Below are 54,955 nucleotides of genomic sequence, written 5' to 3' on the forward strand. Positions count from 1 at the left end.
GCTTCAATTTTTTTATTATTCATCGGTTGGATCTAAAGGCTCTTCAGTATTTGGATCATCCTTGTGATTGTTTTGAGGATCGTTTTTATCTGTATCTGAAGGAGTTTGATTGCCTGGACCAATTGGTTCATTTGGATCAGTAGGATCGGTTGGACGATTTGGCCGTTCATCATCATCTTTAGACTCAATTGTTGTACAGATCTTATTGCTGGCGGCGATACCGTTCTTGTAGGCGTAACTGCCGCAGACCTCAACCTTTTGTCCCGGCATGATCGGCAGTAATTCAGACGCTGTATCAGTGGCATAATCGAAGGAACCAAGACTAATGTTATTGCTGGTTACTTCAACACGGTAAACAACCTCACCGAAGATTGCACTTGGATCGTAAAGCTTTGTACCGGAGAAGTTCGGATAACCTTCAACGCCGTGATATTTGCCGTCAAATGGTTCGAGCTTTTCTGCTTCCGGATATGGCGTGAACTTGAAGTTAACCTTAGAGGTAGCATCGTCAAGCTCAGCAGTAAACGTTTTTAATTCAGATAATTCATCAGGCTTTAATTCATTCAATGTCGCAAATTCACTCTTAATTAAACCGGTCGAAATCATTTCATCCGGGGTTCCTTCAGGAACTGCGTAATAACCATTATCGAAGGCACCCTTCACATGGGTTACTGATACAATGCCTGACGGCTGTTGAATTGCTGACGGATAATTATTTTGATGGATAAAATCAAAGAGTTTTTTATTGATTTGTCCTGGTACATTCAAGAGCATTTTATTCGTATCAAACCAAGTAAACTTACCAGCAACTGGTTCATCATAACCTGCCCATGTAGCGGCTGTATACTTAGAAGTATAAACAACCATCCATTTATCTTTCATGGCAACTTCTGGGATACCGTATGCGAGTCCATCCTGTGCCCAGTCTGTCGTACCGGTCTTACCATAAACAGGATATGGTGAAATCATGATTTGAAGCAGATTCTGCCAATTTGTGCTGACTGCATCTTCAAGCAATACTGACATCAAATAAGCAGCCTGCGGTGAAATTACATTTACAGATTCATAATTAGGTTCAATGCTTTCGGTTTTGCCGTCTTTAAATACAATCTTGCGGATCGTATGCGGCTCAATGTAGTTACCATTATTGGCAAAGATGGAGAAGGCGCCGGCCATTTCAACAGGAGTCGTCGTCATATCAGCACCGCCGATACCATAACCGAAGGAGAAGTCTTCGGCAGTCAGATTTTCAAAGGCTGAGAAGCCGAGCTTTTTCATATGTTCCAGAACTTTGTCAACACCGATTGTATCACACAGTTCCTGAAGGGCTGTAATCGCTGTTGTATTTAAGGAAACAGCTACGGCATACTGATAAGTCACATCACCGCGGTTCTGACCGTCGGCATTATAGAATGGCGTATTTGTACCACGGTATTTCATCGGGGCATCAAGCAGGATATGATCAGTTGCCCAGCCCAGATAATCAAAGGTCAGACAGTAATCAATCAACGGTTTAATTGAAGATCCGGACTGCTTAACTACACCATAAGCACGATTTCGCCGATTGTCGCCGTCATAGCCGCGGCCGCCGCCCAATGCGATGATCTCACCGTTTTGATTATTCATCAGAGAGAAACCAACCTGGAATAGTTCATCATTTTCAGGATAATTAATACCTGCTTCACCATTTAGAATCTGATCCGCTAATTCCTGCGCACCGCGATCCATACTCGTATAGATTTCCATACCGACTACCGTTGGATCAAGGCCGCCGGTCAATTCAATAATTTCTTCACGTACTTTATCGATATAGCTTAAATAAGGAGAGGTTTCAAATACGATAGGCCCGCTCAGCTGGAACGCCAATTCAGTATTGGCTGCTAATTCATGCTCTTCTTCAGTAATATAGCCGTGATACAGCATCAAGTCGAGCGTTTCATTGCGCCGTTCAATGGCTGCGTCATAGTTGTAATATGGATCAAATCCGTTTGGCGCGTTGATAACACCGGCCAGGAAGGCTGCTTCGGATAACGTAACCTGCGAGACATCCTTGCCAAAATAATATTGAGCTCCTTTTTGAATGCCGCGGGCTGGACCGCCAAAGTTGATCAGATTGAGGTACTTCTCAAGAATTTGCTGCTTTGAGATATGACTTTCAGCCTGCATACTTAAGAAAATTTCCTGCACCTTACGGGCAATGCGGACAAAGCCGTTCGGCGCTTTTTCAAGCTTTGACATATGAGATACGTCAATCATCTGCATGGTCAGCGTTGAACCGCCCTGACCAAGATTTCCTTGTTTGACATTTTCAAGCGCTGATTTTATAAAGCGGGGAAGGTCAAAACCATTATGCTTATAGAAACGGGAATCCTCGATAGAAAGGAAGGCATCGACGACAACCTGAGGTATCTGATCATAAGACACATTTTCACGCGTGCCATCCTCACGGCTTAATTCAATAATAACGTTGCCGTCAGTATCATAAATTACCGAGCTTTCCTGAGTTTCTAATGAACTGGCATCATACTTTGGTGCATCAGGATCATTCAGAATGCCATCCAGCAAGTAGAAAGCCGAAACACTGCCGATCAGGACCAGCGAAAGAATAACGATAATGATCGAATTCAGTACCTTAACCCCTTTGCTGCCTTTTTTTATATTGTTGTTATTTTCCATTTTTATCCTCCATGAAATAAAGCTCATCAACATTATCCAGATAGTTCAGACGCGGTGTCAAACCTTCTCTGATCAGTGATCCGTGAGCGCGAATCTCCTGAATCGTTAATGATTTTTTTGTTTCATTGTTATAAGCATCAATCACATATGCAGCATCTAAAAGATAAGTTTCATTCAGGCATGTAAAGCGGATTATGACAAATCCGATACCGCCGTGAAGCAATACTTTTTCAAGATGCTTGATTTGATGCGGGTGAATTGCTTTAAATGTAAAGCTGGTCCGGTTTTTGGTTTCTTTAGCCTCAAAATCAATCGCTTTACCCCGGTAGATGCCGTTATAATCTGTTGTTGAGGGCGTTTTATAATAAGCCTCAACGATCTTGGCGCTGCTTCGTTTGGGATAATCAACTCTTACAACCTGAATCGGCGTCGGTTTCTTATGTATCAAAGCACGGTCAATTTCAATATAATAGTCATTGCTGGCGTTGATATCACTTTCCAGCGTCATGCCGCGTCCCATATGACTGAGCCGGGCATCGACTTTCAGCGCTTCCGCCGCGGACGTCTGCAAAACATTTGTTTTTTTGGTTGGATAACCAATCATAGTATCACCTTTTACTATTATAACCAATTTGCTTTCTTATTTCCATAGCAAACTAAATTGCTTCTGATTTTACTTGATTTTTGTGCAAAGATTTGAGAAACTATTAGGGTGGAAGGTGATTGTATGGACAGAAGATTCAATTTAAAGGTCGAAGATGTGCTTGAAAAGCAGTTTAATATCGATTTTAAAGGTTATGCCGCCAGTGAAGTTGATGAATTTCTGGATATGGTGATCCAGGATTACCAGCAGTATGAGGAAATGATTCAGGAGCTTGGCGCGACGATGCAGAAGTATGAAAATACAATTGAAACCATGAAAGCCAAAATATCTGAATTGGAAACCAGCAGTAAAAATGCTGAAGAACACGTGGCTGCTTACAGCAATGTGGATATTTTAAAACGTCTTTCACGTTTGGAAGCTGAAGTTTTCAAACGCTAAAGTTAACATTTGGGCAACCGCTGACTGCCTGCAGTTAGAGGAAAGTCCATGCTCGCACGTCCTGCGATGGACGTAGTGTTTGTGCTGGCTGAATCAATAAGGCCAGGCAGAGAAATCTGACGGCCGGTAATTCGCCTAAGGGAAACTATGGCGGAACCGTTAATGTGCCACAGAGACGAGCGCTGAAGAAATTCAGCGGATGGAACGGGTAAACCCCACAAGCGAGAAACCCAAATTTGGTAGGGGAATCTGTGTGAATGAACTGAAAGGATCACAGGACATAGCAATATGTAGATAAATGGTTGCCACTTCTTAGGAAGGACAGAACATGGCTTACAAAATGTTGACTTTAAACACTCCTTGTGAGTGTTTTTTAATTTCATCAAAAATGAGGATGATTTTTTAGTGATATTATAGAATATACCCATTCACTTATGACAGCAGCTTGTATGAAAGGAATAAAATTGGCATAAATACAATATTTTTCTTTATGGAATTGCATGTTTAAATGATGATTGGCATTTTACTTAATTTTAGAAGAAAATGGTAAAATTATGTTTTTTCTTGTTGTTTTGATAAATCCGTGCTTTTCTATAAAAAATCGGTTATACTAAATGAGGCAGGTGAGTGGTTCTTGTGTTTATTTACTTTCCTTGCTGAAATTGATATAATAAATTATAATGAATTAAAATACCGACAAAGGGTGATTAAATGAAAGAAATAGGAGAACTTCTAAAACAAAAAAGACTTGAAAAAGGTTACACCATAGATGAAGTCAGTGACAAGACTCGTTTATCTATTCCTCATATTAAAGCGATCGAAGCCGGCAATGTAGATTATTTTAAAAATGATTTACCTTATCTTCGGTATTTTCTGCGTTCTTATTGTGAATTGGTTGATGTTGATTTTGATTCAATCAAGGATCAGCTGCAGGATGTTGTAGAGGAGTATACGCATACTTTTTCTATTAAATCCATGGAAGAACATAAAAAAATTGAAGAGCATGTACGCACGCATAATGCCGAACAGAAGAAAACCCAAAAGAGCAAGAAGCGTAAATCACGCCAGCATATTGATTTTTCATTGATATCTTTTCTGACCATTGTTATTATCGTGATTGCTTCGGTTATATTTGTAGCGGGATTCTTTATTTTAAGAAATATGCAGACACCGCTGCAGCCTAATCCACCGATTGTTACACCGACGCCAAGCGATCAAGTTCCTGATCCTGTACCTGTTGAACCAGAACCTGATCCTGAACCAGAAGCCACGCTGAATGTTTCTGCGAAGGATGCGACGACTTATGTGATCAGCGGTTATGGTGACGCGGAAGAATTGACGCTGACTGTTGAATTTGTGCCGCGCGCGTGGTTCCAGGCTACCAAGGATGGTGTAGTGCTGAGTGATCCAACGGCGAAAATCTATGAATCCGGTGAGACGCTGCAGTTAAAGCTGAATCCGAGTGTGGATAAGGTGCTGGATCTTAGAATTGGTTATTTTGCGGGAATGAAATTTAAAGTGAATGATGTAGAAGTGAAGCTGGATGATTCAATTGCTAATACACCTGGATCATTGACAATCAGCTTTGAAATTGGAGGAAAATCTAGTGAATCTGCCGAATAAATTATCTTGTTTCAGAATGGCAATTGTGCCGCTGATCGTTCTTGTTATGCTGTTTCCTTACGCACAGTTCTCAATTGCAATGCCGGATTTTCAGTTTGGCTTTGTGACCTTGCCATTAAAGAATATTTTAGTGCTGGTGCTTTTCGCAATTGCTTCGTTTACGGATTTCCTTGATGGTCATATTGCCCGTTCAAGAAATCTGATAACTTCTTTTGGAAAATTTATCGATCCTATTGCGGATAAGCTGCTGGTAAATACAATGTTTGTGATGTTTGCCGCAACTGCGGTTGTACCGGTAGTGCCGGTCATTATTATGATTTGGCGGGATACGATTGTAGATGGCCTGCGAATGAATGCGGCGCAGAAGGGAAAGGTTGTAGCTGCCGGTTTCCTTGGTAAACTGAAAACAGTTACGCAGATGCTGGCGATTATAGTGATACTGCTGAATAATCTGCCGTTTGAATTAGTTCGTTTTCCGATGAGTGATTTTTTACTTTGGTTTGCGACATTGATTTCGGTGGCGTCAGGAATTTCTTATTTTATGCAGCTTAAGGATATTATTATGGAGTCAATGTAATGCAGGCATTGGTTGATGCATTGAAAGCAGAAGCGCTGAGTATCGGCACCTGTGAGAGTTTAACCGGCGGTATGTTTGCCTCTGAGCTGACTTCAGTGCCGGGGGTATCTGCTGTTTTTAAGGGTGGGTTTGTTACCTATTGGAATACATGTAAAATTGATGTTGTGCATGTAAGTGCGGAAACGATTGATAAATACGGTGTTGTGTCAGCACCGACCGCAATTGAAATGGCTGAAAAAAGCCGGCTGCTGCTTGAATGCGGCTGCTGTATCTCTTTTACTGGCAATGCCGGTCCTGATGTTTTGGAAGGTAAACCGGCTGGCCTTGTTTACAGCGCGGTGGCTTTTGATGACGCGGTTTATGTTTATAAGCTTCAGTTAAGCGGCGAGCGAAACGCGTTAAGGCATCAGGTATGTGAAGTAATGAAAGAAATTCTGCGGCAGCTTGTGGGAAGCCGGCATGCAGCTGATTTTGAAAAGCAGCATCAAAGATTAATAGAAAATTTAGGCATTATGGAGTATAACGCATATATAAAAAGTGTGAAGGAGCAGAATCATGGATGAAAAGAAAACAGATAAGATGTTAGAGAAGGAAGCGGATAAAAAGGATTCACTGCTTCAAGATACAATTAAACAAATTGAGAAACAATATGGCAAGGGTTCAATTATGAAATTAGGGGACCGTGCCAATGTGGATATTGATGCGATTCCTTCCGGTTCAATTAAACTGGATTTAGCATTGGGTATCGGCGGGTATCCGAAGGGCAGAATTATTGAAATTTATGGTCCTGAATCAAGCGGTAAGACAACCTTAGCGCTGCATGCGATTGCGGAGGTGCAGAAACGCGGCGGCCGCGCGGCTTTTATCGATGCTGAAAATGCGATTGATCCGCTTTATGCACAGAATTTGGGTGTGCAGATTAATGATTTGATTCTGTCACAGCCGGATAGCGGTGAACAGGCTCTTGAAATTACTGAATTGCTGATTAAATCGAATGCAATTGATTTAGTTGTCATTGACTCAGTCGCTGCCTTGGTGCCGCAGGCTGAATTAGATGGTGAAATGAGTGATTCACAGGTTGGCCTTCAGGCACGTTTAATGTCAAAGGCGATGCGTAAGCTGGCGGGAGTGATGAACCGCAGTGAATGTACGGCGATTTTTATTAATCAGCTGCGTGAGAAGGTAGGCATCATGTTCGGTAATCCGGAGACGACGCCGGGCGGCCGTGCTTTGAAATTCTATTCTTCTGTGCGCCTTGATATCCGTAAGAGTGAGGCAATTAAGAATGGCTCTGATATCATCGGTAATAAAGTGAATGTCAAAGTAGTTAAAAATAAGGTAGCGCCGCCATTTAAGGTCGCAGCGATTGAAATTATGTATGGCGAAGGAATTTCCTTTGTCGGCGAGCTTGTCGATTTATGTGTTGATTATGAAGTCATTCAGAAGAGCGGTGCTTGGTTCTCTTATAAGGGAGACAAGATCGGTCAGGGCCGTGAAGCGGTTAAGGCTTATCTTAAGGCGAATAAGGATGTTCAGGATGAAATTTACGGTTTGCTGAAAGAAAAACTGAATGCCAGATAACAAGAGATGCACAGCATCTCTTTTGCATTTTCAGGAATACTTGTTAAGTTTAAATAATTTGGGTTGTGAAATGTGTGAGAATTGTGTAAAATAATAAAGGGAGTTTTATTTACTCTCTCATAAAATGACAAAAGGAGGTCAGAGGATGGAAAATCCTATTACTTTTCTCTTGTCAGGGATGATAGGTTTAGTTCTTGGTATCGTCATTATGGCGATCAGATCAAGGGCTGGTTTAAATAGGGATCAACAAAAGGCGGAGGAAATCCTGAAGGAAGCGAAGGCGAAAGCTGATAATACGCTGAAACAGGCAATCCTGGATGGCCGCACACAAACTCATGAAATGAAGCTTGCTGCTGAAAAAGAAATTAAAGAACGTAAACAGGAAGTTTCGGATATGGAAAATAAATTGCTTCGCAGAGAAGATAATTTGAATTTTCGTGATGAAACTTTAACAACTAAAGAACAGCAGATTGATCAGAAAAACAGTCAATTAACTAAAAAAATGTCTGAACTAGACGAGATGGAAAAGAAACTTCAGGAGAAAATCGATGTCCAGGTAACGGAATTGGAAAGAGTTGCCGCTATGTCGACGAATGAAGCGAAGAAAGAATTATTTGATATCGTTGAAAAACGTATGGAGAATGAAGTAGTTGCATATATCAAAGAAAAAGAAGATGAGGCGAAGAGTGTTGCTGCTGAAAAGGCGCGCAATATCATTGCTTTATCCATTCAGCGTTTATCTCAAGATGAAGCGGTGGAACGGACAGTTTCTGTTGTAACGCTGCCGACAGAAGAGATGAAGGGACGTATTATCGGCCGTGAAGGACGCAATATCAAGGCAATTGAACAGGCTACGGGTGTTGATTTAATTATTGATGATACACCGGAAACTATTACCGTTTCATGCTTTGATCCAATCCGCCGTGAGGTAGCCCGCATCGCTCTTGAAACTTTGATTCGTGATGGCCGCATCCAGCCGGGCAGAATCGAAGAAGTTGTAAACAAGGTGCGTAATGAAATTAATGCCAACATTGTTAAGGTTGGTGAGGATACCGTATTTAAGCTGGGTATCGGTAAGATCGACCGTGAGATCGTTAAATTGATCGGCCGTCTGAAATATCGTTACAGCTATGGTCAAAATGCCCTCCAGCATTCTATGGAGGTTGCTTATCTGACTGGCATGATGGCCGCTGAATTAGGCTTGAATCAAAATCTTGCAAAACGTGCGGGTTTACTGCATGATATTGGCAAGGCACTTGATTTTGAAGTGGAAGGCAGTCATATTGAGCTTGGTTATAAATTCTGTAAGAAGCATGGTGAAAGTGACGTTGTGCTGAATGCAATACAGTCGCATCACGGTGAAGTAGAACCTACTTATCTGATTTCTAATCTTGTACAGGCTGCCGATACATTAAGCGCGGCTCGTCCGGGTGCCCGTTATGAGGCAATGCAGAATTATATCAACCGCCTTGAGGAATTAGAGAAAATTACTAAGAGCTTTGATGGTGTTGATCAATGCTATGCGATTCAGGCAGGCCGTGAGATTCGTGTGCTGGTTCATCCGGATAAAGTGGATGATAACGCATGTACGAAGCTGGCCCGCGGTATTCGTGATAAGATTGAGGCTGAGCTTACTTATCCAGGCCAAATCAAGGTTACGGTTATTCGTGAATTAAGAGCGAGTGAATTGGCTAAATAACGATGAAAATTTTATTTGTTGGTGATGTGGTTGGCAGTGTCGGCCGCCAGATGGTGATCGATACAATTCCGCATCTAAAAGAAGAAAAAGCGATTGATATGGTGATCTGCAACGGTGAAAATGCTGCCCATGGCAAGGGGATTACCAAGAAGATCTACAATCAGCTGATCGCCGCCGGCATTGATGTGATTACAATGGGAAATCATACTTTTTCTAAAAATGATATCCTGCTGTTTATCGATGAAGCCGATCGGCTGGTCAGACCGATGAATATGGAGCCGACGGAACCTGGGCAAAGCACTTGTGTGGTCCAAATCGGCGGTAAAAAAATCGCAGTAAGCAATCTCAGCGGTGAGGTGTTTATGAATAATATCACAGATTCACCGTTTGCCTGCATGGAAGATATTTTAGAGGCATATGAAGATTGTGATCTGCATGTTGTTGATTTGCATGCCGAGGCTACCAGTGAGAAGATAGCGTTTACTTATTGCTTCGCGAACCAGCTGGCTGCCGTTGTCGGTACGCATACCCATGTACAGACTGCCGATGAACGGATCGTTGACGGCTGTGCCGCGATCAGTGATCTTGGCATGTGCGGCCCTTACAACAGTGTGCTGGGGCGTGATATTGATGAAGTGATCGCGCGTTTTACCGGTGAAAAGACGAAATATACAATGGCGTCAGGCCCTGGTATCTTCTGTGGCTTGATCGTAGAAATTGATGATATCAGCAATCGCGCAGTCAGCGTTGAACGGATACAAATTAAGGAAGAAGTGTAAATTTGCACTTCTTCTTTTTTTTCTTCAGTGATTGATTTTTATTCAGTTTCCAGGCTTAAAATACTTGCAGTAGATACAACTTATGTTATAATAGTTAAGAAAGAAAAAGGAGGATTTATCATGCCAGTAAAAATTAACGAAGATACTTGCATCGGTTGCGGTGCTTGTGTAGGTGTTTGCCCAGTTGGTGCATTGTCAATGAACGATGACTCTAAATCAACATGTGATGAAGGAACATGTATTGATTGCGGTGCTTGTGTATCAACTTGCCCAGTAGAAGCCATTTCACAATAAACCAAGCCTTGCTTGGTTTTTTTGGGCTTTAATTTTAAAGGAGAAAATAGAATGAAAGTACATGAAGATTGGATGAAGCCTTCTTTAAAGGAAGCACAAAAAAGAACGGATCAACAGGCTGCGATTGAAAAGAGTCTGTTTAATATACCATTTGAAGCACGTAATATCGGCTGCGGCCGTAAATATTTCCTGCGTACCTACGGCTGTCAGGCTAATGAACGCGATGGTGAAACCATTGCCGGTATTCTTGAGGAATTAGGCTTTGAACAATGTCATACACCAGAAGAAGCTGATTTTATTTTGCTGAACACATGTGCGGTGCGAAAAAATGCTGAAGATAAGGTTTTGGGAGAGCTGGGTTCATTAAAACGCCTGCGCAAGACAAATCCTGATCTATTATTCGGCATGTGCGGCTGTATGGCTCAGGAAGAGGAAATCGTCGATACAATCATCAAAAAATATCCGCATGTGGATTTGGTGTTTGGTACACATAATATTCATCGTCTGCCGATTCTGCTGTATCAGGCAATGATGGCCAGAGAGAAAACGATTGAAGTTTATTCAAAAGAGGGCGAAGTTATTGAAAATCTGCCGGTGAAACGCTTTGGTACCCATAAGGCATGGGTCAATATCATGTATGGCTGTGATAAATTCTGTACATACTGCATTGTTCCGTATACCCGCGGCAAAGAGCGTTCGCGCACCGTTGAGGATATTTTGGATGAAGTGAGAGAACTAAAGGCGGAAGGCTTTAAGGAAGTGACGCTGTTAGGGCAGAATGTCAATTCCTATGGGAAGGATCTGCAGCTGGTGGGCGGCTTTGCCGGCTTGCTTGAAGAAGTCGCGAAAATCGGTATCCCTCGAATTCGTTTTACAACCTCGCATCCATGGGATTTTACAGATGAAATGATTGATGTAATCGCTCGTTATGATAATATCATGCCGTTTATTCATCTGCCGGTTCAATCAGGCAGCAATGAAATTCTTAAAATCATGGGACGCCGCTATACGGTAGAACAATACCGCACACTGTTTGATAAGATTGTGTCTAAAATTCCAGGCGTTGGTTTTTCAACGGATATCATTGTTGGTTTTCCAAATGAAACTGATGAACAGTTCCAAAAAACTTTAGAGCTTGTTGATTATTGTCAGTTTGATAATGCCTTTACCTTTATTTATTCACCGCGTGCCGGTACACCGGCAGCCGCGATGGCGGATAATGTCAGCTTAGAAGTAAAACAGGATCGTCTGAATGAATTAATGGAGCATACAAATCGTTATGCCCGCTTGAAGAATGAGGCTTATGCAGGCCGCGTCGTGAAGGTCTTGGTCGATGGACCGTCTAAGAAAAATGAGCGAGTTTATTCAGGCTATACAGAAACTAATAAGCTTGTCAACTTCACAGCTGATCAGTTGATTCAGCCAGGTGATATCGTCGAGGTTCAGATCACGGATGTAAAGACTTGGTCGTTGGACGGAGAGGCAATTAAAAGTGAATAGTTGTTCACTTTTTTTGTTATTTTTAGCAAGTAGTGGTATAATATGCATAGCGACTTATACTAATAGATTTGAAATATAATTTGATAGAAGAGCATAAAGGAGGAACTTATGGATCAAGTACGCATTTTTGCGCTTGGTGGACTCGATGAAAACGGCAAGAACATGTTTGTAGTCGAAGTAAATGAAGCGATTATTCTGATTGAGGCAGGATTGAAATTTCCTGATTCTGATCAGCTGGGGGTGGAGTTTGTCATCCCTGATTTTAGTTATTTAATAAAAAATAAAGACCGTGTAAAGGGGATATTTATCACTCATGGACACGACGATGTGATAGCGGCGCTGCCTTATCTGCTTAAGCAGATCAAGATACCGGTTTATACTGGCGCGCTGACCGCTAATATTCTGCATGATATGCTGAAAAAAGAAGGCATCCGCGATGTGAAAATTCACAAAATAAAGCGAACCAGCCGTCAGAATGTCGGTGGTGTAACCGTGAGAACATTCCCGATGACGCATGCTTATCCGGACAATTTTGGTGTAGCTATTGAAAGCAGTCAGGGGTATATCGTTTATACCGGTGAGTTTATCATCGATTATGATGTTCTTGAAGAAGAATATATGTGTGATTTGAATGAGCTAAGTGAAATTGGTAAAAAGGGTGTTTTGTGTCTTCTGAATGAATCGGTTTCTGCAGATAAGGAAGGCCATACAGCGCCGAAGCATCGCGTTACGAATCTGATTGAACCGATTTTTGAAGGTGCAGAGCATCGTATTGTGATTTCTGCTTATCGTCAGAGCTTATTCAGAATCATTGAAATCATCGATCTGGCTAGAAAATTTAATCGTAAGATTTTCTTTTATGATAAAGAATTGCGCGCATTGTTAAATCAGATGGAGATATTAGGCTATTATAAGCTGCCTCGTGAAATTGAATTAACTGAAAAACAATTTGATGATGCGATGGATGATGTTGTTGTCTTGATTTCTGACAGCGGTAAGAATTTGTTCAGGAAGATTCAAAACATTGCTATGCATGAAGATAAGAATATTAATTTCCGCAGTGATGATACGATTATTATTGCTTCACCGGTGGTTAGCGGTACAGAATTAGAAGCGGCGAATATGGAGAATGAGATTTACAAGGAAGGCGGCAAGCTGTTTTCTTTGAAATCGAAGACGGTTTATTCTATGCATCCGTCCAGTGAAGACTTAAAAATGATGCTGTATCTGTTTAAACCAAAATATTACATTCCGGTTAAAGGTGAATATCGTCATTTAGTTGTGAATGCTAATCTTGCGACTAAAATGGGTTATCGGCCGGATAAAATCGTGATTTTAGATAATGGTCAGATTGCGGCTTTTGAGAATAAGGTGCTTAAGTCAGTGGCTGATCATATCGAGCTGGAAGATACGATGATTGACGGTAAGGAAAACTGGGATGTTACCGGTGTTGTTTTAAAAGATCGTGAGCTGCTTTCAACGGATGGGGTAATGATTGTTGGTGTATCAATCGATGCTAAAACGAAGAAAATTATCGGCGGCCCGGATGTTCAGACACGCGGCTTGATTTATTTGAAGGATGCGGACTATATCGTGAAAGAAGTCGGCAATATCTGTGAAAATACGATTGAAGCTGAGGTTAAGGATCATGTCTATGAGAATTTGGCAACCCGCACGAATATTCGTGATAAAGTAACTAAATATTTAATGAAAGAAACTGGCAAGCGGCCAATGGTTCTGCCGGTCATTATCGAGATTAATAATAAAGCTTAGCAGGAGGTAGACCATGGCCAAAACGAAGAGGAAGACACGTCCGGCAGCAACTAAAGAAGATAAAGAGGTTTTGATTTATATTTATGCGCTGCTGATTATCACATTATCGATCATTGGTCTTTTGAATATAGGGATTGTCGGTGAATTTTTGAATCAGGTTGTCCGTTATTTCTTCGGCAGTCTGTATGGTGTAGTTTATGCCGGTATTATTTTTGCTGCGGTGATGATGATGCTTCGCCATGACATCAAAAAGTTAAAGCTGAGGCCTGCATTTGGCGCCTTCTGTCTGTTTTGCGCATGGCTGCTGCAGACATCAGCTCCCCAGGACACTTCAATCACTGGCATGACAATATTTAGTGAATATGTGAAGAACTCGTTTATGATATTTCGCGGCCAGCTGCCTACAACGGTTGGCAACGGCGGTTTGATTGGGGCTTTTCTTTATTCATTGTCAACCCTGCTGTTTGATAAGATTGGTACTTTAATCTTCAGTGTGGCATTATTGCTGCTGGGTGTGTTAATGTTTGCCAATAACAAATATGTTCAGGGCTTTTTCAAACGCTGTACGTTATTATTTAATTCTTTGATGAATAAGCGTCAAAAACAAAAGCGTGAAGCGAAGCCAAAGAAGACAAAGACGGTTAAAGTCATGGAAGATCAGGAAGAATTTGATATGGATGTCTTAAACGCAAATCAAAATCAGAGTAAATTTGATTTTCTTGATCTTGAGGCAGATGAATTTAATGATCTTGAGGAGCCGGCAGTTCATGAAGAACCAGCAGCTCATTATGAAACATTATCTGCAGAGCCGCTTAAGCATGCAGAACCAGTTGAACAGGATATTTTAAAAAGTGTGGAAATCCCGCAGGTTAAAGAGGAAAAGCAGGAAGAGGCTTTTGTTTCAGTATTTGAAGAGGATTACACAAATTATAAATTACCAAGAATTACCTTGCTGAATGAGAATGCAAAGAATACAAGATCATCCGTGAACATAAAGGCCGCTAAAGAGAGCGGTGATAAGCTGATGCGGATTCTTGATGAATTTGGCGTAAAAGCTACATTGATGGAAACACATATTGGGCCAAGCGTTACTAAGTTTGAGGTAAAACCTGATTTAGGTGTTCGTGTCAGTAAAATCAGCAATCTTCAGCATGATATAAAAATGGGATTGGCGGCCAAGGATATTCGTATCGAAGCTCCGATTCCAAGCAAGTCTGCCGTTGGTATAGAAATTCCTAATATTGAGAAGACGACGGTTGGCATGAAGGAATTGATGAAAAATGTCCCTGAAAAATATGCGGACAGTAAATTGCTGTTTGGTTTAGGGAAGGATTTATTAGGCAATTGTGTTTACGGCGAATTAAATAAGATGCCGCATTTGCTGATTGCCGGGGCTACCGGTTCAGGGAAGTCGGTATGTGTGAATTCAATCATCGTTTCTATCTTAATGCGGGCTAAGCCGGATGAGGTTAAGCTGCTGCTGATTGATCCGAAGAAGGTTGAGTTTACGATGTACGCACAGGTTCCGCATTTGCTGGGGCCGGTGATCACTGATGGTACAGAGGCGTCTACCGCGTTAAAAGTTGTTGTTAATACGATGGATAACCGCTATGAATTGTTCTCTCAGGCGGGTGTCCGCAATATCAGCGGTTATAACAAATATATTGAAGAGCATCCAGAAGAAGGTTTGAAGAAAATGCCATGGATCGTTGTTGTGATCGATGAGCTTGCTGACCTGATGCTGGTTGCCGCTAAAGATGTTGAAGCAAGTATTCAGCGTATCACTCAGCTGGCTCGGGCTGCCGGTATTCATTTGATTGTCGCTACTCAGCGGCCTAGTGTGGATGTTATTACCGGTATCATCAAAGCCAATATTCCAAGCCGTATTGCCTTTGCGGTATCCAGTGCGATCGATTCAAGAACGATATTGGATCAGCAGGGAGCTGAAAAGCTGCTTGGTATGGGAGATATGTTATATATTCCTGTCGGTGAGCAGGTTGTGACCCGTGTTCAGGGTGTGTTTGTTTCAGATGAGGAAGTGCGTAAGGTCTGTGATTTTGTCAGCGCTCAGGCACGGCCGAAGTTTGATGATGCGTTTATTCGACTGCAGCTGATCGATAGTGGAAGCGGTTTAATTGATTCTTCTGATGATCCGTTGTATGATGAAGTTAGGAACTTTGTCATTCAGTCACAAAAGGCCAGTACCTCGTTTATCCAGCGTAAATTCAGCATTGGATATTCCCGGGCTGCCCGGCTGGTGGATGTGCTGGAGGAGAATGGCGTAGTTGGGCCTGCAAGAGGAAGCAAGCCTCGTGAAGTTTACATAAAGAAAGAGAGGACGGATAGCGATGAGTAAAGTTTCAGAAATTATTTCTAATCCAACTTTAACTTATGCTCAGCAGGTTTTGGCGTTAGCCAGACTTGCGGAAAGTGAAGATGACACATTAAAACTCGATGATGAATTCAAATTAGCATTAAAAGAACATACGATTTGTGACTTGGGTGAGGGAAATGCGCCGTATCGGCCGCGTTATATTGTTCCTGATTATGATTTGTTCATGGAGAAGGGCTGTAAATTTTTAGAGCTGGATCCGCCTAAAGATCTGTTAGAAGCTGTAAATAATCTGTTGATTTTTTATAAGCATGTACCTTCTATTACTTCATTCCCTGTCTATTTGGGAAACTTTACTACAATGTTTGAAAAATTTGATGTGGATGAAGCAGAAACAAGAAAAGTAATGCGTTTGTTTTTAAAGCATATCGATAAAACGCTGACTGACTCTTTCGTACATGCGAATATCGGTCCTAAGGATAATCGTGTAACACGTATTATTCTTGATTTGACAGAGGAAATGCAGCTTGCAATTCCAAATATTTCTTTATTATATGATGAAAACGAGACTAGCGATGAATTAGCTTTAGCCTGCATTAAATGTATGCTTGCTACTTCAAAGCCAAGCTTTGCAAATCATGCGATGTATAAAAAAGAGCATGAAGGACCCTATGCGATTGTCAGCTGCTATAATGCGTTAAAGGTTGGCGGCGGCGGATATACATTACCGCGTCTGCGTCTCTATGAAATCTCATTAAAGGCTGCTAATGTTGATCAATTTATGAATGAGGTACTGCCGCATTATTGTGAATTGATTTTCCGCAATATTGATGCGCGTATCCGTTATATTGTTGAGGAAAGCTCCTTCTTCAAATCAAACTTCTTAGCTACTGAAGGCTTTGTAAAGCGTGAAAACTTTACGGGTATGGTGGGTGTCGTAGGTCTTGCAGAGTGCTGCAATCATTTGCTTGGCATTGATGATAAGGCTAAGGGCTTCGGCAATAATGAAGAAGCAAATGCTTTAGGTGAGCGTATCTTAGATAAAATCAATGAATTGGTACATGCACATCACGGCGTTTATTGTGAAGGCTGCAACAACATGTATGTGATGCATGCACAGGTAGGTATCGATACTGACGGCATGGAGGATTCACCAGGCGCCAGAATTCCAGTAGGCTTTGAACCAGAGCTCTATAAGCACATTCAGGTTGAAACAAAGATGCATAAGCATTTTGTATCCGGTATCGGTGATATTTTCAAATTTGATGATACATGGAATAATTCAAAGGGTGCGGTGCTTGATATTATCAAGGGAGCCTTTAATTCAGGAATGCGTTATTTCACAGCTTATAATGCGGATAATGATGTTGTGCGCGTCACCGGTTATCTGGTAAAGAAGAGTGAAATTGAAAAGCTGAACAATAACAAGACCAGTCTTAATAACTGCAGTGCCTTCGGTCAGGGAGCTGCCAGAGATTCACATGCTTTAGACCGCCGTGTTTATAATGAAAGCGGCAGTTAATAAGATTATTTCGTTTTCTAATGTAGACGGTCCCGGCAACCGCTGCTCAATCTTTTTTCAGAGCTGCCCGTTTCGCTGTTTATATTGTCATAATCCTGAAACGATTAATATGTGCGTCAACTGCGGCGAGTGTGTAAAAACATGTCCGGTGCAGGCGCTTCAAATGGTAGACGGCAAAGTGGTTTGGGATAAGAAGCTATGCGTTGAATGTGATACATGCATTAAAACATGCAAGCATTTGGCATCGCCTAGAATCAGCTGGATGAGCGTTGAGGATGTGGTTGAGCATATCAAATCAATTAAGCCGTTTATCCGCGGTATTACAGTAAGCGGCGGTGAATGTATGAACCATGCTGATTTTCTTCTGGAATTATTCAAGGAAACGAAAAAACTTGGCTTAACTTGTCTGATTGACAGCAATGGCTACTATGATTTTGAAGATTATCCTGAATTGATGGCTGTTTGTGATGGCGTCATGCTTGATGTTAAAGCGATTTCTGATGATTTTCATTATTTTGTCACGGAACAGCATAATGCGATGGTTCTGAAAAATCTGCGTACCTTATTGGCAATGCATAAGCTTGAAGAGGTCAGAACCGTTGTTCTGCCGGGTTACGAAGATGAAAATACAAAAACTGTAACTGGTGTTTCTGAAATCATCAAGAGTGAATGCCGTTATAAATTACTGAAGTATCGTTATTTTGGTGTACGGGATGCCGGCGTGAAGATTTTTGGCGAGAGTATCGTAAGCCATGATGAGCTTGTGCGCTGTCAGAAAATCTGTGAAGAGCATGGCTGTTCAACAAGCGTTATTATATAAAAATTAAAGACTGATTTGTTTCTCTCTTGAGAGGCTCATTGAGCCTCTTTTTTGTTAATTTACCTTTATTTTTACTGTGTCATGCGTTAAAATAAGAATATTGTTTATACTAAGAAACAAGGAGGATTTTCGATGAAAATAAAAATCAGAGAGGGGGTAACTTTAAATTTTATCCAAAGTGATAAATTTAAAGATATCGCTGTTTATATTGACTTTCTGCATGAGTTAAATGAAAAAGATGCCACCGAGCGTTCGGTGCTGTCAATGATGATGACTGACCGCTGTGAAAAATATGATACGAAACAGAAAATGTCAAATGTATGTGATGAACTATATGGTGCTACCTTGTCATGCCGGACCATTGGCTGCGGCGGCGGCCATGTGGTAGAATTTCGCAGTAAAATCATTAATCCAATGTATGTTGAGGGGAGTGCGAATTTGCTTCGTGATCAGCTATGTCTGATTAAAGAGATTCTATTTAATCCTTATTATGAGCAGGGACACTTCAGTAAGGAGATTTTTGATGAGGCTGTGCGGCTGCTTAAATCAAAAATCATGCGCCGTCTTGATGATGCTCAGACATACTCACTGCTGCTGGCTTTTCAAAAGGCTGGTGAGCAGCAGCCGTTAAGTATATCGGCACTGGGCAGTCTTGATATATTGTCAAAACTGACGATTGAAGATGTTGAAAAGCAATATCAAAGCATGCTGACTAATGATCCTGTTGAAATCATGGTTTGCGGCCAGTTTGATGAATTGCAGATGGGACGCATGATTGAATCTATTTTTGACTTTACACAGCGCTCATCGAAGGTAAATACACACTACTGTCTTAATACGGCTGCCAGTGATGAAATTACCAAGGTTGAAAAGGATATCCCGCAGACCAATATCGCTATGATCTGGAAAAACGGTATCGATGTCGTAGATGAACAATATGCAGCATTGCGGGTAGCTAATGGTATTTTTGGTCAATACTCAACGAGCTATCTGTTTCAGGAAGTTCGTGAGAAACACAGCCTTTGTTACTCCATTTTTTCTAATTTGATTTCTTTTGACGGGGCCTTAGTGGTAAGCACCGGTATTGAACATCAAAATATCGATCAGACAATACAGCTGATTAAAGAGCAGTTTGAACGCTGCAAAAAGGGTGAATTCAGTGATGAATTAATTTCAGTTACCAAGAAAATGATTATCAATTCACTGAAAGCGAGCCGTGATGATATGAATTCAATGATGTCTTATGCATACAACAATTCACTGCTTAATCGTGAATTAACCATTGAAGAAAATATTGAAAGAATCAGCAATGTCAGTAAAGAGGCAATTCTTAAGGCATTTAATGCCTGTGAGCTGCTGGCAACAGTCGTGCTGACAGGGAAGGAGAAGGCGCATGAATAAGGTAATCAGCAATAAATATCAAGAGTCTTATATCGAAGAGACGCTGCCTAATGGATTAAAGGTTGTACTGTGGCAGAAAAAAGGCTATGAAAAAAGCTATTTCATGATGACTACTCCTTTGGGTGCCTTAGATATTGAACAGGTGGATGCTGACGGCAAGGCTTTTCAGTTTGAACCGGGTACTGCGCATTTTCTCGAACATAAAATGTTTGAAGATGAAGATAAAGATGTAATGAATCTGTTTTCGGAAATGGGAGCCAATGTCAACGCCTTTACTTCCTATACAGAAACCGCCTATCATTTCACAACTTCAGAAGATCCTGAAGCGCCATTGAATCTCTTACTTGATTTTGTACAGCGATTAACGATCAGTGAGGAATCGGTAGAAAAGGAAAAGGGAATTATCATTCAGGAGCTGCAGATGTATCAGCAGATGTCTGATTCACGGCTGATTAATGAAACTTTCTCATCACTTTTTCATGAGCATCCGCTGCGTTTTGATGTCGGCGGCTCACCGGAATCAGTGAATCGGATAACTAAATCAAGTCTGGAAGAATGCTATGCTTTAAATTATCATCCTTCTACGATGATTTTAGTCGGGGTTACCGGCCGCGAGCTTGAGCCCTTGCTGGAAATCATTAAAAACAATCAAATGAAGAAGCAATTTAAGCCAATCAAAAACGTAACCCGCAAACAATTCAGTGAACCGCAGACCGTAAAGCGTCCATACTACCAATTTAATATGGATGTGACAACACCCAAGGTAAATATTGCCTATAAACTTCAGGGAATTAAAGATGGTATGCAGCGGCTTAAGATGGAATGGTGCTTAAAATTTATTTTAGATGCTTCCTTCACTTCCTTAAGCGAGGATTATCAGCAATGGCTGATTGATGGAACAATCAATGATTTCTATGGCTTTGAACTTGAATTTGGCGAAGATTTTGGTTATATGATGTTTTATACGGAAACTGAGAAGCTGGATGAATTCAAACGAATTGTTGAGCTGACATTAGAAAAAGCAAAAGCTAATGGTATCAGTGAAACAACGCTTAATCAGCTGAAGCGCCGCTATTATGGGCAGTCAATCCGTGATTTAAACAGTTTTGATGATATAGCCTTTACTTTTATGAGAGATTATTTCAATAAAATCGACTTCTTTGAAGCTTTAGACGTAATCAATACGATTACAATGGCTGATATTCAGGCGGCTGCTGAATTGATGGATCTTGAACATCAGGCTATTCTCCATCTGATGCCAATTGAGTAATTACTTATAGCTCAGAAAATCTACTTTCTCGGCAATCATATCGTAATTAATAAACGCATTGCCTTCCTGCGACTGGTAGGTTCTTGATTGAATGCGGCCCTTGATACCCATCATGTCACCGACTTTACAATAATCTACGACCGTTTCTGCACTGGCACGCCAGACTTCGACAGCAATTTGGTCATATTCATAAACCCCTTCGGAATTGCGGAAACCGCGCTCTACATTTAAGAGCAGGGTAGTATGCTTTGTTCCATTAGGGGTTTCTTTCATTTCCGGCTTTTCCAGAACTTTGCCGATAACTACAAATACATTGATCATAATTTGTTCTCCTTTTATGTGTAGCTGTATTATGCCTTAAAAACAAAAAGTTGGCAAAAGTCCGAATTTGCACTTGACAAGCAAAAAAGCCTGATTTCATCACAGTGGATTCCCAAAAAAAGCCCGATTTATGCAAAATCGGACTTTTTTTAATTTTATATAAAAAAAGACACGCTTGTGCGTGTCCGTAAGTGACTATCTGTTGTAGAATTCGACAACCAGCAGTTCGTTTACTTCTTGGTTTAATTCGCTTCTTTCAGGAAGACGAACATAAACACCTTTTTTAGCTTCTTTATCAACAGTAACAAATGCTTTAGTGTTGATTGTAGCTTCTAAAGCTTCAGCAATTGCTTTCATATCTTTTGAAGTTTCTTTTACTGCAATTGTCATACCAGGCTTAACGATGTAAGAAGGGATGTCCACTTTCTTTCCATCAACAGTGATGTGACCGTGGTTTACAAGCTGACGTGCTGCGCGGCGAGTTCTTGCAAAGCCCATGCGGTATACAAGGTTATCCAGTCTTGATTCAAGCAGGAACATGAAGTTGTCACCCTTAACACCCTTCATAGCAGATGCTTTTTTGAAAGTGTTGTAGAATTGACGTTCATTGATTCCATACATATAACGAATTCTTTGTTTTTCTCTTAACTGTAAACCGTAGTTAGTCAGTTTTACTCTCTTCGTTGGTCCATGCTGACCAGGAGCATAAGTTCTTTTTTGTAATTCTTCGCCAGTTTCAAGAACTGAGAAACCTAAGCGGCGGGAAACCTTCCAAACAGGTCCATTAATACGTGCCATTTAAAAATCCTCCTTTAATTGTTTTATGGTTTTTGGCTATAAAACAATAACAGGGCGTAAATCATCATTGACGGGTGTCAATACTTTCGGTATCCTCACATATTGCAGCATGCTACCCGATACCCCGCAGAAACTGCGTTATTGACGCCTTAGACAAGACTTTACGAGCTGCCATCATTTTGACGCTATATTACTATATCATTGATTGAATGTCCAGTCAATGAAAAAAGTGGAAATGCTGAAAATTTCGTTAATTTATACGCTAATAACGGGTTGATTTATGATACAATAAATACAGTGAGGTGTGTTTATGGATAAGATTATGGAAACGCTCAAAGGACTTGGGGAAAACAATAACTTTTTGATAGGTGTAATCGTGGTCGGCGTGATTTTGATCCTGCTGATTATTTTTACGGTTCTGAACACTAAAAAGGTAAAAAAGCAGCTGAATGAAGCAGAGATGAATTATAATTCATTAAAGAGTATTCCTTTACCCTTTAAACTGAACAAGGCAGTAGCTTTGTCAAGAGTCAATTCCGCCGTTGCGGAAAGTGTGGAACGTTCCCGCAATGAATTTGATATCGTTCAGGAACAGCTGAAAGAAGCCAGCGTCTATCTCGGTGAAATTGATGATCTGATTTACGTACATAAGGTTAAGCAGGCAAAGCGTCAGCTGAAGGAATTGCAGGAACTGCTTGAGAACTGTTCGGTGGGCGTGCATAAATTATCAACCTCTTTGGATAATATTCTGGAACAGGAAAGCGCTCAGCGTGAACAAATCAATAAGCTGAAAAACCAATTCCGTATCGATAAAGAAATCATTCGTGATAATCGAGAAAATTATAATAGCGGCATCGAAGTTTTGGAAGCGCGGGTAACATCGATTGAAAAGATGTTTTCTACCTTTGAAGAATGGATGTTCGCCAGTGAATTTGCCAAGGCAGGCACTCAGCAGGTAGAAATCAGCGAGGCAATGAAGGAGCTTGAACAGCTGATGGACGAATTTCCTGCCTTGTATGAGGAAGCGAAGCTGTCATTGCCTAAGGCGATTGATGAAACGGGATATGTCTATGCTCAGGCACGTAATCAGGGTGTCTATCTGGAACATCTTGAAGCAAAACGCAATCTTGAGACGGTAACCGCGATGCTTAAGGACGATCTTGGCCGGTTGGCAGAAGGTCAGATCGAGGGTGTCATGTATTCCTTGCTTGAATGTGAAAAACGTCTCCAGCAGCTGAAGGAACAAATTGACCGTGAAGTGAAGGCTTCCGAGGACTTTACAGCATCCTATGAGCCATTGCTGAATGACATTCAAACAATGAATGAGAATATTATTAAGCTGCGTGATTTATATGAAAAGGTAAAGATCCGTTTTGGTTTTGAAAATCTGAATGATTCATTAGATGCGATTGACCGCATGATGAGTGAAGTGCTGATAGCTCGGGACAAGCTGAAGGAATCGACCGCTAATCAGGCAATCCCAGCGACTACGCTGATGCTTTCGATGAATGAATTGAAGCAGCACTGCAAGGAATTGCTGGATGAGCTTGGCAAGGTGAAGAAAAAGCTTGATACGGCATGCGCTGATGAAGAGCGGGCTAAAAAGCAGCTGCTTAAGCTTCAGCTGATCGTGAATGAAATTACGGTGAAAATCAATAAGAACCGCCTGCCGTCGATCTCTTTAAAATATGAAGAAGATCTTCGTAAAGCAAATCTGATTATTAATGAAATTAACTGTCTGCTTGAGGCAACACCGCTGGATGTGGCTCGTCTTAATGAAAAATTAAAAGAAGCGATTGACTTTGTCTATACCTTATTTAACAGTGTCAATAACCTTGTCGGTATGGCAATCATGGTTGAAAATACCATTGTCTTCGGCAACCGTTATCGTTCCACTTATCCGGAAATTGATTCTGAACTGACAAGGGCGGAATTGTGTTTCAGAAACGGACAATATACGAAAGCATTAAAAATAGCTATCCAAACGATTGAAAAACTGCATCCTGGTTCTTACGAAAAGCTGATTCGCAAGACGCAGGGAACGGCTGCGTAGGTGTGCTATGATTTATTTAGACTACGCATCAACAACGCCTGTTAATCAGGAAGTATTAAAAGCCTATACCTATGTTTTAGAGAAATACTACGCCAATACAGATTCACTGCATGACGCAGGCTTAAAAGTTGCGGAATTAATGGAACAGAGCAGGGAGCAGACAGCTTCCTGCTTAAAAGTGAAAGCGAATGAACTGATGTTTACCTCGGGCGCCAGTGAAGCGAACAACACGGCAATCAAAGGCAGTGCGTTTGCGCTGCAGCACCGCGGCAAGCATTTGATTACCAGCTGTGTGGAACATTCAAGTGTCGATCAGACAATGAAACAGCTTCAGGAATTGTTTGGCTTTGAAGTGACTTATCTGCCGGTGAACAGCAGCGGTGTTGTAGAAGCAGAGACATTGCGTCAAGCCCTTCGAAAGGATACGATTCTCGTATCAATCATGGCTTTAAATAATGAAGTGGGATCAATCAATGATATTGCTGAGCTGGCAAAAGTGACCCATGAATCTTCACGGGCAGTATTTCATAGTGACTGCACACAAATATTAGGCAAGCAGCCGTTAACTTTTTTGCCGGATATTGAGTTAGCCTCATTTTCGGCTCATAAAATCTATGGCTTAAAGGGCAGCGGCCTGCTTTATCACAAGCAGAATGTGCGTTTAGTGCCATTGATCTGCGGCGGTCAGCAGGAAGCCGGCCTGCGCGGCGGGACAAGCAATGCGCCCTGCAATATTGCATGGGCTAAAACGATGCGGATCGCGTTTGAGAAAATGGATGAACACAGCCGGCACGTGTCAGAACTGAATCAGCGCCTGCGTCTGGGATTGGCCGAAATTGACGGTGTTGAAATTAATTCACCGCAGGATGCGACACCCTACATCTTAAATTTTTCAGTCAAAGGTATGACCAGCGAGGTCATGCTGAACGCATTGAATCATTATGGTATCTGTGTCTCATCAAGAAGTACCTGCTCCTCAAAAACCAAGGCGCCTTCCAGGGTGCTGATGGCTATGGGAATCAGTGAGGAAAGAGCAACTCATTCACTGCGGATTTCGCTTTCTCATTTGAGTAAGAAATCAGAGGTTGATGAATTGCTGAACGTATTAAAGGAGATATTTAATGACTATCGAATCAAATAATAAAATGGTTTATGACCACATTTTAGTTCGCTATGGCGAATTATCAACAAAAGGTAAAAATAAAAAGGATTTTATCCGCCGTTTGCATCAGAATATGAAAAATGCCCTGCGTAATTATCCGGCTTTGGAATTTGAACGTACACATGATCGGATGTATATCCTGCTGAATGGTGTTGATCCTGATGAAATAGCGCCGATTATCAGCCGTATTTTCGGAATCAGTTCATTTTCTTATGCGCTCAAGGTGAACAGTGAGATTGAAGATATTATCGCAGCGGCTTATCATTCCGCAAGCCAAAGCGGCGCTAAGACTTTTAAGGTGGAAGCCCGCCGTCATTACAAGCTGTTTGGCATGATTTCTGATGAAATTAATCGGGCGGTTGCTACTGAGATTTTAAAGAATACGGAAATGAAAGTTGATGTTCATCATCCTGAGCTGAGAATTATGATTGAAGTGCGTCAGTTTGAAACTTATATCATGACCAATAAATTATTGGGAGCCGGGGGTTATCCGGTAGGTGTCGGCGGCAAATCGATGGTTATGCTGTCCGGCGGTATCGATTCACCTGTGGCTGCTTATTTGATGATGAAACGCGGTATCACAGTAGAATGCATCCATTACGCATCACCGCCGTATACATCACCGCGTGCTCAGCAGAAGGTCGTGGATTTAGCTAAAATCTTAGCCGCTTATCAAGGCCATATCCGAATTCATGTGATTCCCTTTACTGAATTACAGCTGGCTATTTATAAGCATGCGGATGAAAGCTATTGCATTACCTTAATGCGCCGTATGATGTATCGCATCGCAGAGCGTCTCGCTCAGCGTCAGAACTGTTTGGCGATTGTTAATGGCGAGAGCATCGGTCAGGTGGCTTCACAGACATTAGAGAGTATGAATGTAATCAATGAAACAGTGACCATGCCGGTAATCAGACCGGTTGTGACGATGGATAAACTTGAAATTATTGCTTTATCAGAAAAAATCGGCACTTATGAAACATCAATTCAGCCGTTTGAAGACTGCTGTACGATCTTTACGCCAAAAAATCCGGTAACGCATCCAGTAAGCCGTAAAGCGGCTGCTTTTGAACAAAAATTTGATTATGATGCATTGATTGAGGATTGCCTGAATAAGATTGAAATCATTGATGTTTATCCAAATCAAAAAAATAACACAGAAGAAGATTTATTTTAGTATAAAGTTTTAGGGTGGAGATAAACTATTCTTGAGGTGATAAAAATGGACCACAAGAGAGAATATCAAAACCAAAATCTGAATCAGAATTTGAATCAAAATCAAAACCAGAGACAAAATCAGAATCAGAATCAAAGACAAAATAACTCAGTTCAAAACAACTTGTATCAGTTTGAAATGGGTTATGAATTAGGCGCTGATATTGAAGAAGCTAAAAACATGCACAAACAGGAATACTGCAAGGATGAGCTTCAAAACAATATGAGAAAGCTTAATGAAAAACAACAAAACAACCAAAATAACAATCGATAGTTTATTTTGAAGAAAAATACCGCCGGCAATACAGTCAGCGGTATTTTTATTTGCTTGTAAGTCATTGGTAATCCCGCTTTCATTTTAGGAATAGAATGGTTATAATTAAAAGATAGGAAAGAGGTGAAGCATGAGAGAATTTGTAGTTAATAAGAATGATGCTGATCAGCGTGTAGATAAATATCTGAGTAAGAGTCTCAAGCGTTTGCCTAAGAGTTTGATGTATAAATATATTCGCAATAAAAAGATAAAAGTGAATCGTCAGCGCTGTGAAATATCTCAGCGGTTAAATGTCGGGGATACTATTCAGATGTATATCAGTGAAGAGTTTTTTGATGAACAGCTGGATACTTCATTTATGCAGGCATCAAAGCTGCAGAATGTGGTTTATGAAGATGATCATTTATTAATTGTCAATAAGCCTGCCAACTTGCTTGTGCACAGTGATGAGGCGGATCAGACGGATACTTTAATCAACCGCATCCTGAAATATTTAGTTGAGCATAAGGCTTATGATCCGGTTTCTGAAAAAAGCTTCATGCCGGCTCTATGCCATCGCATTGACCGTAATACAGAAGGTCTTGTGATTGCGGCGAAAAGTGCTGAGGCATTGCGGATGATGAATGAAAAAATCAGAGAACGTGAAATTGAAAAGCATTATTTATGTATTGTCGAAGGTGAACTTTACGGCAGTGGTACGTTAGTTCATTATTATCGTAAGGATGAGCAGCAAAATAAGGCATATCTCGCGCAAAAACCATCGGCTGGAATGAGTGAGGTCAGACTGAGCTATCGCTCATTAGCGGTAAAGCATGGCTATTCTTTGTTAGATATTGATTTGCTGACCGGTAAGAGTCATCAGATCCGAGCTCAGCTTTCTTTTATTGGTCATCCCTTGGTCAATGATGTGAAATATCATGGTAAAGCGATGAAAAAGCTTGAAGGACAGGCGCTGTGTGCTTATAAGCTTTGTTTTGCCTTTAAAAGCGATGCCGGCTGTTTGAGTTATTTGAAAAATAAGGAAATACAAATTGTAGAACCAGCGCTGTTAAAGTTGTTTGAACAATTGTAAACGGCTTCATTTTAGAGTGATTTATAATTGAGCAAGATTGTTGATTGTTTTAGCGAATAAAAAGGTTTATACTACATTTGGCCTGAATTTTAAGACCAGTAAGGAGGGAATTATTTGGATAAATTTATAGAAGCTATCGTAAAAGCAGATCATGCCGCAAGTGAGCGTGTTGATGCTGCCAGAAAACAGCGGCTGCAGCTTAGAAGCCAAACGGAAGCCAATCGTGATGAGGTATATAAGCAGCTGATGGATGAAGAAAAGCAAGCCATTGCAAAGCATCAGCAATTGGTTGCGAAAAGGCTTCAGGATCAGCAGGAAGAGAATCAGAAACGCTATGAAGCATCCTTAATTTCACTTCAGAAAATTTACGATGAAAACCGGGAACAATGGGTAAAATCAATTGTTGAAGCCTGTCTTCATGTGTAAAAATCTGCTTATTATAAACAGAATCGAGGTGAAATTATGACATCATTATCCGCCAATGCCATTACTACCAAAGCTAAGGCAATGTATGGCCGGCGGCTTAGAAGCGAGGATTATCACGCGCTTGTGCATAAGAAAAGTGTGGCTGAAATCGCTGCTTATTTAAAGAATGAAACAGATTATGCCAGCACCTTTGCCAATGTGAAGGAAAGTGAGATTCATCGAGGTGATCTGGAAGCGCTGCTTAAAAAGGATATGTTTGAGCGCGGCTGCAAGTTAGCTCATTATGCTGACGGCAAAGATAAAGAGCTTTATGAAATCGGTATCTTTAAGAGTGAAATTGATTTGATTTTAGGAAAACTGCGGCTCTTCAATTCATCGCTGTATTCCGAGTTTGAATCACAGATTCCATTCTATCTGAATCGCTATACTTCCTTTGATTTGCATAAGCTTAAGGAGGCACAGACGTATTCAGCTCTGTGTGAAATACTGGCACGTACCGATTATGCTAAGATTTTATTGAAGTATCAGCCCAAGGGCAATGAATTAATTGATTATCCTCAAGTTGAAACCGCGCTGACGAAGTATTATTATGACCGTGTACTGCTGACGATTAAACGACATTTAAGGGGAAAAACACAGAGTGATTGTCTGACAATCTTTCTGACCGGCATTGAGCTGCAGAATATTTCCAAGATTTATCGTCTGAAAAAGTATTATCATGCAGATGCTGAAACGATTCGGCCGACTTTGATGCTTGATTATCTCAGAATTTCTAAAAGCAAAATGGAGGAATTGATTGAGGCAGCGGATGCGGAAAGTTTTTTAAGAATATTGGCTGATTCACCTTATCGTGTATTTGCTGATAATCATGATTATGTATTTATTGAATACTATGCAGATCGGATTAAATATCATTTGGCTGAACGGCATATGCGTTTTTCTACAAGTCCGGCGATTGTATTTCTGACTTATACGATCCTGCATGAAATTGAAATGAGTAATCTTGTTAATATTATTGAAGGGGTGCGTTACGGTGTCTCTGCCGATCATATTGAAAAGACTTGTATTTATTAGAAATTGAAAGGAGGAATAATGTGGCAATAACTAAAATGAGGCTGATGAATATTATAACGGATAAACAGCATCTTGAAGAAATGCTGCTGCGTTTCAGTACGCTGGATAATTTTCATCCTGAGCTTGCCAATAAAATAGTTGATCGGGTCAGTGGATTAGCGGTCTTGAATGATGCCAATCCGTATGCCGATCTATTGTCAAAGGTTTCAGAGCTATGCGCTGAAATGGATTTGACTTTAGTTAAAAAGCCAATCGATTCTTATTTCATCAATCTTGATGAAACAAATAAAATGATTAATGAAATCAAAGCGAAGTTTGATCAGATTCATGAAATAAAGAAAGAATTGCAAACCGTAATCGAAGAAAATAAAATGGCGGTCATTCAAGTAAAGAATGTATCAGCGATGAATATTAATTTTGATGATTTGTTCTCTTGCCGCTATTTGAAAATCAGAGTTGGCAGAATGCCTAAACAAAGTGTAGATAAGCTTCAGTATTATAATAACCGCCCTTATATATTTAAGGAATTTAATAAGGATGAGCATTTCTGCTGGTGTATGTATATTACAACCATGAGATATGAGGGTGAAGTCGATAACATTTTCTCCAGTCTGCACTTTGAACGTGTGCGGATTCCTGATTTTGTTCATGGTACGCCAGAGGGTGCAATAAAAGAATTGGAAGAGGATATGAAGCAGGATCAAGAGCATCTTGATCATGTGATTGAAACTGAGAAGAAATTTGTAGAAGAGAGCGCTGAGCGGCTGTCTGAGCTTTATACTAAGCTGCAGTGTCTGAATCAAACCTATGAGGTACAGAAATATGTGGTACTGCTGGGTGAGCGCGCTTCAATTTCCGGCTTTGTGCCTGAGGAAGATGTAGAGCGGGTGAAACAGCAATTTGCTGATATTGCAAATGTTGAGGTTGAAGTAAGACCGGCGCATAGTGATTCACGGTTAACGCCGCCGACTAAATTAAAAAATAATTGGTTTGTCCGTCCTTTTGAAATGTTTGTAGAAATGTACGGCATGCCTTGCTATGAGGATTTTGATCCAACTCCTTTTGTGGCGCTGACCTATTGTCTGCTGTTTGGTATTATGTTTGCCGATGTCGGCCAGGGTCTGGTGCTTTCATTAGTCGGCTATATTGCTTATAAGAAGATGAATATGCGGCTTGGTGAGGTCGGGATGCGGATCGGATTGTTCTCAGCTTTCTTTGGTTTGATTTTTGGATCAGTCTTTGGCAATGAGGAACTGTTGAATCCGATGTTTCATGCGCTGGGCTTTGCGGAAAAACCGTTTGAAGTCATGGCACCTAGCTTTGTTATGCCGCTTTTGATCAGTGCGATTGCGATTGGCGCGGTTTTGATTTTAGTATCTATGCTGATCAATGTGACACAGAGTCTAAAAAACAAGCAGTTGGGTAAGGCGCTGTTTTCACAAAACGGCATTGCTGGATTCATATTGTATGGCTCATTGTTAGTGGGGATTGCATTACAGATGGGTGCCGGCATTCAGGTGCTGACGCTGCCTTATATTTTGATACTGATTGGTATTCCAGCTGTCTTGATTTTTATGCAGGAGCCGCTGGAAAGGCTGTTAGAACATGAAAAACTATTCCCGAATGGTTTTGGCGGTTTCTTTATGGAAGCCTTCTTTGAGATGTTTGAAATCTGTCTGACCTTTTTGGCAAATACAATGTCATATTTGCGTGTCGGCGGTTTCGTATTATCCCATGCCGGTATGATGCTGGTTGTCAGCACTTTGATGAGCATGGTTGGTAATGCCAGTCCGCTTGTCTTCGTCTTAGGAAATATTTTCGTAATGGTACTTGAAGGTATGATTGTAGGTATTCAGGTACTGCGTCTTGAATTCTATGAAATGTTCTCACGTTACTTTGATGGTAACGGCATCGCTTTTAAAGCGCTGAATAACAATTAAATTAGGAGGAACTTATGAACTTACTAGAACTTTTATTACCAGCTTTAATTATTGTTTTAATTTCACTGCCTTTGGTCAATGTATTTAAGGGAAAGACTTCTTTGAAACAAGCCAGAACACGTTTGGCTGCTCATACAAGTATGTTCTTTGCGGTATTATGCGCATTTGTTTTATTTGAAATCAACGGCTTTCACGTATTTGCGGAAGGTGATGTAAATGCTGTGAATTCAATTGTTGGCACAGCGGCTCAGGGCATGGGCTTCTTAGCGGCAGCATTAGCTACCGGGATGTCTGCTTTAGGGGCTGGTGTGGCTGTTGCGGCAGCAGCGCCGGCAGCAATCGGTGCTTTCTCTGAAAATGAGAAGAACTTTGGTAAATCAATGATTTTCGTAGCCCTTGGTGAAGGTGTTGCGATTTATGGTGTATTAATTTCAATCCTGATTATCAATAAGCTGTAAGATGGGATGTGAGGACGATGAAATTTTTCTTGATCAGTGACAATATTGATACCCAGATGGGATTGCGGCTGGCAGGAATTGAAGGCGTTGTAGTACATGAACGGCATGAAATGCTGGAAACCTTGGAAAAGGTAATGCATGATGATGAGGTTGCAATCGTGTTGCTGACGACCAAACTGATTGAACTGTGTCCTGATGTAATATCTGAAATCAAATTGAAACAAAAGAAACCGCTGATTGTTGAAATTCCTGACCGTCATGGCGACAGCAAAATCGGTGAAAAGATTGACCGCTATGTCAGTGAAGCAATCGGTGTAAAACTATAGAGGTGAAGCGATGAAAAATATAGAAGAAGTCGTTCGCTACATTGAAGATGAAATTTCAAAGACTGCCGATGCGGAATGCAGCAGTATTTTAGCCGAGGTAAATGAAGCTAAGGCAAAGGCGGAAGAAGAGCTTTATAAGGAAGCTAAGAAGGATACGCAGCTGCAGCTTGCCAGTCAGCTGGCGGAAATCGAGGCTGAAGCGGCCATTGAAATATCAAAAAGCAATAGTGAGACTACAAAGAAATTAATTGCGAAACGGGAAGTTTATACAGAAATGGTGTTTGCGGAAGTAATCCGTACGTTAAATGAATTTACGGCGAGTAAGGATTATGAGGCATTTCTGATTAAAAAAGCTAAGAAGATGGCAGCTGTCTGCTCGCTTGACGGCTCAGCGTTCCTGATTCGCAAGCAGGATGAAAAATATGCGGCAGCAATCAGCAGCGCTTATGGTCATCAGTGTGAGGTTAAAATTGATGCGTCGATTGCGATGGGCGGTTTTATTTTTGAGAATGTCCTCAGTCATGCAGTTTATGATGAAACACTGGATGCCGCGTTTAAGGATCAGCATGAATGGTTTGCTAATCATTCAGGTCTAATTATCCAATAAGAAAGCAGGCAAACCTGCAAGAGGTGATAAAGTGAGTGAAAATGTAATTTATTCAATCAACGGGCCTGTTATAACTGTTAAGGATGCAACTGATTTTTCAATGCTGGAAATGGTTTATGTCGGCAATGCCCGATTAATTGGTGAAGTTATTTCAATCAATAAGGGTAAAACGACAATTCAGGTTTATGAATCAACGACCGGTCTGCGGCCGGGTGAGCCTGTATTCAGCACAGGAAATCCAATCAGTTTAACACTTGGACCTGGTATTTTAAGAAATATTTTTGACGGCATTGAACGGCCGTTAAAAGAAATAGAGAAAGAATCCGGCGCGTTTATAGCGACCGGCAGTGCGGTGGCACCGCTTGATGAGGAGCAATTATGGGATGTGACATTATGCGTCAAGCCTAATGAAGAAGTTGCGGGCGGTACAATTTATGCCACTGTTCCTGAAACGAAACTGATTGAGCACAAATGTATGGTGCCTCCTTATCAGCAGGGAAAGGTAACTTGGGTTGCACCTAATGGTCAATATAAGATTAATGATGTGGTTATGAAATTTGCGGATGCTGAGGGCAACGAGCATGAATGTACACTTTGCCAGAAATGGCCGATTAAAAATGCCCGTCCAGTTAAGCATCGTCTGCCGATTTCGATTCCATTGATTACCGGCCAGCGGGTTGTTGATACACTGTTCCCAATTGCGAAGGGCGGTACGGCAGCTGTGCCGGGCGGCTTTGGGACAGGGAAGACAATGATGCAGCATCAGCTTGCTAAATGGTGTGATGCGGATATTATCGTTTATGTCGGCTGCGGTGAGCGCGGTAATGAGATGACTCAGGTTCTTGAAGAATTTCAGGAGCTGATCGACCCGAAGAGCAACTGCCCGCTGACTGACCGTACCGTTTTAATTGCGAATACGTCTAACATGCCGGTAGCTGCCCGTGAGGCTAGTATCTATACGGGAATTACGCTGGCTGAATACTATCGTGATATGGGCTATCATGTAGCAATCATGGCTGACTCAACGTCACGCTGGGCTGAAGCTTTGCGTGAAATCAGCGGCCGTTTGGAAGAAATGCCGGCTGAAGAAGGCTTCCCAGCTTATCTGCCGTCAAGGATTTCTCAATTCTATGAACGTGCCGGCTATATGGAAACATTAAACGGACAGGAAGGTTCGGTTTCAATTATCGGTGCCGTTTCGCCGCAAGGTTCAGATTTCTCAGAACCGGTAACACAGAATACAAAACGCTTTGTGCGCTGCTTCTGGGCTTTGGATAAGGCGTTGGCTTATGCCCGCCATTATGCGGCAGTAAACTGGACATTGAGTTATAGTGAATATATTCCGGATTTAGAAAAATGGTACAGCAAACACGTTGATCCGCGTTTTATGCGTGACCGTCAGGAAATCGCATCAATTCTTGCGGAAGAAACTAAATTGATGGAAATTGTTAAATTGATTGGTTCTGATGTATTGCCTGATGATCAGAAATTAACGATTGAAATTGCTAAACTGATTCGTGTAGGTTATCTGCAGCAGAATGCTTTCCATCCGGAGGATACGTATGTACCGCTTGAAAAGCAGCTGAAGATGATGGATGTTATTCTGCATTTAAATCGCCGCTGCAAAGAAGCTATCGCTAAAAATATACCGGTGAGCACAATTATGCAGCTGGGGTTATTTGATAAGGTTGTCAAGATGAAATACGATGTGCCTAATAATAATCTTGCACTTCTTGATACTTATAAGGATATGATCGATAAAGCGATGCTGACGATCCAATAGAAGGGAGGAATTCGTTAATGAGCCTTCAATATGTAGGTTTAAGTGAAATAAATGGCCCGCTTGTCGTGCTTGATAATGTTGAAAATGCCAGCTTTGATGAGATGGTAGAAATCGCATTAAAAGATGGCCGCACAAGAATGGGCAGAATTGTAGAAATTGAAGGAAAGCGATGTGTGATTCAGGTTTTTGAAGGAACTAATACACTTTCTTTAACAAATACCAAAACCAGATTGCTGGGTCATCCGATGGAGATGCCGCTTTCTAAGGAAATTTTAGGCCGTACATTTAATGGTGCTGGGGTACCTATCGATGGACTTGGCAGTGTATTTGCGGAAAAACGGGCCGATATCAACGGCCAGCCGCTGAATCCGGTATCCCGTGTTTATCCGCGTAACTATATTAATACGGGAATCTCATCCATCGATTGTCTGATGACGCTGATCCGCGGTCAGAAGCTGCCGATTTTCTCTGGCAGCGGTTTGCCGCATAATCAGTTGGCAGTGCAGATCGTCAAGCAGGCCAAGGTTGCCGATGATGAAGGAAAAGGCTTTGGTGTTGTCTTTGCAGCTATGGGTGTTACCAATGATGTCGCTGATTATTTTAAACGTTCTTTTGAAGAAGCAGGAGTTATGGAAAGAGTTGTGATGTTTATCAATCTTTCTAATGACCCGATTATTGAACGTATTTTAACACCGCGCTGTGCCTTAACAGCCGCTGAGTATCTTGCTTATGAGCATGATATGCATATTTTGGTCATCAATACTGATATCACATCTTATTGTGAAGCATTGCGTGAATTCTCTTCCAGTAAAGGAGAGATTCCAGGCCGTAAAGGCTATCCGGGCTATCTGTACTCAGATCTGGCATCACTTTATGAAAGAGCAGGTATTATTAAGGGCGCTAAAGGATCGGTGACGCAGATTCCAATTCTGACCATGCCAAATGATGATATTACGCATCCGGTACCCGATTTAACCGGCTATATCACGGAAGGGCAGATTTCGCTGGATCGTAATTTAACAGCGATGGGGATTTATCCGCCGGTAGGTGTACTGCCTTCTTTATCACGACTGATGAAGGACGGCATCGGTGAAGGGTATACAAGAGCCGATCATTCAGCGGTAAGCAATCAGCTTTTTGCCTGCTATGCCAAGGTACAGGATGCCCGCTCACTTGCCTCAGTTATCGGTGAGGATGAGCTTTCTGATGCGGATAAGCAATATATGCAGTTTGGCAAGCTTTTTGAACAGCATTTTATCAATCAGGGATTTGATGAGAATCGCTCAATCGATGAAACGTTGGATCTTGGCTGGTCACTGCTATCCGTCTTGCCTAAAAATGAGCTGGACCGTGTAGATGATGCAGTCCTTGATCAATTCTATGATCATGAAGCAGCAGTTAAACGGTTTGATCTAAAAGAAGAAACGATCATTAAAGAATTAGCAAACCAGGGAGCGTAAGCCTATGGCTAATCAGGTAGCTCCGACAAAAGGTAATTTGATTGCCACTAAGAAATCACTGTCATTAGCATCTTTAGGTTATGATCTGATGGACCGTAAGCGTAATATCTTGATTCGTGAAATGATGGAGCAGGTTGAAAATGTGAAAATGCTTCGTGATGAAATAACCAAGACGTATGCTGTCGCTTATTATGCTTTGCAGGAGGCCAATATGTCATTGGGTCTGATTACTGATATCGTCGATGCGATACCGGTAGATAATGGGCTTCAAGTCAGTTACCGCAGTGTTATGGGTGTGGAACTGCCGAAGATTCATTATGAAAAGCAGCCGATGGAATTGACCTATGGACTGGAGCGAGCAAATTCTAAGCTGGATTATGCCTACCGCTGCTTTGCAAAGGTTAAGGAAATGACAATTGTACTGGCAGAGGTTGAAAACAGCGTTTATCGGCTTGCCAATACGATACGCAAGACGCAAAAGCGGGCTAACGCTTTGAAGAATATTGTGATTCCTGATTTTAAGCTGACGGTAAAGAATATCAGTGACGCGCTTGAAGAAAAAGAGCGTGAAGAATTCTCGCGTCAGAAGGTAATCAAAACAACTAAGGATAAAATAAAAGAGGAAGCTGCCGAGTAAAATCGGCGGTTTTCTTTTGCGTTTTTTATGATTTGGGAATAAAAGTGTTTGCTTCAGGGCATACTTGATACGGAAAGTTACAGACAGAAAAGCTGTTTTAGTGAATATGGGTTTCAGCCTTTTAAGCATCAAGTGTGAGAATCCGCCTATTTAAAGGCTTCTGCGGCAATCGGGAAATTATTGATTAAAAAAATTAAAAAAAGTTAAAAAAATACTTGCATTATCTAAAGGTATTTGGTATTATAAATGGGCACTGATGAGACAGTGCGAAACACCGATGCGCCATTAGCTCAACTGGATAGAGCGTTTGACTACGGATCAAAAGGTTGTGGGTTCGATTCCTGCATGGCGCGCCATTTAATTTAATGTTTGTCGACGGGATGTAGCACAGCTTGGTAGTGCACTTGATTTGGGATCAAGGGGTCGCAGGTTCGAATCCTGTCATCCCGACCATTAATTTGGCTGGGTAGCTTAGTTGGCTAGAGCATCCGGTTCATACCCGGAAGGTCGTGGGTTCGAGTCCCACCCCAGCCACCAACTTATAGATCTAATTAAGGATGCGGACCCTTAGCTCAGTTGGTTAGAGCATCCGGCTCATAACCGGCGGGTCGTAGGTTCGAGTCCTACAGGGTCCACCAGCTTATTTTAAATTGAATATGGAGGAATACCCAAGTGGCTGAAGGGTCCGGTCTTGAAAACCGGTAGGTCGTGCGAGCGGCGCCTGGGTTCGAATCCCAGTTCCTCCGCCATTAAAAAAAAGGTTAACAATTTCCTTAAAATTGTAATATATATCGCGGGATAGAGCAGTCTGGTAGCTCGTCGGGCTCATAACCCGGAGGTCGTTGGTTCAAATCCTTCTCCCGCAACCAAATGGTTCCGTAGCTCAGTCGGTAGAGCAAAGGACTGAAAATCCTTGTGTCGTTGGTTCGATTCCGACCGGAACCACCATTTGAAAACAATCCCTAGAAGTGAGGATAAGCCTTATTTCTAGGGCTTTTTTTATGTTCTTCAATTTTTGTAAGCATATTTCAAATTGATAAACAACAAGAATACGACAAGAGTTTTCCATAGTAAGTGGTGCTAAAAATTGATTCAGCGTGTTTAATCGGTGAAACTGATGATCATAAAGCTTAAAAGTTTGATTGCTTTATGAATTTTTGGTATAATTATCTAAATGCTGATGTGAGGTATTTTCAATGGTAAAGCAAACAACAAATAACGATCAAATTGATGAAATAACAGGCCGACCTAGTGCAGTGTGGCTAAGGCATATATATAAAGAAACAGTTTCGAAGGATTGTCAGCATTATGTATTTGCTACTGCAAATATTAAAGATTTTCGTTACTTCAATCTCAAATATGGTTTTGAACAGGGTAATCAAATCCTTAAAATAGTGCTTGACTGTCTTTATCATCATCTTGATGATAAAAGCTATGCGGCAAGAGTCTATGCTGATGAATTTCATCTTTTAATCTATTGTGAAGACTGTGATGCTTTTGTAGATAAGTTTTTAGTGCCATTTGTTGATGAGCTTTTTGATGTGGACGAGCCAATGCTTTATCATAATATTTATATGTCTTTTGGTCTTTATAAGCTGGAGCATCCTAATGAGGACTATGCTCATATCTCGAATAAGGCTGAAATAGCCCGCTTGGAATGCCGTGAGCTTAAGCACCGCTCATTTAGCTTTGATGATTTGAATAAACAGAAGTATGAGGAATACATGATGCGCCATGCCTTAAATGGCAAGCTGACAGAAGCGCGGCTAAATAAAGAATTTGTTCCTTATATCCAGCCAAAAATTGATCTGTCCAGCGAGCAGATAGTTGGCGGCGAGATTTTAATGCGTTGGATCAATGAAAAGGGTGAATTAATCCCTTTAACGAATTTCTTTTTTTCATTAAATGAAAAAGGTGATATTTATTTGATTGATTTATATTTGTTTGATCAGGTTTGTCATTGGATGAATCAGCGTTTGAAAGCGAAGCAGCCTTTGGTGCCGGTAAGTTTTAATATAACCAATACCTCTTTCTTTGATATTAATTTTCTTGATGATTATTTAAATATTCTGCATCAATATGAGATTCCCAAGGAATATATTGAATTTGAATTTTTAGAGGATATTCAATATGGCTTGAATGAGCAGGTCATTGAAACCATTGAGAAGCTGAAAGCGATTGGTTTTACATGTTCTCTGGATGATTTTGGCAGCGGTTATTCTTCTTATAATGTATTATTAAAAACACAGGTTGATATTATCAAGCTGGATCGAATGTTTTTCCAGAAGCAGTTAACTGAGAAGTATGCGAAGATGCTGAATTACACCATTCTTGCATTAAAGGAAATGAATCTAAAAATTCTTGCGGAAGGTGTTGAAACTAAGGAATATGTTGACTTTCTTAAGTCTGCAGGCTGTGATTATGTGCAGGGATTCTATTATTATAAACCGATGCCGCTTGATGAATTCCAACAGCTGATTGATAAACAGGCAGAGGTTCAAACAGCTTAAAGGTTAGAATAAGGCAGAAGCTATTGAGGGTTATAACTCAAGCGGCTGCCTTTTTTGATTGCCAGAGTGTTTTTTGTGATAAGAAAAAGGTATAATATAAAAAAGTATAGGAGGTTTACAATGAAAAGGACAGCGGCATTTTTTGATATTGACGGAACGATTTATCGGGAAGGTCTAATTACTGAATTATTTAAGAAATTTGTGACCCATGAGCTTGTTGATCAGACACGCTGGCATGATGATGTCCGGCCGGTTTTTATGAAATGGGATCGCCGGCAAGGGGAATATGATGATTATTTGATGAAAATGACAGATATATTTAAGGAAACCATTGTGGGTCTGTCTGAGGAACATGTTAAATTTATTGCCGCTAAGGTCATTGAACAGAAAGGAGATCGAGTATATACATTTACCCGTGATGAAATTTTGATGCATCGCAGGCTGGGGCACTTGGTGATTGCGATATCGGGGTCACCTTATGAATTGGTTAGTGAAATGGCGGCTAAGTATGCGTTTGATGATTTTCGCGGTACAGTATATAAAACAGATGAAAAGGGTTGTTATACAGGTGAAATCATACCGATGTGGGATTCCCGCAGCAAGCAGAAAGCGATTCAGCAATTATGCAGTGAATATGATCTTGATTTGAATGAATGTTATGCTTATGGAGATACGACAGGTGATTTCACGATGTTTCAGCATGTGGGACATCCCTATGCGATAAATCCTACCAGAGAGCTGCTGAATCGGATTATGAACGATCCTGAGGTAAAAGCTAAAATTCAGGTAATTGTGGAGCGTAAGGATGTTGTTTATGAAATGGATATTCATAATATGAAACTGCGCTGATTTAGATGTTGGTGCTGAGGTAATCTAACATTATGCTTGTAAGAAATTGGAACCAGTCAGCGTCAGACTGTAAATTAGCTCAATCATCGTTTATAATAAATGTGTCAGGAGAGAAGATATGAAGTATATTGGAAAAGTGTTGATGATGCTGCTGCTTATTCTTGGTGTCAGCGGCTGTCAGTCTTCTAGGGCTTATGAGGCGAAGCAGCCGCCGATGTCAGATCAGCTTGCGGAAGCGGTGAATGAAGATGCAGAAAATACAGAGGGTGAATTGGAAATTTACTTTTTGGATACGGGTAATTCTGACTGTATTTTCATTAATGCAGAGCAAAAGGTGCTGATTGATGCCGGAGATAATGATGATGAATCGATGATCGTTGATTTTTTGAAAGCATTGAAGATTGAGAAAATAGATTATTTAGTGAATACACATCCTGATGCGGATCATGCTGGCGGTTTGGATGCGGTTATTGAGAATTTTGCGATTGGTACGGTTTTTATTTCAAATGGTTCCGCAGAATCTAAAACATATCGTGATTTTGTCAATGCGGCGGTGGACAGGGGATTATCACCTTCGGTTCCGTTAGCTGATAAGCTGTTTTATCTGCAGCCAGAGATGTTTATGCGTTTCTATAATACAGAAGCTAAGGGAAGCGGCAATGAGGTATCGTTAATTGTTGAATTAGTTTATAAGCAGCAGCGTTTCTTGTTTATGAGTGATGCTGAAAAGGCACAGGAGCTGGCTGTCTTAGATCAGCTTGATGATGTGGATCTTGTTAAAATCGGACACCATGGTTCAAGAACCTCCACCAGTCAAGAATTGTTAGAACGTATAAAACCGGAAATAGCGGTCATTCTGTGCGGTAAGAACAATTCCTATGGTCATCCGCATCAAGAGGTGCTGGATCGGCTGACGGCTTATGGCATTGAGGTGTATCGAACAGATCTGCAGGGTACGCTTCATGTGCATAGTGATGGCGTAAATCTCAGCATTGAGGCAATGGCAGAAAGTGATAAGCTGTCTAATGATAAGGATACATCAGCTGCAGAAGAAGCAGAATATTATATTGGGAATCTTAATTCTAAGAAATTTCATTTAGCAGAGTGTAATTCATTGCCTGCTGAAAAGAATCAAATTATATTTGATAGCTATGAGGATGCGGTTAATCAAGGTTATACGCCTTGTAAAGTATGTAATCCATAAGGAAGAGGTGAAAAAATGGTTCAGGAATCATTATTTGATGATCGTGAGATGAGTGATCCGCTGGCAAGCCGGCTGCGGCCGAAGACCTTGGATGAATATGTGGGACAAAAGCATCTTTTGGGTGAAGGAAAGGTGCTTGCTCAGTTAATTAAGAACGATCAAGTATCTTCAATGATTTTCTGGGGTCCGCCGGGTGTCGGCAAGACTACGCTGGCAAGAATTATTGCCGGTAAAACGAAAAGCCGTTTCATTGATTTCAGTGCTGTTACGAGCGGTATAAAAGAGATTAAGGAAGTAATGAATAAGGCTGAAAGCGCACGATTAATGGGTGAACGGACGATTTTGTTCATTGATGAGATTCATCGTTTCAATAAGGCTCAGCAGGATGCTTTTCTGCCGTTTGTGGAAAAGGGAAGCATTATATTGATTGGCGCGACAACTGAAAATCCTTCCTTTGAGATTAATTCCGCGTTATTGTCCCGATGCAAGGTTTTTGTGCTTCAGGCCTTATCAGCAGATGATCTGTCTGAATTAATTCGTCATGCTATCAGTTCACCAAAGGGATTTGGTAATTTTAAAATCAATATCAGTGATGAAATGATATATATGATTGCTAATTTTGCTAATGGTGATGCTCGTGTGGCATTAAATACATTAGAAATGGTTGTGCTGAATGGTGAACGTCAAGGTATTGAGATTACGATTACCAAGGAGACTTTGGAACAATGCATCAGTAAAAAATCATTGCTTTATGATAAAAAAGGGGAGGAACATTATAACCTTATCTCAGCGCTTCATAAATCAATGCGTAACAGTGATGTTGATGCGTCCATCTATTGGCTTGCGAGAATGCTCGAAGCGGGCGAGGACCCGCTTTATGTGGCCCGCAGGGTCGTGCGTTTTGCCAGTGAGGATATCGGCATGGCTGACAGCCGGGCATTGGAAATTGCGGTTGCTGCTTATCAGGCCTGTCATTTTCTGGGGATGCCGGAATGTAATGTGCATTTGACGCATGCGGTTACGTATATGGCATTGGCTCCAAAATCAAATGCTTTATATGTTGCCTATGGTAAAGCTGCTGATGATGCTTCAAAGATGCTGGCTGAACCGGTACCGCTGCAGATACGCAATGCACCAACCAAGCTGATGAAGGATTTAAATTATGGGGCAGGCTATCAGTATGCTCATGATACCGAAGATAAACTTACCAATATGCGCTGTCTGCCTGATTCTTTGCTGAATCATTCTTATTATCATCCAACAAATCAAGGATCAGAGGCACGTGTACAGGAACGGATGAAGCAAATTAATGAATGGCGTAAAAAACACCAATAGGAGTTCTTATGAAAGTAACATATATTGATCACAGTGGTTTTATGATTGAATTAGTGCATACAATTTTGGTTTTTGATTATTATCGCGGTGAGATACCAGCTTTTGATCAGTCAAAAAAGGTGTATGTTTTTGCTTCTCACACTCATCAGGATCATTTTAATCGTGAGATTCTTGATTGGCAGGGAGATATTCAATGGATATTATCAAAAGATATCCGAATTAAACCAACCGATAAAATTCATCAGGTAAAAGCTAATAGCAGTTATATAATTGATGAGCTGAAATGTGAAACGCTGCTTTCTACTGATCAGGGCGTTGCATTTATGATTGATGCAGAAGGTGTGTCTATTTACCATGCCGGTGATTTGAATTGGTGGCATTGGGAAGGGGAAAACAGCGATGGTGAAAATAAAGCTGCGAAGAATGCATTTTTAAAGGAAATGGATAAGCTGAAGGACAGAACCTTTGATTTGGCCTTTGTTCCGCTTGATCCCCGTCAGGAAAAGCAATTCAGCTGGGGGATGCTTGCCTTTTTAAAGAGTGCGGATGCTAAATTGGTTTTTCCAATGCATATGTGGGAAGACTATGCAGTGATTGAACGGTTTTTAGCGTTGGATGAGGCTGAGGAATATAAGGATAAAATCGTTAAGATTGAACACATGAATCAATTATTTACAATTAAGGAAGGAGAAAATCATGAATTATACATTTAATCATTTAAACTTTAATGTCTGTGATTTACAGAAAAGCTTGACGTTTTATAAGGAAGCATTAGGCTTAGAGGTTGTGCGCAAGAAAGAAGCGGCTGACGGCAGCTTTATATTGGCTTATCTGGGTGATGGGAAGAGTGATTTTACTCTTGAATTGACTTGGCTGAAGGATCATCCGCAGAAGTATGATCTTGGTGAAGAAGAGTTTCACTTGGCTTTGACGGTGAATGATTATGAAGCATCTTTTAAGAAGCATCAGGCGATGGGCTGCGTGTGCTTTAATAATGAAGCGATGGGAATTTATTTTATAAATGATCCGGATGGCTATTGGATTGAAATCGTTCCATTGAAACGCTGATAAGTTGATAGAAAAAATAGTGCAAAAGAGTGATAAAAATGATATTATAGTTAGGAAATTGTAAAGAAAAGGAGAAGTTTATGGCAGATAAAATTATCGTTCTTGACTTTGGCAGTCAGTATAACCAGCTGATTGCACGTCGTGTTCGTGAAATGGGCGTATATAGTGAATTGAAATCACGTCATACAAGTGCTGCGGAAATTGCTGCCGATCCTGAAATAAAAGGTATTATTTTTTCAGGCGGGCCAAATTCGGTATATGATGAGAATGCTTTTAAGGTAGACCCTGAAATTTTTAAGATTGGGAAGCCAATTTTAGGGATTTGTTATGGGATGCAGCTGATGGCGCATGATTTGGGCGGCAAGGTTGAGTCTTGTGAGCATGCGGAGTATGGCAAAGCGGATATTGAAATTAAGGCTGGCAATGCGTTGCTGAAGGGTATGGAAAATACTCAGCAGGTTTGGATGTCACATGGTGATCAGGTTACTGCGGTTCCTGAGTGCTTTGAGGTTAATGCTTCTACACAAACTTGTCCAATTGTTATGATGAGTAATCCTGAGAAGCGTTTTTATGCGATTCAATTCCATCCGGAAGTGCGTCATACAGTTAACGGCACTGCGATGCTGAAGAATTTTGTATTTGGTGTATGTGAGGCTAAGAATAACTGGAGTATGAAGGAATTCGTTGATGTAGAGATTGCGAAGATCAAGGAAACAGTCGGTGATGATGAGGTATTGTGCGCATTGTCAGGCGGTGTTGACTCTGCGGTTGTGGCGGCTTTGCTGCATAAGGCGATTGGTGATAAGCTGACTTGTATGTTTGTTGATCATGGTTTGCTGCGCTTGAATGAGGCAGAATCTGTAGTAGATACATTTAAGGGACGTTTTGGCATGAATCTTTATAAGATTGATGCGAGAAATGAGTTCATGAGTTTGCTGAAGGGTGTGAGTGATCCTGAACAGAAACGTAAGATTATCGGTAATGAATTTATTCGTGTGTTTGAACGCGAGTCTGCAAAGTTTACGCAGATTAAGTGGCTGGCACAGGGAACATTGTATACAGATGTGATTGAGTCCGGAACGGATACCGCGCAGACGATCAAGAGTCATCATAATGTTGGCGGCCTGCCTGAAAATATGCAGTTTAAGTTGATTGAACCACTGAATACTTTGTTTAAGGATGAAGTGAGAGAGTTAGGTACGCTGCTGGGGCTGCCTGATGAAATTGTGCACCGTCAGCCATTCCCAGGGCCGGGTCTTGCGATTCGTGTATTGGGTGAAGTGACTGAAGAGAAGCTGGATCTGGTACGCCGCAGTGATGCGATTTTGCGTGAAGAGATTGCGCTGGCTGGCTTGGATAAGGAAATTTGGCAGTATTTTACAGCCTTGCCGGATATGAAGTCAGTAGGTGTTATGGGTGATCAGCGTACATATGAATATACGGTTGGTATTCGTGCGGTTACGTCAATTGATGGTATGACTGCAGATTGGGCGCGGATTCCATATGATGTTCTGGATAAGATTTCAAGACGGATCATCAATGAGGTGAAGGGCATTAATCGAGTAGTGCTGGATTGTACGTCGAAACCACCAGCGACGATTGAGTGGGAATAGGGTTGTATTTAGCAATTACTGATCTATTTCAAATTGATATTATTTCTTACCATGTTTAATATGAAGTTTATCAGATAAAAATGTTATGCTTATAATTAAATAATAAAGCTTTGGCTACAAATTGAAGCCAGGGCTTTTATTGTCTTTATAGACTTGTAATTAACTTAGATTATAAATTTTTGATAACGAATTAAGAAATGTTGTACAGTAAATTATTTTAAAAATAACGAACAATGTGATAATATTATAAATGCTATGAAAATTAGACAGGCAACTGACCTGTCTTTTTGGATAAGAAATCAGGAGGTAATCAAATGAAGCATGTAGTAATCGGAACTCTGGCACATGTAGATGCCGGCAAGACAACATTATCAGAAAGTATGCTTTATTTGAGTGGGAGTATCCGAAAATTGGGGCGTGTCGATCATGGTGATGCTTTTTTAGACTATGACAAACAAGAGAGAAGTCGCGGAATTACTATATTTTCAAAACAAGCTATTTGCCAATGGAAAGACATCGAATTTACCTTGCTTGATACGCCGGGTCATGTCGATTTTTCAAGTGAAATGGAACGCACCCTACAGATTCTGGATTATGCAATTTTGATCATTAATGGTGTTGATGGTGTGCAGACACATACGGAAACAATTTGGAAATTGCTGGAGCATTATCAAATACCTGTATTTATTTTTATTAATAAGATGGATACGGCATATCTAACGAAAGAAGTATTGCTGACTGAGTTACGTAAACGGTTAGATGAGAGATGTATTGATTTTACAGCTCCATCTGATGAAATGATGGAACAGGCGGCCATGTGTGATGATGAATTGCTGGAAGATTATATGGAACATACGATTATAAACAAATCTTTGTTATTAGCTAAAATACATGAAAGAAAGGTATTTCCATGCTATTTTGGTTCAGCATTAAAAAGGCAAGGCATAGAGACTTTTCTTGATGGTTTAAGTGAATTTATTGTAATGCATGATTACCCTGAGGAATTTGGTGCGAAGGTATACAAAATAACTCGAGATGAGAATGGCAATAAGCTGGCACATATGAAAATCACTGGCGGCAGCTTAAAAGTTAAAGCTAAACTGATTGAAAGTGAGAAGGTTGACCAGATTCGTAAATATTCAGGCAGTAAATTTACTGTGGTTAATGAAGCTATAGCCGGTGAGGTATGTGCGGTTAAAGGACTGCAGAATGTCTATGCGGGCGAAGGACTTGGTTTTGAAAAAAAATCTGAAAAGCCTTTGCTTTCTTCCTATATGAACTACCGGATGCAGCTGCCTGAAGGCTGTGATGCATTTACTATGCTTAGAAATTTAAAACAGCTAGGAGAGGAAGACCCACAGCTTCATATTACATATAATGAACGGTTAAAAGAAATCAGAGTTCAGATGATGGGAGAGATTCAGACTGAAATATTAAAAAATATCATCAGCAATCGTTTTAATGTTGATGTGTCTTTTGATCATGGTGCTATCAGCTACCGTGAAACAATATTGGAGCCCGTTGAAGGCGTAGGGCATTATGAGCCATTAAGGCATTATGCTGAAGTGCATTTGCTGCTTGAACCAGGGGATGAAGGCAGCGGTATCCAAATTGCTAGTGCATGTCCTGAAGATGAACTGGATCGTCATTGGCAGCGGCTGATATTGAGCCATCTTGAAGAAAAAGAGCATTTAGGAGTGTTAACTGGATCACCTATTACCGATATGAAGATAACTTTATTAAGCGGTAGGGCTCATCAAAAGCATACTGAAGGCGGAGATTTTCGTGAAGCAACTTATCGGGCTGTGCGTCAAGGGCTGAAATCTGCCAAATCAATCGTATTAGAACCTTATTTCAAATTTAAATTAGAAGTACCTACAGAATATTTAAGCCGTGCTGTTTTTGATGTTGAACAGATGAATGGGAGTTTTGTAATCGATGATACTGTCAATGAAATGACGGTACTGAGCGGCAGCGCGCCAGTAGCAAAAATGCAGAACTATCAAAGCGACTTAGTTGCTTATACAAAGGGCAAAGGAAAATTAGCCTGTGTGATGGAAGGCTATAAGCCATGTCAAAATCAAGATGTAATCATTGCTGAAGCAGGCTATGATAGTGAAACCGATATCGATAATCCAACAGGTTCAATTTTTTGTTCACACGGCGCCGGTTATTTTGTACCTTGGCATGAGGTAAAGAAGCAGATGCATGTTACAACCAGTTACAGCAAGACGGAAAAGAGACAGCAAAGTGCCCCGACCAAGGAAATGAAAAAGTTAAATGATGAAGATTTAGATGCGATATTTATTAAGACATATGGACCAGGAAAACGGCGCTTGGAAAATAATTCAAAGAAAGCTAAAGAAGAAAGTGTTCAAGGTTTGTTGGCCAGTGTGAAACGTCGGCCTTTATGTTATTTGATTGATGGTTATAATATTATTCATTCTTGGCCTGAATTAAAGGAACTGGCTGCCGATAATTTGGATGCTGCTCGTTCGAGACTGATGCAGCTGATGGGAGATTTTCAAGGCTATAAGCAATGTCTGTTAATTCTTGTATTTGATGCCTATAAGGTATCTGAAGGTGTTGGCCAAATGTTTAAAGATCACAGTATTTTTGTAGTGTATACGGATCAGGCGCAGACAGCTGATATGTATATTGAGCGGGCAACGCATAAATTGAGCAGTGATTATCGAGTTGTTGTCGCAACCTCTGATGCAATGGAACAATTGATTGTCAGCGGTCAGGGAGCACATAGAATGTCAAGCCGCGAACTGCTGTTAGAGGTAGAAGGACTGCGTAAACGAAGACAGCAGGAGTTTGAAGAAAGTCAGCGAAAGGGATATAATCAGCCACTTGAAAAAATTCGCGATTTATATAATGATGAGTTAAAAAAATCAGATTGACATATCAATTTGATTTTTTATGATGCAAACGCTTACAAAATATGATACATTATTGATGCAGAGGGTTGGTATGGGGATATTAAAAATTTACATATTCATAATTTAATTATCTAACTCATATTTGCTGCTGAAGGGGATGGGAATAAAGATTTAGTTTTTAGTATAGTTTTTTCATTTTACACATGGGGAGGAATTATGAATACTATTAATGATGTATTAGATTATTATATAAATTTTGAGTTAGAGGAAAGATTATATAAAATTGCGATTAACAAAAATAATTATCTAAATTTAAGTAAAAATAAATTAACTGATTTATCTAGCATAGAATTTTTACTAACAAGTAAGAAAATAACTTTAATTAAGACGATTATAAATGCGATTAAGTTCAAAAATGAAGATAGGAAAAAAGATTTAATCAAATTATTAAATACGATTGAAAATGGTAGCCTAACATTAAAGGAAGGATTTGATTTTAATAATTTAGTCAGCAAAAGCGAGTATAAATATGGCGATAATTATGCAAAAGATAATCTAGAAATTAATAAGATAATAAATGATAATAAAATTTATATCCTTTATCCTGTTTTTGCGTTTGGAAAACAAAAAATACCACTTATTAGTTTCCAGGTCGAAATTAAGGATAATAAAATAATTGTAGAAAATTATCGTGTTCAAATAGAAGCATTGAGAACGATTATATCCCAAATTTTATCATGTGATAGAGCCGATGTAGAATACGCTATGCCTGATTTTGAAAAATTCTATGAAGCGATATCAGTATATGAAAATACAGATATTTTTGAATTGATTACTATAATAGAAAATGAATTAATGGGTAAATTTACGAAAGAGTTATTTACAGGTTTTTGGTCGTATAAAGATTATGGTAACTGGGCTGTTACAGAAGAAATTATTCTTACAATGGAATCATTTGGTGAAATGATTTTACCTCCATATCAGGAAGAAATTGAGGAAGTTAAATTTCATTTAAAAGATAAAAATTCTAAATTGTTAGACCAATATTTATTTGGTTGTGATACATCATTATATTCTGAAAACATAAAAATTAATACTCACTACGGTAGTTACACATCAGCTTATCCAATTAATGAAAAACAGGCAAAAGTAATTAATAGTTATAAAATCTCTAATTTGTTAGCAGTCAGTGGCCCACCCGGTACAGGAAAAACAACTGTGATTAAAGAAGTCATAGCGAATAATATTGTTGAGAAAGCGATAAAAATACTTGGGATTTGGAATCAAAGTTGGGAAAAAATAGGTTGGGATAATCAAGAGGTTTATCAATCTCCATTAAAAGGTAAATGTGATTATTCTATGCTGATTGCCAGTGGTAACAATAAAGCAGTAGATAATATCGGGTTAGAATTACTTGAAGAAATTGATTATTTTTCGGAAGCATTGGACACTAACAAAACTGGATATAAAGGAATACTTTGTGCCAGACTTGGAAATCAAGATAATACTGAGAGCTTTAAAAATGATATCCTTAATCCCTTGATTAATTACTTAGAAAAAGAAACAATCTACGATGAACAAAAAGCGAATGAAACAATCGTTTCGTTTAAAGCGTCTGTAAATAATTTGTTAAGTTTGAAAGAGACGATATCTGATTTTAGTAAACATCGAGAAATTCTCTGCAATAAAATGTTAGCTTCAAATGTGTTTGATAGAGAACTAGATGAGCAAATAATTGAGAAAGCGAGATCTAAGTACAATCATGAAGTCAGCATTCTTATTGAAACTATTAAGCAATTAGAAAACAAATTGTCCGCATTAGAAAAAAGAAAAGTTATTATAATTAATGAAATTGCTAAAAAATCTAATAATCTAAAGAAAATCAATGAAGAATTAGACAAAAAACGGCAATATGTACAATTAATTGATAAGAAGGCGAAAATTATTCTCATAGGTCATTTTCTAGCACGTTCTTTGGAAAATAAATATGGTAGTAGGTCAAGTATATACGAAAATGTAAACTTATTAGAAAATGATTATAATTTAGAAAAAATATTGTATAATCAGCAAGAAGCAGAGTTTAATACTTTGGAAGAGCAATTAACCGATGCTCACAATTTATTAGAAAATAGAAAAAGAGAAATTGATAAGGTCAAGGAAATCTTATTGTTGATTGATGAATTTGAGAAGTTAAAGGATAAGGCGGATGATTTAATCAAACTTGGTTTAAAAGATGTCAATTGGAATAGCTCAGAGTATGATTTATTTAATAATAACTACATAGTTCAATTGAGATATGATTTATTTAAAAAATCACTATTGTTAATAAAGTTATACATATGTAAAAATGCACGTTATATTCATTTTAATCTTGAAAAAGTATATCCTGATAAATGGTTTCAAGCATTTTATCGACGTGATTTTCGATACGATATTAAATATGAAGGGTATCTAAAGGCCATGTGGGAAACATTGTTTCTTTGCTTTCCAGTTGTGACAACAACACTATTTTCATTAAATAGAATGAAATTTCCTTTAATACAAGGATTGTACGATACAATATTAATTGATGAAGCTGGACAGTATTCCATACATACTGTTATAGCGCCAATATACAGATGCCGTAAGGCAATAATAGTTGGTGATACTAAACAAATTGAGCCAATACGAAATCAGAATAATTATGTTATTGAAAATAGCAAATTAAGTGATCAAATGAAACAACTATTTGATGTAAATTTGAATAGTATACAAAATGCTGCAGATAGGGCAAGTGATGTTTATGATATTTTGGACGATAAAAAAGTTGGAATAATTCTTAATGAACATCGACGTTGTGAGAGGTCAATTGTAGAATTCTCTAATCGATATGTATATAAAAATCAATTGAAAATTATAAAAGAGGATACTGTAAAGCCGTTTCTTAAATATAGTTTATGCATGATAGATGTTAGAAGTGTTGAAGTAAAACGTCATATTAATAATACAGAAATAGATATGTGTGTTAAAATAATCGACAGACTTTTAGCGATATATGGAAATGACTATAAGAAAAATATTGGTATTATAACACCATTTAGAAAACAAGCTGATGCATTAAAAGCGAGGATTCCAGAAATAGAATGTGGTACTGTTCATTTATTTCAAGGTCGTGAAAAAGATATAATTTTATTTAGTATTGTATCTGGCGGTACTGATAGTCGAGGTAGTATGAATTTTATTGGTAAACAAGCAAATAATTTGAATGTAGCATTTACACGTGCTAAAAAGCAGTTAATTTTGATAGGTAATTATGAAGCTTGTGTTAATGCAAAGAATTATATGAGCTTAGCTATGAATGTTCTGAAAGAAAGCGGTAAATTATTTTCCATTTACGAAGGTGATATCTTTGAGGAAAATAATCTTGAAGAAGGGTACAAAGAACAATTTTACTCTTTGTTTATTGAGTCTAATGTAACGCAAAAACTGGTTGATCTCGAATTAGCGAATTATGTTGAAAATGGTTTGATCGTAACACCTCAAAAACATAACCTTTTATTGTTAGGTGTTCTAACAAAATTAGAAAATTCACTTCGAATAGTCACGCCTTGGATTCGGTCAAGTGTTGTAAATGCTTCATTTTTAGATTCTTTAAGATTATTATTGAATGAGAAAAAGGAAGTGAATATTAGTTTTGGTTATCATAAAACAAATTATGATTTGTCTAATATAGCAGCAATAGTAAAGAGGGATAATTACGGAAGTGAAGAAAAAGATATCAAGAGTATTCAGGAATTGCATGATTTAATAAAAGATCATCTCGAATATATTCCACCTATTCATTGTAAAATTTTAATCATTGATGATAGAATCATGATAATAGGTTCACACAACTGGCTTTCAAATTCAGGAAAAGCAATAAATGCAAAAGACGAGATTAGTTGTATAATTTATGATAAAAATATGATTCAATATGTAAAAGAAAGATACTTTAATACATTAAATTAATATTTAGGTTCTGTTAATTATTAACCAAGATGCTATGTTTCTATTTTATTAGATGCAGCGATTGTCAAAATATGGTACATTAATAGTAGTTTAAAAGGTAAAGGAGAGACGGAATGAAACAAGATATGATTGTAATATTGGATTTAGGCAGCAGCGATAACACGCGTTTAGCCAGAGAAATTCGTGAATTAGGTGTATACAGCGAGATTTATCCGCATGATATTACTAAGGAGGAATTGGCAAAACTGCCAAATGTTAAGGGAATTATTATTAACGGCGGTCCAAATCATATGATTGATGGAGAACGGATTGATGTATGCCATTGTGTATATGAAGCTGGTTATCCGGTAATGGCAGTTGAACATGAACCAGCAATTTGTGAAGAAAAATTAGCTTGCTGGCCTGAGGATAAGGATGCTCGCACTGACTTGCTTAAAAAATTTGTTTTTGACACATGTCACGCCGAAGCTAATTGGAACATGAAAAACTTTGTTGCTGATCAAGTGGAATTAATTCGTCAGCAGGTGGGTGATCGTAAGGTTTTACTTGCATTGTCTGGCGGTGTTGACAGTTCAGTTGTTGCGGCATTATTGGTTAAGGCTATCGGCAAACAATTGGTTTGTGTACACGTGAACCATGGGCTCATGCGCAAGGGTGAGTCAGAAAGCGTTGTTGAAGTATTTAAGAATCAGCTTGATGCCAATTTAGTTTATGTTGATGCGAGTGAAAGATTTTTAGGCAAGCTGGCGGGTGTCGCTGACCCTGAAGAAAAACGTAAAATTATCGGTGCGGAATTTATCCGTGTTTTTGAAGAAGAAGCGAGAAAACTTGAGGGCATTGACTTTTTAGCACAGGGAACTATTTATCCAGATATCGTGGAAAGCGGTACAAAGACAGCGAAGGTTGTTAAATCACATCATAACGTAGGAGGACTGCCTGAAGATTTAAATTTTGAATTAGTAGAACCATTACGTCAATTATTTAAAGATGAGGTACGTGCCTGCGGTTTAGAGTTAGGATTACCTGATGAAATGGTTTTCCGTCAGCCATTCCCTGGACCTGGACTTGGTGTTCGCTGCTTAGGAGCAATTACTAAAGAACGTCTTGAGGCGGTAAGAGAAGCAGATGCAATTTTACGTGAAGAGTTCCACAATGCTGGCTTGGATAAAAAGGTATGGCAGTATTTTACTGTTGTTCCTGATTTTAAATCGGTGGGTGTTAGAGATAACGCAAGATCATTTGAATATCCAGTGATTTTAAGAGCAGTAAATACGGTGGATGCAATGACAGCCTCTATCGAACAAATTGATTGGCCGGTATTGCTGAAAATCACAGATCGTATCTTAAAGGAAGTTGCCAATGTAAATCGTGTTTGCTATGATTTATCACCAAAACCGACGGCAACAATTGAATGGGAATAGAAAATGATATCAAAAAGTGCTGATTAATGGCACTTTTTTTCATGATTTAAAAATTTATTTAATTGAGATAAATACCGAAAGCTTTTTATTTGCTTCAACATTGAGTATAATAATACAATACAGACTGTTGAGTAGGCAGGCTTTAAAAGAATGCCTACTAAATTTTTTGAAAGTGAGGAAAATAAAATGGAAAAGCCTAAGGCATACACAATGTTATTTAGCAAAATATATCCGTTGTACGTCAATAAAGCGGTAAAGAAAGGACGCACACAAGATGAAGTAAATGAAATCCTCTTTTGGCTGACGGGTTATAATGAAGACACGCTTCAGCAGCAAATCAATTCTGAAGTTGATTTAGAAACCTTCTTTAATCAAGCTCCGCACTTTAATCCAAATGCGGTTTTGATCAAGGGGAGTATATGCGGTTGCCGTGTTGAGGAGATTGAAGATGATGTTCTGCGTAAAATACGCTATTTAGATAAATTGGTTGATGAACTGGCAAAAGGTAAATCAATGACAACGATTCTAAGAAAAGAATAGTTTATTATGGTTAAAGAAATGGAGCGATTCGATGAATATAAAATTTATTCCGATTACATCTCATAATTATGATGAGGTCAAAAATTTACATATTAGCGCATCACAGAAGGGAAATGTAGAAACGGTGGAAGAATGCTGCCGGGAAGCAGAGGAGTTTTCTTTATGGCATCCTATCGCTATTGCCGATGGTGAACAGTTGATTGGTTTTGCTATGTATGGTCTTTGGATCAATGAAGGTGAACGCGGAAGAGTGTGGCTGGATAGATTCTTTATTGATGAACGTTTTCAGGGCCGAGGATATGCAAAGCCTGTTTTAATTCAGCTAATAAGAAAAATCCATGAAGAGTATGGATACGATGAGGTTTATTTAAGCGTTTATGAGTCAAATCAGCTGGCGATAAAAGTCTATCAATCCCTTGGCTTTGCATTTAACGGTGAACGCGATATTAATAATGAACTTGTAATGGTGTTGGATATCAAAAATCACTAATATCTGAATGCGAAATTAAGACAGATTGAGATTTATTATGAGTTGATTAAGCGGACATCTTATTATATACTTAATAGGGTAAAGCATGAAAGAATGGATGTGGTAAAAGTGAATTTACTGATGATAATTGTAAATGATGAATTTCAGGAGGAAATGCTTGAACTGCTGGGTGAAAATGATTATATGGCAACAATGGTAGCTTCTACTGGTGAGTTCCTTCAATATGGCAATACTACGTTTATTCTTGGTGTTGATGATGAAGAAACTGATAAATTGGTACAGCTCATTGATAAAAAAACAAGTAAAAATCGAAATCAATATGAAGATTCAATAGGAGTTAAGGATATTCATAACAGAAAAAATATTGCGACGATTTTTATCATGAAATCAGAACAATTCATTAAGACTTAGACGAAGTGGAACCTTCGTTTTCTTTTTGCATCAGATTTATACAATGATAATCAGTTTTAAAAATCTGAGCTTTTTTAATCAAAAAAATTTAAAAAGCTGTTGACATTTTTGCCTAATTCCTGTAAGATAAATGAGCAATCGAAAGAT

General features: G+C 39.7%; 46 protein-coding genes, 7 tRNA genes and 1 other RNA gene. 50 read left to right on the forward strand and 4 right to left on the reverse strand.

The genetic code is table 11. The annotated features are described in order from the left end of the window. Positions 1 to 15 precede the first annotated feature (15 nt). Together DAHG_RS18995 and recU are read right to left on the reverse strand one after the other, a co-directional pair. Positions 16 to 2,676 (reverse strand): transglycosylase domain-containing protein, encoded by a 2,661-nt coding sequence (locus tag DAHG_RS18995; protein WP_022937599.1) that lies wholly within the window; start codon positions 2,674 to 2,676, stop codon positions 16 to 18. After that, positions 2,666 to 3,280, reverse strand: a complete 615-nt coding sequence (recU, locus tag DAHG_RS06820) for a Holliday junction resolvase RecU (RefSeq protein WP_022937600.1) — start codon at positions 3,278 to 3,280, stop codon at positions 2,666 to 2,668. Before recU ends, DAHG_RS18995 begins: the two co-directional genes overlap by 11 nt. Before the next feature lie 123 nt (positions 3,281 to 3,403). Between recU and gpsB the strand changes: the two genes are divergently transcribed. The 16 genes from gpsB to yfmH all read left to right on the forward strand — a co-directional run bounded on the left by gpsB (position 3,404) and on the right by yfmH (position 20,889). Further along, positions 3,404 to 3,718 carry a cell division regulator GpsB gene (gpsB, locus tag DAHG_RS06825; RefSeq protein WP_022937601.1) on the forward strand — a complete coding sequence of 105 codons (315 nt, stop codon included), beginning with the start codon at positions 3,404 to 3,406 and terminating at the stop codon, positions 3,716 to 3,718. A gap of 5 nt (positions 3,719 to 3,723) precedes the next feature. After that, positions 3,724 to 4,059, forward strand: an RNA gene (gene rnpB / locus DAHG_RS20875) — RNase P RNA component class B. Positions 4,060 to 4,429: 370 nt separating this feature from the next. Continuing rightward, on the forward strand, positions 4,430 to 5,341 hold the full coding sequence (locus DAHG_RS06830; protein WP_022937602.1) for a helix-turn-helix domain-containing protein: 912 nt from the start codon (positions 4,430 to 4,432) through the stop codon (positions 5,339 to 5,341). Beyond that, complete coding sequence (gene pgsA, locus DAHG_RS06835; protein ID WP_022937603.1) at positions 5,325 to 5,918, forward strand: CDP-diacylglycerol--glycerol-3-phosphate 3-phosphatidyltransferase; 594 nt, start codon at positions 5,325 to 5,327, stop codon at positions 5,916 to 5,918. The genes DAHG_RS06830 and pgsA overlap by 17 nt, the downstream gene beginning before the upstream one ends. Next, on the forward strand, positions 5,918 to 6,481 hold the full coding sequence (locus tag DAHG_RS19000) for a CinA family protein (RefSeq protein ID WP_022937604.1): 564 nt from the start codon (positions 5,918 to 5,920) through the stop codon (positions 6,479 to 6,481). The genes pgsA and DAHG_RS19000 overlap by 1 nt, the downstream gene beginning before the upstream one ends. Next, entirely contained in the window at positions 6,474 to 7,499 is a 1,026-nt protein-coding gene (gene recA, locus DAHG_RS06845) for a recombinase RecA (RefSeq protein ID WP_022937605.1), read from the forward strand. The genes DAHG_RS19000 and recA overlap by 8 nt, the downstream gene beginning before the upstream one ends. A 145-nt stretch (positions 7,500 to 7,644) precedes the next feature. Continuing rightward, positions 7,645 to 9,198 (forward strand): ribonuclease Y, encoded by a 1,554-nt coding sequence (gene rny / locus DAHG_RS06850; protein WP_022937606.1) that lies wholly within the window; start codon positions 7,645 to 7,647, stop codon positions 9,196 to 9,198. A gap of 2 nt (positions 9,199 to 9,200) precedes the next feature. After that, positions 9,201 to 9,977, forward strand: a complete 777-nt coding sequence (locus DAHG_RS06855; protein ID WP_022937607.1) for a TIGR00282 family metallophosphoesterase — start codon at positions 9,201 to 9,203, stop codon at positions 9,975 to 9,977. A 90-nt stretch (positions 9,978 to 10,067) separates the two neighbouring features. Then, positions 10,068 to 10,271: a 4Fe-4S binding protein gene (locus DAHG_RS06860; protein WP_373127456.1), complete on the forward strand. Its 204-nt coding sequence runs from the start codon at positions 10,068 to 10,070 to the stop codon at positions 10,269 to 10,271. A 51-nt stretch (positions 10,272 to 10,322) separates the two neighbouring features. Beyond that, positions 10,323 to 11,771 carry a tRNA (N6-isopentenyl adenosine(37)-C2)-methylthiotransferase MiaB gene (gene miaB, locus DAHG_RS06865; RefSeq protein ID WP_022937609.1) on the forward strand — a complete coding sequence of 483 codons (1,449 nt, stop codon included), beginning with the start codon at positions 10,323 to 10,325 and terminating at the stop codon, positions 11,769 to 11,771. 108 nt (positions 11,772 to 11,879) lie between these two features. Further along, positions 11,880 to 13,544 (forward strand): ribonuclease J, encoded by a 1,665-nt coding sequence (locus DAHG_RS06870; RefSeq protein ID WP_022937610.1) that lies wholly within the window; start codon positions 11,880 to 11,882, stop codon positions 13,542 to 13,544. Positions 13,545 to 13,557: 13 nt separating this feature from the next. Continuing rightward, a complete protein-coding gene (locus DAHG_RS06875; RefSeq protein WP_022937611.1) occupies positions 13,558 to 15,900 on the forward strand; it encodes an FtsK/SpoIIIE family DNA translocase in 2,343 nt (780 codons plus the stop codon). After that, the gene (locus DAHG_RS06880; protein WP_022937612.1) at positions 15,893 to 17,398 is read left to right on the forward strand and encodes a YjjI family glycine radical enzyme; all 1,506 of its coding nucleotides are present in this window, start codon (positions 15,893 to 15,895) and stop codon (positions 17,396 to 17,398) included. The genes DAHG_RS06875 and DAHG_RS06880 overlap by 8 nt, the downstream gene beginning before the upstream one ends. After that, the gene (locus DAHG_RS06885; protein ID WP_022937613.1) at positions 17,382 to 18,218 is read left to right on the forward strand and encodes a YjjW family glycine radical enzyme activase; all 837 of its coding nucleotides are present in this window, start codon (positions 17,382 to 17,384) and stop codon (positions 18,216 to 18,218) included. Before DAHG_RS06880 ends, DAHG_RS06885 begins: the two co-directional genes overlap by 17 nt. Before the next feature lie 132 nt (positions 18,219 to 18,350). Beyond that, on the forward strand, positions 18,351 to 19,619 hold the full coding sequence (gene yfmF, locus DAHG_RS06890; protein ID WP_022937614.1) for an EF-P 5-aminopentanol modification-associated protein YfmF: 1,269 nt from the start codon (positions 18,351 to 18,353) through the stop codon (positions 19,617 to 19,619). Then, positions 19,612 to 20,889 (forward strand): EF-P 5-aminopentanol modification-associated protein YfmH, encoded by a 1,278-nt coding sequence (yfmH, locus tag DAHG_RS06895; RefSeq protein ID WP_022937615.1) that lies wholly within the window; start codon positions 19,612 to 19,614, stop codon positions 20,887 to 20,889. The genes yfmF and yfmH overlap by 8 nt, the downstream gene beginning before the upstream one ends. Here yfmH and DAHG_RS06900 read toward each other — a convergent pair whose 3' ends face one another. After that, positions 20,890 to 21,210, reverse strand: coding sequence for a single-stranded DNA-binding protein (locus DAHG_RS06900; RefSeq protein WP_022937616.1), 321 nt, complete (start codon positions 21,208 to 21,210; stop codon positions 20,890 to 20,892). 195 nt (positions 21,211 to 21,405) lie between these two features. Further along, positions 21,406 to 22,008, reverse strand: a complete 603-nt coding sequence (gene rpsD, locus DAHG_RS06905; RefSeq protein ID WP_022937617.1) for a 30S ribosomal protein S4 — start codon at positions 22,006 to 22,008, stop codon at positions 21,406 to 21,408. A 310-nt stretch (positions 22,009 to 22,318) separates the two neighbouring features. Here rpsD and DAHG_RS06910 point away from each other — a divergent pair, with 310 nt between their 5' ends. The 34 genes from DAHG_RS06910 to DAHG_RS19010 all read left to right on the forward strand — a co-directional run bounded on the left by DAHG_RS06910 (position 22,319) and on the right by DAHG_RS19010 (position 54,808). Further along, entirely contained in the window at positions 22,319 to 24,061 is a 1,743-nt protein-coding gene (locus tag DAHG_RS06910) for a septation ring formation regulator EzrA (RefSeq protein WP_022937618.1), read from the forward strand. 7 nt (positions 24,062 to 24,068) lie between these two features. Then, positions 24,069 to 25,202, forward strand: a complete 1,134-nt coding sequence (locus DAHG_RS06915; RefSeq protein WP_022937619.1) for a cysteine desulfurase family protein — start codon at positions 24,069 to 24,071, stop codon at positions 25,200 to 25,202. Next, a complete protein-coding gene (thiI, locus tag DAHG_RS06920; protein WP_022937620.1) occupies positions 25,183 to 26,400 on the forward strand; it encodes a tRNA uracil 4-sulfurtransferase ThiI in 1,218 nt (405 codons plus the stop codon). The genes DAHG_RS06915 and thiI overlap by 20 nt, the downstream gene beginning before the upstream one ends. Positions 26,401 to 26,445: 45 nt before the next feature. After that, a complete protein-coding gene (locus DAHG_RS06925) occupies positions 26,446 to 26,712 on the forward strand; it encodes a hypothetical protein (protein ID WP_022937621.1) in 267 nt (88 codons plus the stop codon). A 130-nt stretch (positions 26,713 to 26,842) separates the two neighbouring features. Continuing rightward, positions 26,843 to 27,784, forward strand: a complete 942-nt coding sequence (locus tag DAHG_RS06930; protein ID WP_022937622.1) for an RluA family pseudouridine synthase — start codon at positions 26,843 to 26,845, stop codon at positions 27,782 to 27,784. 114 nt (positions 27,785 to 27,898) lie between these two features. Beyond that, positions 27,899 to 28,210, forward strand: a complete 312-nt coding sequence (locus tag DAHG_RS06935) for a hypothetical protein (RefSeq protein ID WP_022937623.1) — start codon at positions 27,899 to 27,901, stop codon at positions 28,208 to 28,210. A gap of 36 nt (positions 28,211 to 28,246) precedes the next feature. Beyond that, positions 28,247 to 29,284: a V0D/AC39 family V-type ATPase subunit gene (locus DAHG_RS06940; protein ID WP_022937624.1), complete on the forward strand. Its 1,038-nt coding sequence runs from the start codon at positions 28,247 to 28,249 to the stop codon at positions 29,282 to 29,284. A gap of 20 nt (positions 29,285 to 29,304) precedes the next feature. After that, positions 29,305 to 31,224 carry a V-type ATP synthase subunit I gene (locus DAHG_RS06945; protein ID WP_022937625.1) on the forward strand — a complete coding sequence of 640 codons (1,920 nt, stop codon included), beginning with the start codon at positions 29,305 to 29,307 and terminating at the stop codon, positions 31,222 to 31,224. 14 nt (positions 31,225 to 31,238) lie between these two features. After that, on the forward strand, positions 31,239 to 31,682 hold the full coding sequence (locus DAHG_RS06950; protein ID WP_022937626.1) for an ATP synthase subunit C: 444 nt from the start codon (positions 31,239 to 31,241) through the stop codon (positions 31,680 to 31,682). Positions 31,683 to 31,699: 17 nt separating this feature from the next. Beyond that, positions 31,700 to 32,008, forward strand: coding sequence for a V-type ATP synthase subunit F (locus DAHG_RS06955; protein ID WP_022937627.1), 309 nt, complete (start codon positions 31,700 to 31,702; stop codon positions 32,006 to 32,008). Between the two features lie 10 nt (positions 32,009 to 32,018). Then, a complete protein-coding gene (locus DAHG_RS06960) occupies positions 32,019 to 32,615 on the forward strand; it encodes a V-type ATP synthase subunit E family protein (protein ID WP_022937628.1) in 597 nt (198 codons plus the stop codon). A gap of 31 nt (positions 32,616 to 32,646) precedes the next feature. Continuing rightward, the gene (locus tag DAHG_RS06965) at positions 32,647 to 34,398 is read left to right on the forward strand and encodes a V-type ATP synthase subunit A (protein WP_022937629.1); all 1,752 of its coding nucleotides are present in this window, start codon (positions 32,647 to 32,649) and stop codon (positions 34,396 to 34,398) included. A 17-nt stretch (positions 34,399 to 34,415) separates the two neighbouring features. Continuing rightward, positions 34,416 to 35,858, forward strand: a complete 1,443-nt coding sequence (locus tag DAHG_RS06970) for a V-type ATP synthase subunit B (RefSeq protein WP_022937630.1) — start codon at positions 34,416 to 34,418, stop codon at positions 35,856 to 35,858. A gap of 4 nt (positions 35,859 to 35,862) precedes the next feature. Further along, entirely contained in the window at positions 35,863 to 36,495 is a 633-nt protein-coding gene (locus DAHG_RS06975) for a V-type ATP synthase subunit D (protein ID WP_022937631.1), read from the forward strand. Between the two features lie 279 nt (positions 36,496 to 36,774). Then, a tRNA-Arg gene (locus DAHG_RS06980) sits at positions 36,775 to 36,851 on the forward strand. 20 nt (positions 36,852 to 36,871) lie between these two features. Beyond that, positions 36,872 to 36,948: transfer RNA gene (locus DAHG_RS06985), tRNA-Pro, on the forward strand. A 7-nt stretch (positions 36,949 to 36,955) separates the two neighbouring features. Next, a tRNA-Met gene (locus tag DAHG_RS06990) sits at positions 36,956 to 37,032 on the forward strand. A 24-nt stretch (positions 37,033 to 37,056) separates the two neighbouring features. After that, positions 37,057 to 37,133: transfer RNA gene (locus DAHG_RS06995), tRNA-Ile, on the forward strand. A gap of 20 nt (positions 37,134 to 37,153) precedes the next feature. Then, positions 37,154 to 37,244: transfer RNA gene (locus DAHG_RS07000), tRNA-Ser, on the forward strand. A gap of 43 nt (positions 37,245 to 37,287) precedes the next feature. Further along, positions 37,288 to 37,364, forward strand: a tRNA-Met gene (locus tag DAHG_RS07005). Positions 37,365 to 37,367: 3 nt separating this feature from the next. Further along, positions 37,368 to 37,443, forward strand: a tRNA-Phe gene (locus DAHG_RS07010). Positions 37,444 to 37,691: 248 nt separating this feature from the next. After that, positions 37,692 to 39,005, forward strand: coding sequence for an EAL domain-containing protein (locus DAHG_RS07015; RefSeq protein WP_022937632.1), 1,314 nt, complete (start codon positions 37,692 to 37,694; stop codon positions 39,003 to 39,005). 120 nt (positions 39,006 to 39,125) lie between these two features. Next, positions 39,126 to 39,854, forward strand: coding sequence for an HAD-IB family hydrolase (locus DAHG_RS07020; protein ID WP_022937633.1), 729 nt, complete (start codon positions 39,126 to 39,128; stop codon positions 39,852 to 39,854). A gap of 118 nt (positions 39,855 to 39,972) precedes the next feature. Further along, complete coding sequence (locus DAHG_RS19005; protein WP_022937634.1) at positions 39,973 to 41,058, forward strand: ComEC/Rec2 family competence protein; 1,086 nt, start codon at positions 39,973 to 39,975, stop codon at positions 41,056 to 41,058. 15 nt (positions 41,059 to 41,073) lie between these two features. After that, positions 41,074 to 42,393, forward strand: a complete 1,320-nt coding sequence (locus DAHG_RS07030) for a replication-associated recombination protein A (RefSeq protein WP_022937635.1) — start codon at positions 41,074 to 41,076, stop codon at positions 42,391 to 42,393. Between the two features lie 8 nt (positions 42,394 to 42,401). Then, positions 42,402 to 43,106: an MBL fold metallo-hydrolase gene (locus DAHG_RS07035; protein WP_022937636.1), complete on the forward strand. Its 705-nt coding sequence runs from the start codon at positions 42,402 to 42,404 to the stop codon at positions 43,104 to 43,106. Next, entirely contained in the window at positions 43,090 to 43,461 is a 372-nt protein-coding gene (locus tag DAHG_RS07040; RefSeq protein WP_022937637.1) for a VOC family protein, read from the forward strand. Before DAHG_RS07035 ends, DAHG_RS07040 begins: the two co-directional genes overlap by 17 nt. Before the next feature lie 80 nt (positions 43,462 to 43,541). Then, the gene (guaA, locus tag DAHG_RS07045; RefSeq protein ID WP_022937638.1) at positions 43,542 to 45,074 is read left to right on the forward strand and encodes a glutamine-hydrolyzing GMP synthase; all 1,533 of its coding nucleotides are present in this window, start codon (positions 43,542 to 43,544) and stop codon (positions 45,072 to 45,074) included. 314 nt (positions 45,075 to 45,388) lie between these two features. After that, positions 45,389 to 47,980 carry a translation factor GTPase family protein gene (locus DAHG_RS07050; protein WP_022937639.1) on the forward strand — a complete coding sequence of 864 codons (2,592 nt, stop codon included), beginning with the start codon at positions 45,389 to 45,391 and terminating at the stop codon, positions 47,978 to 47,980. A gap of 195 nt (positions 47,981 to 48,175) precedes the next feature. Continuing rightward, a complete protein-coding gene (locus DAHG_RS07055) occupies positions 48,176 to 51,946 on the forward strand; it encodes an AAA domain-containing protein (protein WP_022937640.1) in 3,771 nt (1,256 codons plus the stop codon). Positions 51,947 to 52,059: 113 nt separating this feature from the next. Continuing rightward, positions 52,060 to 53,367: a glutamine-hydrolyzing GMP synthase gene (gene guaA, locus DAHG_RS07060; protein WP_022937641.1), complete on the forward strand. Its 1,308-nt coding sequence runs from the start codon at positions 52,060 to 52,062 to the stop codon at positions 53,365 to 53,367. 150 nt (positions 53,368 to 53,517) lie between these two features. Next, positions 53,518 to 53,907: a DUF2200 domain-containing protein gene (locus DAHG_RS07065; protein WP_022937642.1), complete on the forward strand. Its 390-nt coding sequence runs from the start codon at positions 53,518 to 53,520 to the stop codon at positions 53,905 to 53,907. Positions 53,908 to 53,938: 31 nt separating this feature from the next. Next, complete coding sequence (locus DAHG_RS07070) at positions 53,939 to 54,397, forward strand: GNAT family N-acetyltransferase (RefSeq protein WP_022937643.1); 459 nt, start codon at positions 53,939 to 53,941, stop codon at positions 54,395 to 54,397. A gap of 120 nt (positions 54,398 to 54,517) precedes the next feature. Beyond that, positions 54,518 to 54,808 (forward strand): cyclic-di-AMP receptor, encoded by a 291-nt coding sequence (locus tag DAHG_RS19010; protein WP_181416062.1) that lies wholly within the window; start codon positions 54,518 to 54,520, stop codon positions 54,806 to 54,808. Positions 54,809 to 54,955 lie beyond the last annotated feature (147 nt).

It is taken from the genome of Dielma fastidiosa (assembly GCF_000313565.1).
Taxonomy (GTDB): Bacteria; Bacillota_I; Bacilli_A; order Erysipelotrichales; family Erysipelotrichaceae; genus Dielma; species Dielma fastidiosa.

Coding starts and splice junctions, on each gene's coding strand:
- DAHG_RS18995 (WP_022937599.1), bottom strand. CDS start 2,676: ATGGAAAATAACAACAATATAAAAAAAGGCAGCAAAGGGGTTAAGGTA.
- recU (WP_022937600.1), bottom strand. CDS start 3,280: ATGATTGGTTATCCAACCAAAAAAACAAATGTTTTGCAGACGTCCGCG.
- gpsB (WP_022937601.1), top strand. CDS start 3,404: ATGGACAGAAGATTCAATTTAAAGGTCGAAGATGTGCTTGAAAAGCAG.
- DAHG_RS06830 (WP_022937602.1), top strand. CDS start 4,430: ATGAAAGAAATAGGAGAACTTCTAAAACAAAAAAGACTTGAAAAAGGT.
- DAHG_RS19000 (WP_022937604.1), top strand. CDS start 5,918: ATGCAGGCATTGGTTGATGCATTGAAAGCAGAAGCGCTGAGTATCGGC.
- recA (WP_022937605.1), top strand. CDS start 6,474: ATGGATGAAAAGAAAACAGATAAGATGTTAGAGAAGGAAGCGGATAAA.
- rny (WP_022937606.1), top strand. CDS start 7,645: ATGGAAAATCCTATTACTTTTCTCTTGTCAGGGATGATAGGTTTAGTT.
- DAHG_RS06855 (WP_022937607.1), top strand. CDS start 9,201: ATGAAAATTTTATTTGTTGGTGATGTGGTTGGCAGTGTCGGCCGCCAG.
- miaB (WP_022937609.1), top strand. CDS start 10,323: ATGAAAGTACATGAAGATTGGATGAAGCCTTCTTTAAAGGAAGCACAA.
- DAHG_RS06870 (WP_022937610.1), top strand. CDS start 11,880: ATGGATCAAGTACGCATTTTTGCGCTTGGTGGACTCGATGAAAACGGC.
- DAHG_RS06875 (WP_022937611.1), top strand. CDS start 13,558: ATGGCCAAAACGAAGAGGAAGACACGTCCGGCAGCAACTAAAGAAGAT.
- DAHG_RS06880 (WP_022937612.1), top strand. CDS start 15,893: ATGAGTAAAGTTTCAGAAATTATTTCTAATCCAACTTTAACTTATGCT.
- DAHG_RS06885 (WP_022937613.1), top strand. CDS start 17,382: ATGAAAGCGGCAGTTAATAAGATTATTTCGTTTTCTAATGTAGACGGT.
- yfmF (WP_022937614.1), top strand. CDS start 18,351: ATGAAAATAAAAATCAGAGAGGGGGTAACTTTAAATTTTATCCAAAGT.
- yfmH (WP_022937615.1), top strand. CDS start 19,612: ATGAATAAGGTAATCAGCAATAAATATCAAGAGTCTTATATCGAAGAG.
- DAHG_RS06900 (WP_022937616.1), bottom strand. CDS start 21,210: ATGATCAATGTATTTGTAGTTATCGGCAAAGTTCTGGAAAAGCCGGAA.
- rpsD (WP_022937617.1), bottom strand. CDS start 22,008: ATGGCACGTATTAATGGACCTGTTTGGAAGGTTTCCCGCCGCTTAGGT.
- DAHG_RS06910 (WP_022937618.1), top strand. CDS start 22,319: ATGGATAAGATTATGGAAACGCTCAAAGGACTTGGGGAAAACAATAAC.
- DAHG_RS06915 (WP_022937619.1), top strand. CDS start 24,069: ATGATTTATTTAGACTACGCATCAACAACGCCTGTTAATCAGGAAGTA.
- thiI (WP_022937620.1), top strand. CDS start 25,183: ATGACTATCGAATCAAATAATAAAATGGTTTATGACCACATTTTAGTT.
- DAHG_RS06925 (WP_022937621.1), top strand. CDS start 26,446: ATGGACCACAAGAGAGAATATCAAAACCAAAATCTGAATCAGAATTTG.
- DAHG_RS06930 (WP_022937622.1), top strand. CDS start 26,843: ATGAGAGAATTTGTAGTTAATAAGAATGATGCTGATCAGCGTGTAGAT.
- DAHG_RS06940 (WP_022937624.1), top strand. CDS start 28,247: ATGACATCATTATCCGCCAATGCCATTACTACCAAAGCTAAGGCAATG.
- DAHG_RS06950 (WP_022937626.1), top strand. CDS start 31,239: ATGAACTTACTAGAACTTTTATTACCAGCTTTAATTATTGTTTTAATT.
- DAHG_RS06955 (WP_022937627.1), top strand. CDS start 31,700: ATGAAATTTTTCTTGATCAGTGACAATATTGATACCCAGATGGGATTG.
- DAHG_RS06960 (WP_022937628.1), top strand. CDS start 32,019: ATGAAAAATATAGAAGAAGTCGTTCGCTACATTGAAGATGAAATTTCA.
- DAHG_RS06970 (WP_022937630.1), top strand. CDS start 34,416: ATGAGCCTTCAATATGTAGGTTTAAGTGAAATAAATGGCCCGCTTGTC.
- DAHG_RS06975 (WP_022937631.1), top strand. CDS start 35,863: ATGGCTAATCAGGTAGCTCCGACAAAAGGTAATTTGATTGCCACTAAG.
- DAHG_RS07015 (WP_022937632.1), top strand. CDS start 37,692: ATGGTAAAGCAAACAACAAATAACGATCAAATTGATGAAATAACAGGC.
- DAHG_RS07020 (WP_022937633.1), top strand. CDS start 39,126: ATGAAAAGGACAGCGGCATTTTTTGATATTGACGGAACGATTTATCGG.
- DAHG_RS19005 (WP_022937634.1), top strand. CDS start 39,973: ATGAAGTATATTGGAAAAGTGTTGATGATGCTGCTGCTTATTCTTGGT.
- DAHG_RS07030 (WP_022937635.1), top strand. CDS start 41,074: ATGGTTCAGGAATCATTATTTGATGATCGTGAGATGAGTGATCCGCTG.
- DAHG_RS07035 (WP_022937636.1), top strand. CDS start 42,402: ATGAAAGTAACATATATTGATCACAGTGGTTTTATGATTGAATTAGTG.
- DAHG_RS07040 (WP_022937637.1), top strand. CDS start 43,090: ATGAATTATACATTTAATCATTTAAACTTTAATGTCTGTGATTTACAG.
- guaA (WP_022937638.1), top strand. CDS start 43,542: ATGGCAGATAAAATTATCGTTCTTGACTTTGGCAGTCAGTATAACCAG.
- DAHG_RS07050 (WP_022937639.1), top strand. CDS start 45,389: ATGAAGCATGTAGTAATCGGAACTCTGGCACATGTAGATGCCGGCAAG.
- DAHG_RS07055 (WP_022937640.1), top strand. CDS start 48,176: ATGAATACTATTAATGATGTATTAGATTATTATATAAATTTTGAGTTA.
- guaA (WP_022937641.1), top strand. CDS start 52,060: ATGAAACAAGATATGATTGTAATATTGGATTTAGGCAGCAGCGATAAC.
- DAHG_RS07065 (WP_022937642.1), top strand. CDS start 53,518: ATGCCTACTAAATTTTTTGAAAGTGAGGAAAATAAAATGGAAAAGCCT.
- DAHG_RS07070 (WP_022937643.1), top strand. CDS start 53,939: ATGAATATAAAATTTATTCCGATTACATCTCATAATTATGATGAGGTC.
- DAHG_RS19010 (WP_181416062.1), top strand. CDS start 54,518: ATGATAATTGTAAATGATGAATTTCAGGAGGAAATGCTTGAACTGCTG.